Below are 57671 nucleotides of genomic sequence, written 5' to 3'. Positions count from 1 at the left end.
ACAGCACTTGGTATTTTCCCAGTGGTAACTTCATCCACCTCTCGTACATCAATAATATTTAATTTCTTTCCTTCGTTTATTAGAGCCTCTACTTCTTTTACGGTCATTTGTTTCATTAGTTAGTTCTCCTTCTATTTATTTTAAAACCAAGCATTCATTCCGCCTTTAACGTTAGTGATGTTTTTAAAACCTAAGCTTTTTAAGACTTTACTTGCTCGTTGACTTCTCACTCCACTTTGACAAATTACGATAACTTCTTTTTCCTTCGAAAGGTCTTTTTCTGCAACTTGAGCAAGTTGATTAAGTGGTATATTTTTAAAACCTTTAATATGGTTTCCTTTAAACTCTCCATTTGTTCTAACATCAACAAATTGTTTGTTCTTATTATTTATTTCTTTTTTTAATTCATTAGTGGTAATAGTGTTAACTCCCTTTATCGGTAAAAACCTTCTCATTAAGAAAAATAGTAATAATGCAAGGACAACATAATTTAAATAGGCCAAATTAAAACCTCCTTTAAACAAACTTTTACTTCGTTAGATAAATAGATTAACATTTCCATTTTCAGCATCCGCTAAATAAGCAGCAACACCTGCATATTCTATGTTCCCTAATAACTCTTCTTGTTTTAGTCCTAATAAATCCATTGTCAAGGTGCAAGCTACAAGTTTTACTTCTTGTTCTTGAGCCATTTCAATTAATTGTGGTAAAGGCATAGCGTTATGCTTTTTCATAATATCCTTAATCAACTTAGGACCCATTCCAGCAAAGTTCATCTTGGAAAGCCCCATTTTATCAGCACCTCTAGGCATCATCTTGCCAAACATTCTTTCCATAAATCCTTTTTTTAAGGTAATATTTTCATCCTTACGTAAGGCATTTAACCCCCAAAAAGTGTGGAAAATAGTTACCTCATGATCATAAGCTGCAGCACCATTAGCTATAATATAAGCTGCCATCGCTTTATCATAATCACCACTAAATAGTACAATGGTTGTTTTTTTCTTTTCAGTCATGTTGTTACCTCCAATAAATAATAATATAACCAATACCCGTATAGGTATTATAAGCAACAAAAAAATTAACCCTTTCTAATCAAAAAATTCAATACTGTTTTCTTCTTTTTGACTCAATAATTCGTGACCTACTGTTTTAGACCACGCTGAAAGATCATTTATTGCCCCTTTATCTGTAGTATGAATTTCTAATATTTAACCATTTTCAAGTTCAGTCATTGCCTTCTTTGTTTTTACAATTGGCATCGGACATACTAATCCTTTTGCATCTAACAATTTGTCAATTTCCACTAGTAATTATCCTTTATTATACCGTTACCCCTATAGGTATATAGAATAGTTAAAAAAAGAGAAGGTGTCAACTCTTTTTTATCTGCTTTTTACAAGTAGGTTTACAGCTTCTTTTACTAATTCCTCTGTATTCTCGCCATTTTTATCAGCTTCCCTAACACATTCAATCAAATTTGAGCTAACAATTAATCCTATCGTTCGGTCAATTCCAGTTCTTGATGCAGATAATTGTGTAATTACTTCCTTGCAATCTTTATTATCTTCCATCATTTTTAAGATTCCTCTTAATTGTCCTTCTATACGTTTAACTCTATTTTTTATTTGTTCATTATAATCCATTTTTTTCCTCTCCTTTTATAGTAAATAATCATGTAATGTTGCCACTTATATATAACTAGTGTTTTAACTTTTAGCATTTATATTAGGATTTTAATTTATAAAGGAAGTATCAGCAGATGAAATATTTTCACTGACAATTTTTATATTATACCCCTATAGGTATATTGTCAATAATGAATTTTATAAAAAGACCGTAATTAGTTTAGCGGTCAAATTTTTTAAACGCTATGAGTATTTTAAAACCGTTAGAATTAAGAAGAATGAAAAAGATGAAAATAATTCTCTTACATCGGTTGAAATGGGTAAACTTTGGACAACTCAAACTCTTTATGAACATCTTCACTTAAACAAAACTCCACGTTAATGCCATAAGAATGGATCTTTTCATTTAATATAGGAATGCTGCCCCTTTTCTAATTTTTCATTTATTAGAAGAATGTTACCCCGTTAGTTTAATAAGAATTTCTTTAATCGTTCATAATAAGAGCAACATTGAATGGAGGTTCTATATGAAAAAAAGCAATTTAATATTGTTTGCTTGCCTAACTCTTTTCTCTTATTCTCCTGTTCAAGCAGAAACCGTAACTAAAAATGATATACAGTTGCGTGATGACTTGATTTATATTATGCTTTATCCCTCAATTCAACAAGAATTAAAGAAGCAATATGGCGAAATTAAACAAAATTATTGTGGTGAAATAACTCAAATTAAGAAGCTTCCAATAGGCACTTACTTATTTAATGTCACCGTGCACGTAACAACATTTGAAGGTGCTCACAGTCCTCCTAATGATTTAGTGACAATTACTTTTAGTAATGAAAAATCCATAGAGTGGCGGGCTATTGATTTCAAAAGAAAAAGGTTAAAACCAAACGAAATAACTGAATGCAGACACCCTTTGTAAGAAGGGTGTCTACATTCAGTTATTTATTCAAACTAAACTCCCTATCTAAAATAAGATTAGATGCTTTATTGGTTGGTAGCTATTCTGAACATAATACCAATTAATTAATGAATACTTAACTGTAATTTAGGGATTAACTTTTTACGGTTTATAAACCAATCATCTATAGTAAAAATAGAAAAGTAAAATGTTGGTTCTATATCTCCCAATAAACACTCATCATAAATTAAACTTATATCCAAGTATTTTTTGGTTTGATTCTTTTTTCTATAAGTAAATTCGCCAATAATTTATAAACTTCATCTAAAGGAGCATCAATAGATCGTTCTATCGAAAAACAACCAGCTAAACTGTTCCACCATACTTTGAAGGATAAATAAATCTCTTCAAATTCATTTAAGGTAACATTGTCCTCCATGAATAAACTCTGATAAATTATGTTTTTTTCTTCATTGAAAATATCATTTATGGGATGCTCTGAGGAAACTCGCTTCGATATTTCACTCCATAACTCTCTCTCTATAACGCTTTTCGAAGTCTTTTGGGAACTCATACTTCAATGCTATGTATGGAAATTTCAATTGATCTTTATTTTGGTTTTGATTTATATATATATTTTGAATGTAAACTAGAAAATTCAAAGAAAAAGATGCCTCTATTCTCATTTCTAATGTATTTTCCATATAGACCCCTTCCAAAGTTAATTACTATCCTATTTTCCATAACTGATATGTATCATTCAATAGCTATAATTAATAAATACTCATCAATGGTTATTCTACAACGAAAACAAATTTTCCTTGTTAAGCTAAACTGCTATTTTAGCGAAAAAAAAGACCCCAGGTAAACCTAGAATCTTTTGATCGATTAATTGTTCTTCATATAGTTTTGATAATTCTTATTACCACCAGAAAGATTATAGATATCGTTAAACCCTAAGTTACGCATAACATTTTGTGCAGCATTCCCAGTTACTCCACCATTACAGTAAGTTACTGTTGGCAAATGGGGATCAAGTTCTTTACATTTCTCACGCAATTGACCTAGTGGTATATTTATTGCCGTCGCCACTTTTGATACATTATATTGTTTTGGTGCCCGTGTATCAATAACTTGAATGGCTTCTCCTTTTTCTATTCTCTCCGTTAGTTCCTTGGGTGTAATTAGCTTATTCTTCTTTTCAATAGCATTTTGCAGAGCCATTCCAGTGTACATTACTGGATCTTTTGTTGTACTGAATGGAGGTGCATAGGCAAGATCAAGATGGAATAAATCTTCTGCTTTTGCTTTAAACGTCATTGCTGTTACAAATACATCAATCCGTTTATCCACGCCTTCTTCCCCTACTATTTGTACACCTAATACTCTGCCAGTTTCTCTATCTGCAATTGCTTTAATAACTAATTCTTTTCCTCCAAGGTACTCTGCTCTGGCCGGCTTAATATTATGAAGTATTTCAATATCATAGCCTTCTTCTAAAGCTTCTATCTCATTCATACCTGTTTGACCAACAGCCAAATCAAATACTCTTAAGATGCCGGTACCTAAAATACCTCGGTGTTCTAAAGAACCTCCCGTTATTACATCTCCAGCTATTCTTCCCATTTTGTTAGCTGTACTTCCTAATGGACGATAGATAGGTTTTCCTGTAATTACAGAGTAACTTTCAGCAACATCACCAACAGCATATACATCAGGAAGGTTAGTTTGCATTTTAGTGTTAACTGCGATAGCTCCAGTAGCACCAATTTCAACACCGATTTCCTTAGCCAATTGTGTATTTGGACGAACACCCGTAGCTAATATAACAATATCCGTTTCAATAGCTTTTCCTGATTTAGTTTTTACTTCCTTCTTATTTATAGCAGTTACTTCATCATTTAAGATGAGGTTTACTCCTTTTTTAACTAAATGTTCTTCGACTCTTGAAGCGATATCTTTATCCATATGTGCCATTACATGGTTACTGCGTTGTACGATTGTTACATCTAATCCTCTATGAGTAAGCTGTTCTGCCATTTCTAAACCAATATAGCCAGCTCCTATAATCGTTGCCTTCTTTGGTTGATTTGCTTTCATATATTGATCAATTGCTGCAGTATTTTGTATTGTACGAACTTGAAATACATGCTCTCCATATACTCCATCAATATTAGGTTTAATTGGAGAAGCCCCTGTAGCAAAAACCAATACATCATAAGTGTCCTCTTTTATTTCATTTGTATCTAGGTTCATAACTTGAACTTTCTTTACTCTCGCATCAATAGAAGTTACTTCGTGACGTGTAAAGATATCTACGTTATATCGCTTTTTAAACCAAGCTGCACTTCTTGGGGTTAATATTTCCAGGTCTTCTACTTCTCCACCTAGAAAATAGGGAATTCCGCATATGGAATAAGAGATGTCGTAGTCTGCATTATATAGAGTGATTTCCGCATTTTCATCATTCCTACGTGCTTTTGCAGCTACGGATGTTCCTGCTGCCACAGATCCTATAATTAGTACTTTCATGATTATATCCTCCAAAAGTTAGTATCAATATTACTCTGTATAATTAATAATTCCTTTTCATTATGAAAGAATGGAAAGCCATAGATATAAGCCTATTAGAGTAATCAAAAGGGTTGGAATAGTTAAGATAATACCTGTTTTAAAATAAGTTCCCCATGATATTTTTACACCTTTTTGAGATAGAACGTGAAGCCATAACAACGTTGCTAACGAACCGATTGGTGTTATCTTAGGACCTAAATCAGATCCAATAACATTAGCGTAAATTAACCCCTCTTTTATTACTCCAGTAGCATTTGTATCTGCAATGGCTAAAGCATCAATAAGTACTGTTGGCATATTATTCATGATGGAAGATATGATAGCTGCAATGAATCCCATTCCCAGGGTTGCAACAAATAATCCTTGGTCTGCAGCTGTCTGAATAACACTTGAAAGGAGGTCAGTTAAACCAACATTACGCAGTCCATAAATTACGACATACATTCCAATAGAGAAGAATACAATTGCCCACGGAGCACCCTTGACTACTTTTTTAATAGAAACAGCTGCGCTTCTTCTTGCAAATACAAGGAAAATAATAGCGATTACACCAGCGATGAGTGAAACTGGAATCGACAGAAATTCGCTCACGAAATAACCAACAAGCAATACCGCTAAAATCAACCAAGATAAACGAAACATCTTTAGGTCTTTGATTGCATCTTGTGGTACTTTTAATTGCTTTAAATCATAAACCTTTGGAATCCTCTTGCGAAAATATAAATACAACACGAGGATACTTGCCACTAATGAGAAAATATTTGGTACAATCATTCGGGAAGCATATTCTACAAATCCGATATTAAAGAAATCAGCAGATACAATGTTTACCAAATTACTCACAACTAAAGGTAATGATGTAGTATCAGCAATAAAACCACTTGCTATGATAAAGGGAAAAACCATTTTCTCTTCTAATTTCAATGCTCTAACCATTGCTAGAACGATTGGCGTTAGAATTAGGGCTGCTCCATCGTTTGCAAATAACGCTGCAACTATTGCTCCTAGTATAGAGACATAAACAAACATCTTTAGACCATTACCACCAGCAACCCTTGCCATATGTAGAGCTGCCCATTCAAAAAATCCAATTTCATCTAATATTAGTGAAATAATAATAATTGCAACGAATGCCAGTGTAGCATTCCAAACAATCCCAGTTACATCGACGACATCATTAAAATCAACTACACCTACAATAAGTGCCAATATCGCACCACCACAAGCAGACCAACCGATTGAAAGATTTTTCGGTTGCCAGATAACTAATGTCAGGGTTAATAAAAATATAATTGTTGCTAATATTGTTTGTAACAAAGTTGTTAACCTCCATTAATAACATGTAATTCTTAATCCTTTTTTCTCTAGCCAATCAAACTTTTCTTGCTGACTTGGTACATGCTTTAATAATTCTCTTATTAATAAGTAGTATTCACTTAATGTATTTAAAGAATAAACTACCCATTGTCCTTTTCTTTGTTCTCTCACAATTCCAAGATCTCTCATCTTTCTTAAATGTTGACTTATAGAAGGCTGTGACATTTCAAATATCTCAACAAATTCACATACACAGCATTCTTGTTCAGCCAACATGCTTACCATGGATAGTCTAGTTTTATCCCCTAAAAGCTTTAATACATTTGCTGTATCCTTTAAGGATTCATGTTCTATTATCATTTTTATCCACCTCCCTTTATTACTAATCCTAATTTACATAAATATAACTATATTATTATTTACTTATATAAGAAACAAACTAATCCATGCTCTCTCTTTTTTTCTTCGTACAAAGAACATAAATACCTAGCCCAATCGGACCTAACATTCCAATTAAAAATAACCAATAGATAAATGTTATATCCTTTTCTTTATTCTGCTTATTATCAATAAAAACAAAACAGGCAATCGATAATAAAACAAAGAAAAAAAGAAAGTATTTCATGGAGCACCTCCAATAATAATTGTTATTAATGTCATTTGGTTTTCTTATATAATTATATGCTTATATATTAATGTACTAAAAAGTTAATGTCAACCACATTAACCCCTTTATATTTAATCACAAGAAATGCGCAATCCGTTTTTTTCTAGCCAGATAAATTTCTCATTTTGGTCCGGTACGAACTTTAGAATATCTTTTATCATAGGAAAAAGTTGATTTTGTTGGTCTAACGAATAGATAACCCATTGTCCTTTTTTCTGTTCTTTAACTAAACCGGCATCTTTTAATTTTCTCAAATGTTGGCTTATAGCTGGTTGAGACATTTGAAATACATCCACAAACTCACATACACAGCAGTCATGGATCATAAGCATTCCCATTATGGATAATCTTGTCTTATCCCCTAAAAGTTTTAAAATATTTGCAGCAGTATCTAATTGTTCTGTAGACATCAGTAATCATCCATTCCATTTTAATTAACTTCATCATTAATTGGGTACCCCAAGTATACAAGAAAATAAGAGCTGCTTAAACTCTTATTTTCGCTTTTTATATCATCCTATTTTAATGAGCTAATTCCTTCTCTAATTCGGAATAAGCACAGATGAAATTGTTATAAGATATATATCCTAATGTACTTTCTTTATTACTAAATAATCTTGAAAAAGCCTTCTCCTTCGCTAATTCAATGGATATACCTAAACTATTCATGATTAGTTCTAAGTAAGCTTTAAAATACTCTTTGCTTAGATTTCCACCCTTATTTATAACCATATTTCTCCCTCATTATTAATTATTATGAGCAACAAGAATCGGTATCACAACTATTATTACGATTGGTATTTAAGAGATTCACACTACAAACCCCTGTTTCAGGTAAATCCAGCTCTACTTTTTCTGAGGACTCAATGTCCCCTGCAATAAATGCTGCTATTGATCGCACCTGTTCATATCCTGTAGCCATTAAGAAAGTTGGAGCTCTACCATAGCTTTTAGATCCAACTATATATAGGTTCTTTTCCGGTTGTCTCAGTTCCTTTTCACCATGTGGACGAACTGTTCCACAGCTATGCAAATTAGGATCAATTAAAGAAGAAATAGCCTCCACGCTTTCAGTAGCAAAATCGATTTTTGTACGCAATTCACTTAAAAAAGAATAGTTAGGACGATTTCCTGTATTAACAATAGCTTCTTCAATCAATTCAATACTATATTTTTCTCCTTTCACTTCTCCATTAATATTAAGTGTCGATTGATCACTTTCTTTCAGTTGCTCGACTCTAAACGAAGTGTACACTTGAACCATCCCTTTATCTACCAGTTCATGAATTCTGCTACCTAATATTCCCCTCGCTTCCAGTGCATCCTTTTCCTCTCCGCCATATGCTTCCTCTACTCGTTCTTTACGGATGATCCATACAATTTCAGTTTGAGGATTCATTTCCTTTAATGTACCTAATTCCAATAGTGCATTAATGGCGGAGTGTCCACTTCCAATAACCGCTACTTTCTTATTTTTATAACGATTAATACTATCTCCTAAGATATCAGGCATCCCATAAAAGATTTTATCCTTTAGATTTTTTTCCTCTTGTATCCAAACGCCGTTGGAGTTAGCCGGATTAGGATTTCCCCATGTACCAGTCGCATCAATGATAGCTTTTGCTTCAATAGCTTGAATAGATCCTTTATGCTCTGTATAAATAACAAATGGAACATTCTCTCGGTTAGCAGTCTTCAGTTTATCGATATTTTTTTTTGCTATAGAAATGACTTTTGTATTTAAGGCTAATACTTCTTGTATTTCTGGAATCTTTGATAAAGGGATTAAATATTTTTCTACTAGTTCTTTACCGGTAGGTATTTCTTCTAAATTCGGCTTTTCCCATTTATATTTTTCTAATAAAGAAGATGCTGCTTTATCAATGTTATATTTCCACTGTGAGAATAACCTTATATGTTTCCACGTTAGAATGTTTGCTCCCACTTCAGTTCCAGCTTCTAGTAGAATAACTTTTTGCTTATATTGGATCAAATGAGCTGCAGCAGCTAAACCTACAGGACCTGCCCCAACAATTGCAATAGGTAATTTATTATAGATAAATGTATTTTCTTGAGTTTCATCAGATGGCTGACAGCAAGGTGTTAAGATATTAAATTCAGACATATTAATTACTCTCCTTTGTATTTAACAAATAGTAATCTTGATCAAAAAGCAACTTTTCCATTATCATTACATCTACAAATTTGCCTTTTAATCTTCCTTGATTTTTAAATAATCCAACCTCCCTATAGTTTAGCTTTCGGTATAAACCTTGGCCTAAAGTATTTATAGGAAATGTAGAGAGCACTAGTTTATAGAAATCCTGTGATTTTGCTTCTTCTTCTAAGACATGTAATAGTTGCTGTCCTATTCCTTGTCCCCTAAATCTCCTATGTATATATATGGATAGTTCTCCTACACCATAATAAGCAGCCCTACTATTGTATGGGTTAATCGAAGCCCAACCCATAATTTCTCCTTGTTCATTTGTTGCAACAAAAGCGCAATGTCTTCCACTATGAAGATTAAACCAATTGTTTATATAATTTTCATCTTTTAAATCTTCTTCAAATGTGGCTAATCCATCTTCAATACCTTGATTATATATCTCTAATATTTCTAATAAGTCCCTTTCCTTCACTTTCCTAATCACTTCTTCTACCTCCTTAATTGACTTGTTCATTAATTGACTTTATCAAATATAATGTTTAATGAAAGCCACCTTATTTGGTGGCACAACTACCTAATCCATTATTTTTATTCATTGCAACCAATAGCAAACTTAGACTTTCCAAAACCTGTTGATGCTTATCTTCCTGTATGTGCTCGAAAATATTACCGAGATACTTCACCATTTGATTAGCAATTTCATCTGCCTTCGATTCACCTTCATCTGTAAGTGACAAAAGGACATACCTTCTATCATTTGGATCTGGAACTCTTGAGATGAAGTGAAGCTCCACCAATTTATTAACTTGACGACTTAAAAGTCCTGTATCCATCATTAACTTTTCTGCCAATGTCTGTAGAGATATATTCGGACTCTTACTTAACTCATAGACAATGTGACTTTGTGATACTGTAATTCCACAACAGTCAGAACCATCTTTCTGAAGAAGTCCAAAGTCCCTTACCAACTGTTGTAACAATTCACGTATTTGAATTTTATCCTGTGTTTTCATATATCATCGCCTCTAATTAAATGTTAACGTCATTAATTGACGATGTCAAATGTTTTTTCTTATTAAACTATCCTGCCCTTATAGTTATATAAAAACGGAGCAAATACAATTCCCTATTAAATGAACAAGTTTCTTAACTAAAGATCTTTGAAAAAGACTTTATTATTCGATTTATTAATTTTGAACACAAATTGCCCTACTCTAATGAGTAGGGCTAAGTAGTTCTAAGCTGTAAAATTAGTATATATCCATCCTCATTATTTTATGTAGTACTTAGAAAAAGTTGCTGGTCCACTAATTATCTATACGGGTAAAGATTATACTTTCTCCAAGTCTTATTTCGCTTGTGTGCCAACCAGCAACAAGCCAAGATTTAGCCTGGGAATGTGTTTTATCATTTGCCCACCACGCATTATACTTTTTAGCAGATGAAGGTAACTCGAAATTCAAGATTTCCTCAATTTCACTAAATGTGATAGTCAACCGTATCTCGTCTTGTTTATGTTTTAGATATTCTAATAGTTTAAAGTATTTTCCTTCATACATTTTTAACTATCTCCTAATTACGTTTTATTTTAAACCCTTATATTCAGATTCGGCAGCATCCTCACCAAAAGCATCCTTCCATAAATCATAGGTTCTAAATAGGGTTCTTTTACCTTCTTTATACAAGTGAACATTTTTAAAATTATATGGATTTCCATCAAACACCTTTATATTGCTTGTTTTTTTGTTCATAATCATACCTGATCTAGTTACCTCATATAATCCTTCAAATCCCTTGGCAGTTATATCTCTTTTCTCTTCTGACATTCTATCCTCTCCATAAAACAGTATATTCTTAATATTACTTTGTTTTTTACGGTTATGTCTAATTCAATTTATCCAATGACTCAATTTTTCACGAGTTTTATTTCAGAGAACTAAAAAAACCCAAAGGAAGTTACTTTGGGTTTTCGATTATTCATATATTACTTCGACTTTTATTTTAGCCCACTCATCAGGATTATCATTTAAGATATCAAGTTTCTTTATGATTGCTTTATATTGCACACCAGCCTCTAACATGGCTGCAAGATCTTCAGAGTAATATCTTGGGACATATCCTAAGCATAAGTTGTCTCTATATATAACTCTAACTGCATTTACGTCTACCTGATTATCAATATCTCGTATTAATGTTACAACTTCGTTCTCTTTAATTTCGCCTTTCACACTAGGAAAGTCATATCTTCTCGCCGCAGCTAGATCAAATGTGATTTGGAAAGGTTGATTCTGTATAAACTCAATAAACTGTACAAATTCAAAATTATCCGTTCCTAAACGACCACGAGTTGCTCCAAGTATCTCCATAACAGTACTAGTTGTATCCAAATTATACTTTAAAAGTATCTCTGGATAATTTGGTCGCTTTTTATTGGGCAATCGATTCATTAGCCCTGGGAATAGTTGTCCCTTACTTTCGTAAGTTTCCCCTAAATCTGGAAAGCTTGGATAGTTTTTAAACCCAACACTTACGGCCTCTTGTAAGTTCTCCGATAAATAAGAGAATATATACTTGTTCTCATCTCCATTATAGATTAACTTACCAACCACATATCTCTGACGAGACTCAGGTTCTTTCCAAACCAATAGTAATTCATTTATATTTTTATCCATGTCATCACCTATATTCAACAATATATCTCTTCTAAATTGAATAAATTTAGTAACTACTCTTTTATATTCAACATCTAATATTTCTTCTGGTACCATATCGACGATTTCTTCAACCAAATGGTCTTCTAAGTTAGATAGAGAAGTAAATAATCCCTTAAATTTCTCTGGATATTTACTTTTCAGGAATCTTATTAACGCAAAATGATTTGCTCCTCGTTTATCTTTCATACCAATTTTGGCTCTACCTTTAAACAAGTGCCTTAGAAGCTCACTATCAGAACTAATAAACTTTTCAATATTACCTCTAGATAAATCCCTACCTAACGAAGCACTATTATCGTACATTGGTGAAATTGCTACCGTATCTTCTTTCTCATGACGAGTGATTCCCCAATTGTCTTGATGCCGATCTCCATTTGCAATTAACGCGTCGAATAGAACTATATATAGAAAGTCAGCAAACAAATTACTTTTTTCAAGAAATTCTTCAATTACTTCTATATTATATTCTATTCTCCCCTCATCATTATAGGTGTAATTGAAAAATGACCCACTATCAAAATGAGAGTAACCCTTTTCTTTTTCAACAAAGAAATAACTTAGAGAACCATAAACACCATCTCTTATAGCTAACTCCACTTTAGCACATGGGAAACTTAAAGATGCAGCTAACTCACTACATAACTTTTCTGCCCAATGTTCGCCTCTATCTTCTCTTGGAATCTTAAACATAGCTAATTTACCAGTTAAAGGTTCTTTTAGCCATTCTTTTTCTCTTTCTCCAATATACCCTGGATGTTCCTCACTTACCGTTTCCCAATTACTTACATCAACAATAGAATAACTCATATTCCAATACCTCTCTATACTAATATTCCTATCTTATCGAACATTAAGTTCGATTACAATTTTTCTCTAAATCCCTGGCTCTTTAGCATATAATTTCTCAAAGAAAAAACACGTTCATTTGTTTACTCATCACAGTTAAATCCAATTTATTCCTCCTTTAAATACAAAAAAGCCCTTTAGGAGTGATACATAGACATACTTTAAGTAAGTCGATTATCATCCCAAAGGACTCTGTAATTTATTATTCATTCGTCTCACCTTAATAAGGTAACAAAAAAAAGAGAATAAAAATATCTATAATAATTATTATATAGGCTTATCTCTTTTAAAGATACCAATATCTATATTTAATTATGCTACAACGTCTTTACTAGTTATCTCCCTGTATTTCCCGTGTCTGACAATTGTTAAATTATTTTCATAATGTAGTTCTTTTGCATCTTCAGCTCTTATTTCCACCATCAGACTATTTTCTCTTACTAATACAACTATACCCTGAATCTCCATACCAGCTCGGTTGAAAACAATTTTACTTCCTTCTAATACTACTATTTCTTTCCCTACAGCAAGATTCATACTTATCTCCTCCTAGATACAAAAAACCCCAAAGAAAAAATCAATCCTAATAGATTGTTTTTCCTTTGGGGTTTTCCCATTCACGTTAATTTTGTAATTTATTATAACATATACTTACTTTAAGACATACTAAAATCCTTAATTATTTCCATTCAAATGCGTATGGGACACCCTTGGAATTGCCAGACAACAAGAGTATCCCAATCACTTGCATATAAGGTGATAGCAAGTATCGATTTAACTTGCTACATTTATAAAGTTTCCATACTAATAATATTTTATGCATTAAAAATCGTGTAATCTTTATATCAATGTCTAGACTTTTTAGTTAGACTATAAAATAAAAAGGAGAGGTTCTTCCTCTCCTTTAAATGAAGCTTATTTGTTGTAAACAAATGCTTTTGGGTAGAAGTGACGAGCTTCTACCCTTTAATTGTACCATGTATAGAAACAAATACAATTACTGCAGTATCGTTAAATATTAGCAACTCGCTGAACTCTGTGATTAAATTTTTCTTTCCAATAGCCCGATGTCATATCCTCAATAGCTACTCCATTAGAACTTTGAGCACCAATGAATTTACCATCGCCTAAATAAATGCCAACATGACCGTCTTTTTTATATGTATCAAAAAAGACTAAATCTCCTGGCTTCATTTCCTTTTCTTCAATAGCTGTACCCATTTTTTTCAGCGTCTCAGTACTTACAGAAGTTTGCTCCCCTAACTTAACCCCTAATTGATTATATGCCCAATAAACGAAGCTAGAGCAATCAAACCTACCGTTCTTTACATCTGATTGGTTACGACCGCCTCCAAAAACATAGACGGAATTTCCAATCCACCGGTTACCTACCGTAGTAATATTATACTCTCCACCAGACTGTAGTTGAATATCTTCTTTCTTAGAAACATGGGTACTATTTTTAAAGTTTTCAGCTAAGTTTATTACTTTATCGACATACCACTCCGCATGATTATAATGCCATAAAGCTTTTCTAGGGTCTGTTGCAAAGCCATTGCTAGATAAATAGTTAGCAGCAGCTGCTACTCCATCTGCAACGCTATAAGGGTCTGCCTTGCCATCATTATTTGCATCCACACCATAACCATTTCCTTTTTTTATTGTTTCTAAATCCGTTATATCTACGTTCTCTGCAACCAAACCTCCGCTAGATTCATACTTGTACCCTACCCAAGTACTCGGCATAAATTGCATGCTACCAATTGCCCCAACAGAAGAGGTCATAGTAGGACTAGTGGAAAAGCTCGTTTCAACGGAATGAATAGCAGCAAGATAGTACCAAGGAACACCGTATTCTTTCTCTCCATATAAGTAATATTTCATATACTGTGAAGGAATGGTGGTATTGCTCGTGTCTATAGAAGGACTATTAACAGTAGCATTAGACGTAATATTACTTTGACCAAAGAATTCACTCCCCTTTTCAGCCCTCTCCTCTTCGTTGCTAATTGCTCCCTCTATTAATTCCTTTTCTTTTTCTACTTTCTTACTTTCTTCCAGGAGTTGTTTCTTTTGTTTCTTTGATGTTTCCTCTTTCAGTTTTAGCTGTTCCACCAACTTCTCTTTTTCACGTTGTTGTTCCTGTAACTGTGAAATCATGCCTTCTAACTCCACATGGTTACTCTCCAGTTCTGAAGAAGCTCCTTTTAGCTCTTCTTGTAGGGCAAATAATTGGCTTACCTTTTGAACATTTTCAAGTAAAAGTTGCTGTTTATTAACTGTTGTAATGGAGGTTATCCCGTTCATTAAATCTTGATGGACCATTTTATTGAATTGACCATCTGGATCTAATACCTTCATTTGCTTTTTTATTGTTTCTAACCGAGTGGTAATAGTCTCTAATCTTTCCTGCTCTTTTTTTATGGTATGTTGATTCTGTTCCAACGCATTATCGAATTGCTTCAAATGTCGCTCCAGAACAATCCGTTCATTTTGAAATGCGTTTATTTCTTTATCCATCTTGGCAACCTGGTACTCTATACTGTCTAGGTTACTTTGTAAGTGGTCTGATACTGTTTGGCTTTGTTCTTCCGCACTAACTTGTGTTGTTCCTATAACACCTACACTTAAACAAATGGCTGCTATCTTCTTCATATGGCCTCCTTAAATAAAAAATAACCCCAAGAAAGACATAGTTTGACTACATCTCCTAGGGGCTTTCCCTTTGATATAATTTAGTTTTAAATGTATCCTTGATTTCTTCTCCACTATTCCACTATTCCAGCAGCAATAGTTTGAAAGAAAGGACGTAATGAGCTCTTTCTCTTTTTCATCAGCTTAACCATATGAACTATTTCTCTGAGCTCAGTATCTGATGAGATTTCAATAATAACTTCACATAAAGCATCACCTCTCATAACAGAACGATTAGAGCATGGAACAGAGATAAACTTTTCCTTTTTTAAAATATTTCTGAGAAACCTTTTATCGTGCTCGTGTGCAACAGACTTAGGATCTGTCTCTAATATATAAGCCTCCATATTCACCTTTCTCTCCTTTACGCTACTTCCTCGGCAATTGTGTCGTTCACCTTATTAGCAAACTCTTGAAGATTACCTTTCTCCAGGATAGAAATTTGAATGGGGATAGAATGGCCTGCATTATTGGTTACAATCAATGCCGATGTATAAGAGTTAAATAAAGGAATAACTCCCAACACTAAAAATAAAAGACCAAATAAATTAAAATTCAATAACTCCGCTATACCTATCAATGTAAAAAACAGACCAATAATAAACCGTTTCAAATGGAATTTAGTAGAGGTAGAAACACTTGCTATAGATTTTAATGGCATAGTAACTTCATTTTTACCGAGCGGTAAAAGACTAAATAATATGTTGTGATCATATCCCTTAAATCGTTTGCTTGTTAAAGCTAAATCTGTAGTTAACCACCTTAGCACAACATTAGTACAATAGGTACCTTCCATAATAACTCTTTCATTTTTACTTTCGGACATTAAATTCACTCCTTTTAAAAATAAAAAAGCCCCTAGAAGAGAACATACCGATGGCATGTTCTACATCTAGGGGCTTTCCCTTTTCGTTTATTTACTTATAAATAGTTTATCAATGTAGTTTAGGATTGTAAAGTAGGCTAATAAAGATAAAAATTATATCTACCTCAGTTTATTCTTAATTGCCTCTTCTGCTGTAATGAAGTAATAGGTATTACCGTTTAAAGAGTGCGAGACGTTATCCCAAATGCCCTTATTTATTGCAGACCAATTAAATCGTTGAGCTTGCGTCTCATCTTTAAAGAATCTAGCTGCTTCTTGGATGCTGGCACACTCAGCTATTAATTTTTCACCTCTGTAAATGTTAACTGGAATTTCTAATTTATTGTTTAGTTTGGGTCTTATCCTGTCCATAGCGTTCTCTCCTTAAAAGGTTTACCTTTTTCGTTAATTAATATTTTACAGTAAAATTTAGTATAAATCATGCTGTCTTAATATCTTGAGTTAACAAAAAAGCTGCCAATTAAAAGGGCAGCTGAATATAGTAGTGATCTGTTTACAACAAGAAATTTATTTGTTTAGGTATCGCTTCTTCTAAACCTGCGAGAAACCTTATATTTTGTTCTATGATTCTTAACTTACTTAGTTGAGTAGGAGCTTTTTCTCTATAACCGTTTTCCGTGTAAATTTTATTATCATCATATTTCCGAGCATTTAAATAAGCAGTAGAGTCTGATGAAAATGCTCCATATTCTTTAAGTAACTCATCTGCAACACCAAGAAAATGAAAATTTTGTGTGGGGAATTTTTTCTTGATGTATCCTAATCTTTCACGTAAATATTCTTTCCTTTTGCTGATAAATGGAACCATTCCTCCTAGACAAATTACAGCATGCTCCTCAGCAACTAGTTCAGATAGGTATTCTATAGTGCCTGTAACTTGCCAAACTGGAATGATTTCTGCGTTGGTCCTTTGTTTAATGCAACGGTAATTTTCTATAGTTTTCTTTTCATCTCCTATAACATCAAATATTATGAATCCCAATACACGAGCGTTATCTTTATGTTTATTTATGTAATCTATAAATCCATCCAAATACATTTCTTGCATTATCTCTTCACTGAATAAACAAATTTGTTGTTTCTCCTTTTTATAGGCATTATAAAAACTAAAAGCCCCACTATCTATAATGCAATACTGCTGGTTTTCTTCCAAGGTCACGACAGGATCTTTACTGGATTGAGTGATGGAATAGTAATTGTAAAGTAGATAATCTCCCTTTTGTTCCTTCACTATTTTCTGCATTCCTGGGGAACGTTCTAGACCAGAGAAGTATACTCTTGTACCAACTAACGATATTCGAAACATATTGTTATTGAGTTTTTGAATTTTTGACACATCACTAAAACAATCCCATATAATAGCAAACAATGAAGAGGAATACGCACTAAACTGTTCCATATCTTTTCTTATCACTGTACGTTTATGAAAAAAGTAGTCGATGCACTTTCTTATGGTTTCCCTCTTTATCTGTATAATTGCTTGTCCTTTACTGGTACATATATATATACAGTTTTTATTCTGCTGTTTCAGGTAATTCACTGCACCATTAACAGTATAAAATGCTCCTCTCTTCTTTAATCTTCTTTGAAATTTTCTTTCTATTTTTCTTGAATCACATTTAATCATGTTTTCCCTCCATAAAAAAAGAGAAGTAAGATTACTTACCTCTCTCAGACTAGTAGATATAATTAATTTCCCTCTCAATAAGGACTCATTTTTGCTATGAGATTAATATTTGGTCCAAGGCTTTTCATTTTCCCAAATCAAAAAATTTAATCTCCTGCCCATCTCCATTAATATTTCCTTTTCTGTGTCACATAGTGATTGCTCTGAACCGCTTAACTTTCTGTACTCTTCATGAATTCTAAGTATTGTCCTAGATTCTTCAAGGGTGCCTTTATCATGCCTTTTCTCTATTTCCAAGTATGCTCGTCTTAAATCTACATAACTTGTTCGTTTTAATAGTTTCCTCATTAACCGCTTACCCATCTCCATTACTATTTCCGTTTTTGTATCAAGTAGTGATTGTTCTGAACTCGCTTTCTTTTCATATTCTTTATGAATGGTAAGTAACATTCCTGATTGATTAAGCATACCTGTTTCTGTCCATTCCTCTATTTCCAGTAATGCTCTCTTTAAGTCCTTGTTACTTTTTAAATTTAATAGCTTCTTGATTATCATAACTATATTACTCCTTCTATTTTTAATCTTTTGCTGTTTAGTCCCATTCCTGCTCCCATACTTCATAACCCGCAATATCAAGCTCTTCAACAGTTCTCCATAACGGTAAATCGTAGAAATTTATATCAGGATCTTCATGTAAAGTGTTAGCAAGGTTTATTAAGTCCTTGGCTGTTTGATGACAATCAACCATTTTATCTTGTTCGTCCTGTATCGTGTAATGCTTTATATCTTATTAATCAAGGTATGAGTCGTACAGATGCTGCAGAGAAAGCCGGTATCTCTAGAATGACTTTGTATCGCAAGATGCAACAAGATACTATGGCCAACTGATAATCTAATGAAGAAACTGAGTAGTTAAATTAAATAGTTTACAAAGATGTTAGCATGACAAGAAAATACTTCAACCTAACATCCATTGAGCTACGGCATCCTATAGACAAGGTATTTTCTTGTATTTTAGAAAGGAGAAAACTATGTCTTCAAAACGTGCAAGAGAATTATTGACGTCAGAACAGCGTTTAGAGTTTGCATCTATTCCAGAACAAATTAGTGAGTATGAATTAGGAAGTTACTACACCTTGTCCCCTCATGATATAGAAATTATCAAGCGTCATCGTCGAGATCATAATAAGTTAGGATTTGCTTTACAGCTTTGTGTATTGAGATTTCCTGGTTGGACCTTATCAGATATTCAACATATACCCGATTGTGTTGTGAATTATATAGCCAAACAACTCCAAATTAATGCGAAAGAAATACATATATATGCAGAACGTGAGCAAACGAAACATGAGCATCTCGAAGAAATTAGAAGAGAATATGGATTTCGGAACTTCACCATTCGTGAATATCGTGTTGTGTCTCAAGTCTTATTACAATATGCATTAGAGAATGGGAATGCTCTACATTTAATTCAGATAACCATTGAAGAATTAAAAAAGAGAAAAATTATTTTACCAGCTATGACAACAATAGAACGAATGGTATGGGAAGTTCGAAGACGTGCAGAAGTAAAGATTTTTCGATTACTTAATTCTTCTCTAGCTATGGAACATATTCAAAAATTAAACTGTCTTCTACTTCCGATGGAAGACAGTACCAAAACATATTTGGCATGGTTGCGAGAAATACCAAGCTCTCATTCCCCCGATTCTTTTCTCAAAGTAGTTGAAAAACTTGAATATATTCGAAATTTACAATTGCAAATTGACACAAAGACCTTACATCCAAACAGATTACGACAATTATCTAAAATTGGTTCAAGATATGAACCCCACTCTTTTCGAAGGTTTGATGATTCTAAAAAATATGCTATTTTGGTTGTTTATCTTCTAGAATTAATTCAAGATTTGACGGACCAAGCATTTGAGATACATGATCGTCAGATTATGTCTTTATTATCCAAAGGAAGAAAAGCGCAAGAAGAACGACAAAAACAAAATGGGAAATCAATTAATGAAAAAGTGGTTCACTTTGCTAACCTCGGAGAAGCGCTCATTAAAGCTAGAGATGAGGGTACAGATCCTTATATAGTATTAGAAATGATAATGCCTTGGGAAAAGCTAGTTCAATCTGTAGAAGAAGCAAAGCAATTAGCACGTCCAATCGACTATGATTATCTAGACTTATTAGAGAAGAAATTCTACACATTGAGAAAGTATACACCCCTCTTGTTAAAATCATTTGAGTTTCATTCTACGAAATCAGCAGAGCCCTTAATTCGTGCAATTCACACGGTTAGAGAAATGAACGAAACAGGTAAACGGAAAGTACCGGAAGGTGCCCCTCTTGATTTTGTATCAAATAGATGGCAAAAGCACGTATATGATGAAGATGGAACCATTAACAGGCATTATTATGAAATGGCTGTTTTAACTGAACTACGAAATTCTATTCGGTCAGGCAATATATCTATTAGTGGTAGTAGACAACATAAGGATTTTGATGAGTACCTTATTTCAAAAGAAGAGTGGAACGAGATTCAGCCTGGAACATCCGAGTTAGCTGTTAGTCTATCTGCTCATGAATATTTAGAAGAACGAACATCTTCATTATTAAAACGCTTAAAATGGGTGTCAAATCATATAGGCGAATTAAATGGGGTAAGTTTAGAGAATGGTAGACTGCATTTAAGCCGTTTGGAAAAAGATACACCACAAGAAGCAAAAGAATTTAGCTCATCTCTTTATGACTTACTTCCACGTGTGAAGCTCACTGACTTATTAATGGAAGTAGCTCATTGGACCGGTTTCCATGAACAGTTTGTTCATGCTTCAACCAATCGTATTCCAAATGAAGAAGAAACCACTATTCTAATGGCTGCGCTTATGGCATTGGGAACAAACATAGGTATGACAAAAATGGGTGAAGCTACACCTGATATTTCCTATAGACAAATGGCAAATGCAACACAATGGAGGTTATATGAGGATGCAATGAGTAAAGCACAATCTGTACTCGTTAATTTCCATCATAAATTATCTCTTTCCTCCTATTGGGGAGATGGAACAACATCTTCATCAGACGGCATGCGTGTGCAAATTGGTGTTTCTGCACTTCATGCAGATGCTAATCCTCATTATGGTACTGGAAAAGGTGCTACAATTTATCGTTTTGTCAGTGACCAATTTTCAAGTTTTTATACAAAGGTTATTAATACAAACGCTAGAGATGCTGTACATGTCATTGATGGACTCCTTCATCATGAGACAGATTTAGCGATTGAAGAACATTATACAGATACAGCCGGTTATACTGATCAAGTTTTTGGTTTAGCCCATTTACTTGGTTTTCGTTTTGCACCGCGTTTACGAGATCTAGCTGACTCAAAGCTTTACACGATAGGAAAATCTAGTGATTTTCCACAAATAGAAAAATTATTGCGCGGTCAAATCAATATAAATGTTATTCAAAAAAATTACGATGATGTATTACGATTAGCTCATTCTATTCGGAAGGGTACTGTATCTGCTTCTCTTATTATGGGAAAGCTTGGTTCTTACGCTCGGCAAAATAGCTTGGCTACAGCACTTCGTGAGATGGGAAGAATTGAAAAAACAATTTTCATTTTAGATTATATCTCAAGTGAAACATTAAGAAGAAAAATTCATCGTGGATTAAATAAAGGTGAAGCTATGAATTCTTTGGCTAGATCTATTTTTTTCGGAAAACGTGGCGAATTGCGTGAACGTGCGCTTCAGGATCAACTTCAAAGAGCTAGTGCATTAAATATTATTATTAATGCCATTAGTATATGGAATACGGTATATTTAACCAAGGCAATAGAATATAAAAAAGAGAACGGTGTCTTGCATGAAGAATTGCTACATCATATTTCACCGCTTGGCTGGGAACATATCAACTTCCTTGGTGAATATAAATTCAAATTTAAGCAATCAACTACATTAGAAACATTACGACCACTCCGAAAATAAAACACAAAAGCCGAAATTCCTTAACGTGGGAAAATCGGCTTTTTACCTTCCAAAAAATGTCTTAGCGTGGGTTTTATGTCATTTGGTTGGCGGGACCCCTATAAAAAATTATTCAATGGTGAACGTTGCAAAACCAATTAATTATAGAGGAACAAAGCAAGATTATATCTTAGAATTAATTCGCAAAAAATATAAGGTCAAGAAAGAAATTATGAAACGCCACAATATTTTTAAACGACTTTATTATCTTTTTAAATAACTTTTTTATTTTTTAATGAACTTTATTATTAATACACAGAATTACAAACTTTGCACCCACTAATAGAAGAAAGGAATTCAGATTGTGTTTTCAAAAAAAACTAAAAATGCAGAAATAATTTTTACAATAGGTGAAACAAAAATAGCAACTAAAATTAATATTGAGAGTGCAACAGAAAAAGCAGATTTGAATGGAGATAAGAATAACCCAAACAAAGATATTAACCACATTTCATTAATAGTTAAGGCTTCAGATAAAATAAAAAAAGATTTAGGTATAGTAATTCAGGATCTCAATCCCTCAGTAGAAGTGCGTTATTTATAATAAATAACAAATAATTAAACAAAAAGGGTGATTTAATGTTTTTTGAACCAACCTTAGATCATACAATTATTCATATGAAAATCAAGTGCTTTAATAAAAGTTGTGATAATGTGATTGACTTTTCATATTCAGAGGATTTCTCTCCTAGAATGGCAGGCGAATGTCCGAAGTGTGGGACTGAGTATTCTCGTAAAATACATGGCTTAAAAGATTCTGAAATTATTAGTAGAACAGAGCAACCAGTTTATCGTTAAGTAAATTCAAAGTAACAACGAAAAAAATTACTAATGGATGATACGTTCATGAAGTGACATTATTGTACTTTTTAAACAACTATTTTATTTTTAATCATCTTTATTATTTCTAAACAAAGGGAGCATCAAGTTATCACTTTAATGCTCCCTTTGTTATTTATTTCTCCTTTGATCAAGTCGTTCTGCAGCAAGCTTAGCTTTTTCTCTAGATGTATTGATATAAAGCAAGGAAATGTCAGATTGTGTATGCCCCAATTGGTTCATAATAAGCGGAATGTCTCCTCCTGTTTGTTCTGCTAAATTAGTAGCGTAAGTATGTCTTAATTTATGGGGGGCCATTCGTTTATCAAATGATTTGGTATACTTATAAACTATATTCTCAACAGCACGTGCAGTAAGAGGGAGTGTATCTCCCTTATATTGTTTAACAAATAGATACTGACTTTCCTCATTTCCTGCTTTATACCTTTCATTTCTTATAGATAGATAATCTAATACATCTAACATCGAAGAAGGAGTAACTGGAATAGTATCTTTCTTACCGCCTTTTCTAATAATACTTATTTCGTTATTTTTACTATCTATATCTTTAAGGCGTAATTCTATCAGTTCGTTTACTCTAATTCCGCTACCCAAAAATAATGAAATGATAGCAAAATTTCGTTCCTTGTCACGATTAAAGAACTTTAATTCTGAAGGGGAAAGAGTGTTTTCATATTCATTTTTTATATACTCCAAAAAATTGAGATCTTCATTTCCTATAAAAATTTTCTCCGAAATCTTTCGTGCTCTTTCATTAAAAGTTTCCGAAACTTTCTTGATAGGAATTTTTTTCATTACATTTCGATGAAAGTAAGGTTCACCTTGTGTTCCTGAAACTTCTGCTTCAATCGTTAAATAATTGAAAAGCGAACGAAGGGAGGACTTATGCCTATTAACCGTTTTTGAACTTATTTTATGTGATTCATTTGCTTTCTCGTACTTTTTACGACTGACATATTTAAAGTAATCTTGTGCATCTGATAGGGGAAGGGATCCTAACAAGCTTACTGGAAATGTTTTTAAACTAGACCATTGGACCCTTTCATCAGCCATTAACCAAGATAAAAACTCCTTATAATCTCTAACATAATTGAATAGGGTAAGAGGGGAGCGATTATCCATTTTGGCTTCTACATATTCATTTATAAAGTCTGGCATTTCCTTTAGAAGTTCCTCTAGTCGCCTTTCATAATATTCATGTTGTTTTGTTATAGCCATTCGGCTCACCTCCAAACAAGAACATTTGTTCGTATAATACAATTATTACGAACTTTAGTTTACATAACTTTATTATGGTAAATAAATTATTAATATAAAATGATGGTTTTTGTATATTCGAAAAAGTCCACTAAATGATCATCCAGTATTTTTTGGAGAATGGCTAAATTAATTTCTTGATAATCATGTACGGCTATATTACGAAATCCCACCATTGCTTTCATTTTTCCTGAAAGGGAAGGGCTAAGAATTCCTTCTGATTCTAATAAAGAGAAAGCATCTCGACTATTTTGAGGAAGACCTAATTTCTTTTCAGCAACAATATGCATGGCCAAATCAATCGTTGCTTCACAAGCACGCTGTAAGTTTAATACGATAGAATCTTGTTTTGTATAATTCTCAAGGTTTTTAGGGTTCTTGTCATATTCTTCATGTATCCGCTTAATACAGCGTTCAATAATGCTGACTTTGTTTAAAATAACATCACTTTTCATATATAGACCCGCTTTCATCTATTTTTTTCAATATCTCCGAACGTTCTTCATTTAATTTTGCATACATTTTTAACACTTTTATCTCAAATTCCGCTTTTTTTCGTGTATCCGAGCAATATATTATTTTTCCAGTTTGAACAACTTGTGCTTGAAACACAGTACTGGCTTGGTTTAAGTCAATAAGATCAACATCTCGCCCAAGATTTGCGGCAAGCTCCTGAGCAAACATAAATAATGTGTATTTATCAAAGTTTAGGTTTTCACTTAAGAAAGCTATATCAATGTCGCTTTCGCTATGGACGTTTCCTTTGACAGTGGAACCAAATAATATAATGAATAAAGGGGAAACCTTACTATGTAAGTAGTCAATAATTGTTTGTTCCATATTTTTACTCAAAGTCTAAAAACCTCCATATTTTTCTTATATTATAACAAATAACTTATCTTTTGTCATACATTTCGTAAAATGAGTATTATACGAATAGTATAATACTGACAATATGCTTTTCTCAGTTTATATAACTCTTCCGCTTTTGTATAAAGACAAGAAAATCTAAACTTCTTCCTCTATACGATTTTTAAGACAGGAAATTATAAACTTATTTTATTTGAAAACATTTAGAGTATTTTTCATTAGGATATCTAATGTGCTTCGTTTGCTAAAAATGAAAAAGGGATCGTTGCAGCAATCCCTATCTTCAATTACTTAACCCTAAAGGTTTAAGTAGATTCCCTTGTAATCTGTTATCTAGTCTGTCTTATTTAAGAAATATATTGTTTTTTATTGTAAAACTGCAAAACAATATAAAGTCCCATTATTACTAGATTGTAAAGCATATTTTATTTCCAGTATACTAGCTATATCTTCAATTATTTTTAACCCCAGCCCCATACCTTTATTGTTTATATCGAAGCCAATTCCATTGTCACTAAGCGAAACAACATGATTTTCAATACTTACCTCAAACTTACTAGCTTTTGAATGTCTTAGTGTATTCTGAAAAATGTTATCAAATAATCTTTGGAGCCACAGACCATTGCTAATCCAAACCAAATCTTCATCTACTTGTACTTGTTTATATACTAGTTGGATATTATGAATACTGTATAAATAGTTCCATTTATTCACCATAGTTTCTAATAAGGCGTTTATATTCACTTTATCCTTTACAACATAAGAACTCTCCAACGTATCAGTGGATTGTAAATTAAATTCATTGGTTAATCCCGCAATATATTGAATTTGGTTATTTAATGATTCTAATATTGGTGATTGATCCTTAACTTCTTCCTCTAAATAAAATAATTGTAATCTCATTGCTGTTAAAGGTGTATTGATATCATGCTTTAACTTAGTCAAGAGTTCCCTTTTAATTTCCTCCTGTTGTTTAAGCTCTAATTCTCTAAATGTTGTTCTTTCAATTAATAGATTAACTGACTTAATTAGTTCCCCTATTTCATCATCATTTTTAACACTTATTCTATTGGGAATTATTTTGTCATCACTAGCTAAATCCCGAATTGCCTTATTCAAAATATTTATTTTATTTAAAAGTGAATTAATCGATCTCGAAAACACAAAAGCTAATATAAAGAATGATAGTAAAAATAGAATCAGCATCGTTGGATAGGCATTCGATTCATGGAACGGGATGTTGCTATTCTTTGAGACAATATTATAAATCACTGACATGAGGACACTAATCATTAGTATTAATAACGGGACACTAATAATAGCGGAAAATAATAATAATTGGTATTTCCTTTTTAATTTCATTTCTTCAAATAGGTATTTAGTCTATACCCTTCTCCATATATATTTTGAATAATCTCACCCTGTTTATCATTGATTTTTGTTCTGATTTTTTTGATATGTACATTCAAGATATTAGGGTTTCTATCTTCAAGCTGCCATAAATAGTCAAAGAATTGTTCTTTATTTAAAATCCGATCCCGATTTTTATATAAATAGAAGAATATTTTCCGTTCAATTGCTGTAAAAACAACCTCATTCTGCAAGTTATGATTGAAAACTTTTGTATACTCTGCATCAATATATAAATGTTTGATTTGCATAAAATGACCATACTGATGATCTAGTTTTTTCTGAATTCTTAGTAATAGCTCTCGAGGATCAAAAGGTTTGATCATATAATCCTCCCCAATTTTCAAACCTTGGAGTTTGCTATCGATATCATTTCGAGCAGATAAAAAAATAATGGGAATATTTAAGCCCAGATTTTTTATTTTCTTTGAGATTTGAAAGCCGTCTTCTCCCGGCAACATGACATCCATTATGACTAAATCTATTTTATCAATAATATCAAGAATGTCTTTTCCTTCATTCTTCCAACATACGTTATACTGTTCTCTCAGCAGAATCTTCTGTAACAAATCCCCAATAATTAAATCATCTTCAATAATTAAAATATTATATCTATTCATAACATAGACCTTCCATTAATTAATAATCAGTTCATTTTTCTTACTTTTTTATTGATAAAATCTGTGGAAAGATTGTATATCTCATCAGGAAAATATAAATAAATACTATGCGTACTCTTAATTTGTATGACATCTGATATAAAGAGCTGTTCTGCAAACTCCTTATAGTCTTTATAACTTTGCTTTGCATATTTTGAATTTTTGTCTTGATACGCATCCACAAATAAGATAGGCGTTTCTTTTGGTATAGGCAGATTAACACATTTTTTACTATTTTCATATGAATGTAAAAGCTCTTGTTCCATATCATCATTAAAAGTTTGTTTATACGATATCGCTTTATACATTTCCTTCTCATGTTCCTTTAAAAAGGTTTGTTTTATCACTTCTGGATTATATGTTAAAGAAGGAGCTAGTCGATGAAACCCTATTTTCGTTAAAAGGTTCATTCCCCTTATGGTTAATGAATTAAGGAAACCCAATTTATGCTTTACATACTGCTTTGGTAAACCAATATCTAAAGCAATAATTGCCTTTACTTCATTTGGGTATTTTTGTGCCCAATAAATAGCCTCTATTCCCGAAATGGAATGTGGCATTAAGATATACGGAGGTTTACTTCCACTTTGAATGAGAGCGTTTCTAGTTTGTTCGAGTATCGTATCTATATCTCTATTATCTTCAAAAACATCACTATATCCATACCCAGCTCTTTCAACAACAGCAATCTTATTTTCTTTTAAAAATTTGCTATATAGACCTTTCATTTCATAAACAGGCGCAGCAATCCCCGACCCAGACATGAATACAAATGTATCCTCACCATCCCCTTTATTATATACATTTAGTTTTTTGTTCTGAAACTCAATGAATGTTCCTTTACTGTCCATAGCTTCCGATTCCTTACCTAATTGATAACGGTGATAACCAAAAACTGATACTGAAACAAATAATATAAAAACAATGAAGCCCCCAAAAAGTCGCTTTAATACTTTTAATGCTTTTTTCATAACCTTCTCCTTTCAATTTATATTAAAAGGATAGAATATAAAAATAAATTTCTTATAAATTTTGTTGTTTTTCATTTTTTCTGTTATTCATTTTATCTATCGCTATTCGAATAGGCGATCTATATTGAGGATACTTTTTAGATTTATTTATGGGACAATATGACAAATAAGCATGAAAAAAATTACTTTTATACTTAATATTAGGAATTATGCGAATGAGTTTCTCTACTAAGTTGCCATGGTATCCTTTTATGTTTATCCCAATAATTTTTCGGCTTATTTTTGGATCAATACTGAAAAATAAATCAAACTACGGTGGCGGCTGCCAGCATTTGAAATGTTTTTTAATTGTTTAACATTTTCATTGCCGATTAATCCTAAAATTGTATTTCTATCAATAGAATTAGCCCACATAAATTTCTCCAATATTCCCCACGGTGATTCATAATCCTGAATCCAATCGGTAGACCAAGTAAATTGAGAGGTCACAACTTTTCAGCACCTTTATAAAAATGTATATATACTAATTAATTTGATACAATTCTGATTGGATGTAGCCAGAATTGTTTATTGCCTCTTCCCAATGAGTTTTTTCTATGGCAGGTAAATCCAAACCGTTATTTCCAAACCGTTTTAAAGCATATTCGATTGTTAAAGTTATATATTAATGGTTTATACATATAAAGTTCCCTTTTACTGGTAAAGTTCGAAAAATCAGAAATTAAAAGAGTTTAAACTTTTTTATCCATTTTTAAAGACAAAAAAGTACATACTAATAAATCGTATGTACTGGTATATCAATATTTAACAATGTAAAATTAGTTTAGACTTTCTTGTCCTTTTACAATATAACCCGCCGCCAATGGAATCTATGGTTTTTCTGCTTTTCCTAAAGATTTCAATCGATTCATTTAGTGAAAACGTGATTCCCTCAAGGACAGTACGAACAAAATTTTTTCGGTCATGGGTGGCATCCACGCCAACAAAACATCCTCGAATGTTGGAATCGGCATACGGGGTTCTTTCTCCAACAATATATGGAGTAAAGAACAGTCCATTAGAACCTGCAGGAACTTTCTCCATTTCCTGTAAAAGCTGAACAAATGCTTCTTCTTTTGCAAATGTTTCCTTAAACCAGGTTAAACTGTATCCTGCAGCAAAAGTCACACCCATTTTATAAATATCGTCTCTTCTATTTTTCTTAAAAAAATGTGCTGGAGAAATTATCACCGGCACATTTTAAGTTCTATTTTTTATTGCAAAATTATTAGACAATCACGCGGATTTGAAACGTTTTACTTTATTTCAGGTATTCTATTAATTCTCGAGTCTGTAAATATATCACTTTCATCTGTACTTCTTGTCGAGAATTCAGAAACTACCGCACCATCACTTCCTGCTTTAAACCAATGAAGTGTATTTGGATAAATGGTATATTGCTCTCCTTGGTGTAAAATGATTTCATTGAATACAGTATAGTACTCTTCATCCCCTTGAGGCGGATTCATTGTACGATTTTTTGTTTCTTCCCCTTCTATATATAAATACACTGTTCCATATCGACATCTAAACGTCTCTTCTTTTCCTTCATCAAAATCCCTTTTTGGATGCTTGTGCTCCGGACAAGTTTGATTTGGCAGCAATGCCAATTCTTTCGCACAAACCAGATCCGTGTTTACATATGTAATTAATTGCAATCCTGTATCCTCAATTTTATTTAGTCCAAAGTCAGCCACCTCTACACCATTTTTCTCTTCTTCTGTCAAAATGATATTGGCCTTATCGAACAATTCTAAAGCTTCAGCTTTTATTCTTTCATAATCTTGAAGATTCATGCTCCATTCCTCCTTAAACGGCTAATTATTATAAAGTGATACTTCAATCAGGCTTTTATGGGCAGTTATCCCCCATCTAGATTTCTCAGTTTCTTACAATCTTAAAGTGGGGGTTAAAAGCCCCTTCATGCGTGATAAAAAGCTATAAAACGATGGCTTCTAATTTTCTACACATTGATTCTTATTTAAAAAGATTTCCATTGCTCTTTTTACATCTTTTTTTATAGCGGCTTTCGCCACGACTGTAAAATCATGATAAAAAAGATCTTTGTTATTATCTATATAATCTTTTACAGCTCGTGCACCTGCGTTTGCGGCATAACTATAATAATTTATCTTTCTTACACCGGAATTAATGACAGCTATATAGTCTTCTTCGCTTAATCCGGACCCACCATGCATCACAACTGGTCTATTAATTTTCGCGTAAATGGAATTTAGTCGATCTAAATCAAGATTTGGCTCTTTGATATACATTCCGTGAACTGTTCCAAAAGATGCAGCTAATGCATCAATTTCCGTCTGCTCAACAAAATCCTTTGCAACGTTCGGGTCTGTATAATAATCCACTGAGTCACCTTCACTAATATGCTCTTCCCCTTGGGTCTCTTCACCACCAATACCTGATGAAGTCATCATCCCAAGCTCCGCTTCCACTGAGACGTTATATTCATGGGCATACTGAACGACCTCCTCCACCGTTCTAATATTATCTTCATAACTCATATGGGAAGCATCAATCATGACGGAACTAAAACCGATATCGATTGCTTTTTTGACATTTTCTAGACTCGACCCATGATCAAGATGTACCGCTACTGGAACACTTGCCTTTTTAGCAAATTCCACCAGGATTGGACCCATGATTTCAAGTGAGGTAATATCAAAGTGCACCTCTGCATGGGACAAAATAACCGGAACCTGTAATTCTTCCGCCGCCTCAACGACAGCTCTTGCAGATTCCAACGTTGGGCAATTAAAAGCACCAACCGCATAATTCCCTTCTTCCGCTTTTGACAAGATTTCTTTTAATGTAACGATCATAATAAAAATCTCCCTCCTTATAGTTCTATTGTTTCTCTTTTCGGAAATTCCTTATACATGGTGACAAGCTGTTCGTAGCTTTTTACTCCTGACGTGCTGTCCTCCGAAGATAATGAAGAGGCTGCAGCTGCGGTTCCTAATTTCATAGAATCCGGAAGGTCCATCCCTTTTAATGCTCCGTATAATACGCCGGTCACATAAGCATCCCCTGCACCTACCGTTCCTTTAATCCACTGTCTGTCTAACAATAGGGAAGGAATGCTATAGGTCATGGATCCATCAAATCCAAAGCTGCCCTCCGGAGTATGGATTACAACCCAATCTTTCACTCCTGAATCCTTCAATTTCAAAAGAACCTTTTTTATATTTGCGATGATTAATACACCTGATGAATCTCTTAAACTGATCCCCACACTTTTGCCTGCTTCCAGTTCATTGATTACACAGTAGTTTGTATACTTTAAAGATGGAGGAACAAGTTTTTCATACCTGTTACTATTTTCACTGACAATATCAATCGATGTTTTAATGCCCAAATCTTGGGCCTGTTTCAAAACTCTTGCCATCTTTGTCCCATACTCACTATCCTCTTGATCTAAAGATTCTAATAAAAGAATGTAGGCAATATGGAGTATCTTTGAGTTCAGCTTTTCCATTTCAATCGTTTTCTCATCAAATAATCTTGAATTGCCCCGGTAGGTAAAAAATGTCCTGGTATGATCAAACTCATCCTGGATCACATCTGTAAAGGGAGTATCTTCAATCATCCTCACATGGTTCATTTTGATACTTTTATAGCTTTCCAATCTCTCTTGAAGAAAATGGCCTTTATCATCGTCGCCAAGAAGAGCTATGATCTCAATCGGCAGGCTGGGATCTATCTTTGCCAGTGTTATCGCACAGTTGGAAACTGCTCCTCCATTTGACCTTAAAACACTTCGAATTGTTGTCAACTCAGATTTGTTGGGGTATTTTTCAACTTTCTTAATTTCATCTACAGCAATCGTTCCCGCAAATGCAATGCCCTCTTTCAATTGAACACCTCCTTGGAATTCACGGTCTTCCGTTGACCTCCTTACCATCACTCCATGGAATCTTGGACTAGGCCGCCCTTCTTTTTTTAATGATATCTGCATAAACAGCCACTAAAATAACAATCCCTTTGACTATATATTGCCAAAATGAACTTACACCCATTAGGTTTAACCCATTACTAAGTACACCGATAATCAGAGCACCGATTACAGTACCACCAATCCTGCCGTATCCGCCTGTCATACTAGTTCCACCCAAGACAACTGCGGCTATCGCGTCAAGTTCTGCCCCAGTTCCTGATGTAGGCTGACCGGAGAACATACGGGAGGCAAGAACGATGCCCGCCACAGCTGCCATTAGCCCACTGAATGTATAAGCAAAAAACTTTACTTTTTTAATATTAATACCGGCAAATTTAGCTGCTTCCGCATTTCCACCAACAGCATACATATAGCGGCCAAGTTTGGTTTTATTCATAATCAAATAACATACGACTAAAAGAATAATTAAATATAATACCGGCATAGGTAATACTCCGCCGATATAACTGGAACCAATGGAGTTAAAAGATTCTGACATTACCCTAATCGGTTTACCATCAGAGATTACATATGCGGCCCCCCTCGCAATATTCATCGTTGCAAGGGTGACAATGAACGGAGGAATGACAGTGGTAGCTGAAACATAGCCATTCACAGCACCAATTAACATGCCCACTAAAAGACCCGCAGCTACTGCGATAATGACAGGTGTCCCAAATAAGGCAATAAGTCCCGTTGTCACCACTCCTACTACCGCCATGATAGAACCAACCGAAAGGTCAATTCCGCCTATTATAATGATCATGGTCATAGCTAAAGCCAAATATAGATTTGTAGATGTTTGTCTTAATACATTTAGTATATTATTGGAATTCAGAAAGTTGGGATTGGCTATGGATATTACAATACATAAGACTAGTAATCCTATGATGATTCCCATATTATTTCGAAGAAAGTTTTTGATTCCACCCCCGACATTCAGAGCGAAATTTTGTTTCTTATTTACATTAATAGACACTTGAGACATGTCAATTACCCCCAGTCGCGTAATGCATAATTGTTTCTTGGTTAAAACTATCTTTTGTTAATATCTTTTGGATTTTGCCCTTGCACATGACGGCAACTCTATCACTCATATTGATTACTTCAGGCAGCTCAGATGAAATCATGATAATGGAAACGCCCTCTTTTACTAATTGGTTCATAATAGAATATATTTCTGCTTTTGCCCCTACATCGACACCTCTTGTAGGTTCGTCTAGAATCAAAACTTGCGGTTTGGTGGCCAGCCATCTCGAAATTAAAACCTTTTGCTGATTTCCGCCACTTAGATTTTTTACTTCTTGATTTGGACTTGGTGTCTTGATAGATAACTCCTTTATATAGTTATTTGTTTCCATATTTTCAACTTTAGAATTAACCCTAAAGAATTTCATGAATTCATCTAATATCTTGATGGTGACATTATATTGAACCGATTGTATTAGGAATAATCCTTCCTCTTTACGATTTTCTGTCACATAAGCAATTTTATTTTTTATGGCATCATTCGGATTTTTAATCGTTACTTTATTTCCCTTTACAAATATTTCGCCCTGTTCAAAAGAATCCAGGCCAAATATGCACTTCATCAGTTCTGATCTGCCGGCACCGACTAATCCAGAAAAACCTAGGATTTCACCTTTCCTTAGTTCAAAACTAGTATTTTCTATGACCCCTTTTTTCGTTAAATTACTAACTTTCAAGACACATTCATCTGATACGGAGAAGTCCCTGACATAGTAATTGGTTAGTTCCCGGCCTACCATCATGGAGATTAATTTTTCATTAGTTGTATCTTTTGTTATAACCGTGCCTATATAAGTACCATCACGCATGACCGTAATTCTATCCGTGATTTCAAATAATTCATTCATTCTATGAGAGATATAGACGATTCCAACGCCTTGCTCTTTTAAATTTCTAATCGTTTTAAATAAGAAATCCACCTCTTTTTCCGTCAAAGACGAGGTTGGTTCATCCATTACAATAATTTTCGAATGGAAAGAAACTGCTTTTATAATCTCAATCATTTGCTGTTGGGCCACATTTAATTTATTGACCGTTGTATCAGCAGATAATCCCAAGTCAAAATCATTTAATAATTTTTGAGCATTCTCATACATCGTTTTTTGATCAATAAACCCCGTTTTTGTTACAGATTCACGACCTAAGTATATATTTTCGGCTATTGATAAATAAGGGACTAAACTGATCTCCTGATGAATAATACTTATGCCATATTTTTGAGCATCTTTTACACCATGGATCTGAACTTCATTCCTGTTTATAAAGATGTTCCCCTCGTCTATGCTATAAATGCCATTCAATATTTTCATTAGTGTTGATTTACCTGCACCATTTTCTCCAAGAAGTGCATGAACTTCGCCGATTTCCAGTTCAAAATCAACACCCTTTAAAGCATAAACCCCAGGAAACCTCTTCGTTACACCTTTCATTTCCAACAGTTTACCACTCATATCTTCCACCTCTTTAAATTTAGAAATGGGTGGCTCTTAAGTGTATCCTAGCCAATTCTAGTACAAAATATAGTTATTTCCGCTTGTTTTCACTATACTTGTATTAAGAAGGCTGACACTTATGTTTTGAGTCACCCATTAATCTAAAGCATTATTTACTATAGCTTACTGCCATTCATCTGTACCGTATTTATCCACATTATCTTTATTGATTAAGAATGTCTCTACTGGAGTTCTCTTTTCAAACTTTTCACCTTTTAACACTTTATATGCTACATCAGCCGATTGTTGTCCAATGGAAATCGGTGATTGTGCACCTGTTCCAACAAGTGGCCCATCTTCTTTAATTGCTGCTTTGGCATCAGGAGAACCATCCACTCCATAAATAACAATGTTCGTTTTATTGGCTGCTTTTACTGCTGCTAAAGCCCCTAATGCTGTCGGGTCATTTCCACCCATTATCGCAACAATATCAGAGTGAGCTTGAAGAATATCTTCAGTGATACCAAGAGCTGTTTGTAAATCCCCTTTAGCATCTTGCTGTGCTACAATGTCAAAATTTTTACCTTTAATCGCTTCCATGAAACCTGCAATCCTATCATTAACAGAATTCATTGTCGGGCTATCAAGAACGACAATTTTTCCGCCGTTTGGAAATCTTTTTACAAGATCTTCGCCATCCACTCTTCCTGCATTTTTGTTATCGGAACCGACAAAAGCGGTAACATATTTAAAGTCTTTAACTTCTGTGTCATAGTTAATAATCGGTATATTAGCTTCTTCCAGCATGACTAATGCAGGTCTAATTCCTTCCCAGTCAACTGGATTTAAGAAAATCGCATCAATTCCCTGTGAAATCAAATCTTCAATTTGATTAATTTGAAGCTCTACGTTCATTGCTGGATTCGTAGTAATAAGCTTGTCACCATTCGCCTCTACTTTTTCTCGGATGGATTTTTCAAGCACTTGGAAGAATGGATTGTTCTGTGTCATGGATGTGTAACCAAAAACGTAATGATCTTTGGATTTTTTTCCTGCCGAACCACTGGATTGTTCACTGTTGTTACATGCAGATAGCGTAAAAGTCAGCAATGCAACTAAGAAAATTGACACTAATTTTTTCATCGGTATTCCCCCTCTTTTCATGTAAATATTTTTTCAAGCCAGGATGTAAACCCTTTCTCTACTAACATAATACCAAGGGTCCCTAAACACGTCTTTGTAATTAATAAACAATTTTTATAAAAATTTAACTTTTTATAAAGCGCTTACAAATTTCTCTTTTAAATATATACATACAAAGAAAAGGGCGGCACGCTGCAGATAGTAGGTGCTCACCCTTTTGTAGATTGATAGGACTTTTGCAGTCCTCTCTTTATTCCATATTATTTTTAAATCAATTTTAACTGCTAGTATTAGTTATGGACAGCCGTGCAGCACCTTTTCGATATTGATTTGGTGAAACACCGACAACCTTTTTAAAGGCAGTGCTAAAATAATGCTGGGATTCATACCCGACTTGTTCTGCTATTTCATATACTTGCAAATTGGTAGAATTCAGCAGCATAATAGCTTTTTTTATTCTCATATCGGTAACCAAACCAGTAAAGGAGGTTCCCAATCCTTGTTTAATCATCCGGCTTAAATATACAGATGAAACTTGTAATTGCTGGGCAATGGATTCCAAGGTCAACTCAGGATTCGAATATTGTTGACGTAAATAGTTTTTGGCACGTCTTACAATAGGAGGAATTTGACACTCCTCATAAACCTTTTTTTTACAAATCTCGTAAACAGAAGGAATCACAGCGAAAGTATCAGGAATGAATTCTGAATAAAGAGTCGGGGACAAATGTAAATAGGATTGGATACTCATTTCTATTTTTGAAAAAGATTCTTCCTGAACATGTCCCCATAATAAGATAAACAACAGCCCGAATTGGTCACTAAAAATTAGCTTTTGCTGTTTTTCTAATACTTCTAAAATAATGTTCTTCATCCCAAATATAAACAATTCCTTATCCGCCCCTTGTATCAGAGGTTGAGTTATTTCCAATTCCTTACAACGAACAACTACCAGTAAATGAGGCACCTCCACCGTAAGTCCCCAAAACTGCAACTGCTCCTTAATATTATCGGTTGTCAGATTTCCTTCAACCAAATTTCGACAAAACTGTTCTTGAATGAACAAGGTATTTTGTGAAATGTGGCTCGAAGCTATTTCTAAATACTTCTTTTGAGCCGTCATGGTCTGTAATTTACTTGCCGCTTTTTTAAGAACCTCCGTCAAACTGTCTGGTTTGATCGGCTTTAAAATATAATCCTCCACCTGTAAACGTAAAGCTTCCTGGGCATAGCTAAATTCATCATAGCCTGAAATGATCACAACTCTGCATTTAGGAAGGCTTTCCCGGATATTTTTAATTAACGTCAGTCCATCCATAATTGGCATGTTCAAATCGGCCAAAAGAATATCCACTTCATATTCCAGTGCCAATTCCAATGCTTCCTCACCATCTTCAGCCTCCGCTGCCACTTCCATCCCAATATTATTCCAGTCGATCGAATGCCGGATCCCTTCTCGAATAGTTGGCTCATCATCTGCAATCAATACCTTTAAAAGCTGCTTCAAGCATAACACCCCATTACCCATAGGATTTATATGTATCAATTTAATGGAAGAAGAATTTTTACGGTTGTACCTTTTCCTTCTAAACTATCCATATATAAACCATATGGTTCTCCATGCAATAGCTTAATTCTGGCTTGAACATTCATAACTCCATAGCCAATAGTAGTCAACTTCTTCGTTTCTTCCAAACTGTTAAAGTTAACGGCCAGATTTTCACGTAGTGCAACTAATCTTCTCTCCGATATTCCCACTCCATCATCCTTTACACAAAGGGCTAAATTCCCCTCGTGTTCTTCCCCAGTAATAGAAATATGCCCTGGTCCCCGCCTCTCTTTAATACCATGATAGATAGCATTTTCAACAATTGGCTGCAATACTAGCTTTATTACTGATATATTGGAAAGTTTTGTTTCTATTGAAATACTATAATTCAATTTATCCTTATATCTGGCCTTTTGAATTTTCAAATAACTTTCAATATGCTCTATTTCATTTGCCAATGGAATCAGGTCATTGCCTTTGCTTAAACCAATCCGAAAAAGTTGCGATAGGGAGTCCACGACTTCAGCTACATCCAATGCCCCTTTTTTTCGAGCCATCCAATTAATAGTATCAAGTGTATTGTATAAAAAGTGTGGCTTGATATGAGATTGCAGTACCTGCAATTCTGCTTCCCGCTTTTGCCTTCCCTGAATTTCTATTAAGGAAATCAGCTTTTTTATTTGACTCAGCATCGTATTAAAGCTGCGCCCCAGCATCCCAATTTCATCTGCACGATTGCCCTTATAGCGAATTGATAGATCCCCTGACTTTACTTGATTCATAAAATCATTTAATTGATTAATAGGCCTTGACATTGAAAAAGATAAATAATAAGAAGTACCAATTCCAAACGCAAAAACAATAAATAAAAAACTAATTACGTAAAAATTAATTTGCTGTACTTCCATGACCGACTCATTTGTTGGAAATACCCCGATGGTCGTCCAATTCGAAAATGAAGACCTTCTATAGATGAATTGCATGTTTTTCCCGTCTATCTTTTTGGAAAATGTGCCTGACGATCCTTTTTTAAACCAGCTTAGCTGTATTTTATCGACTAAAGAGTTTTGAGGTGAATAAATGACTTCCTCCTCATCATCTATAACCATTAAATAACCTGTTTTCCCCAACTTTATATCTTCAATGATTTCAGATATCACTCGCAATTTCAAATCAATTAAGATGACTCCAATCACCGTCTGCGTATCGGGATCCAGGATTGCCCGAACACCCGAAACAATTTCACTATTCTTATAATTAACATGAGTCCTGACACTTCTATCTGCAGGATGGCCGATTATCTTAAAAATACCATTATTCTCAATAGCTTCCCGATACCAATTTTCCTTTATTAATGATTTGATATTACGAGTATACATCTCATTACTGATATAATTACCTTCACCATTTATCATCAGGATTCCCGCAATTTCAGAGTTGACGGTTGTAAAGCCTTGCAAAAATTGCTGCATTTGGTACTGATTATTTGTGGCTTCACCATCCTGTAGAAACTGGATGATTTCCGGATTGAATGAGACAAGATAGGAGATATCCTGCATATTTTCCACGTACGATTCTAACGATTTGTTCGCCTGTCCGATTAATTGTAGTGTATGTTTCGTTGCCTGTTTTTCAATGATTTTATCTACGGCTATACTAATCAACGAGCCAAAACCGATGGAGGGCAGAATGCTGATTATGAGCAATAAAGCTATTATTTTATAACGAATTGGTAAATCATTTATTTCTAATGAAGTTATTTTTTTCAACATCATCACTCAATTCCAAGGCTGCCTATTTTGCATAATAGTTTTCTACATTTTTTCTAGATACTACCGTTATGCCAGTATCCATTTTAGGAAGAATATCGTGCGTATACGGATCATTTGGAAGTTTAATTAAGTCATGTCGAACATGGAACAAATATTGCAGAGACCAATAACCCATGTTCCAGGTTCCCTGAGCAAGAGTAGCCGCTATGGTTCCATCCTTCACCATGTCAAGCGTTTGTTTATCTGTATCAAAAGCAATTATTTTAACTTGATGAACTTTATTTAGGAGAATGGCAGCTTCACCCACCCCAACACCTCCGCTTGCCTCCGTTACAAAAATGCCTTTTAAATCCGGATGTTGTTTTAAAATATCAATGACAGCCTGTTTTGACACCAATTGATTCCCTTTGCCGTTTTTTATAGCTACCACTTTAATGTCGGGATATTGCCCTTCAATCGTCTCTTGAAATCCCTTCAATCGGTCAATTTGATTTTGCTGATTGTTGGATAACGTGATGACGGCTACCTTTCCGTTATTATTGAGCATATCCGAGATTTCATGGGCTGCTGTAACGCCTGCATTATAATTATTTGTACCTATATAGGAATAGGCATTACTTTTGGGGGCATCAGAATCAAATAGCACAACAGGCACTCCAGCATCAATGGCTTTATAGATAGTTACATCCAGTGCATCCGAGTGGATGGCGGAAATCGCAATGCCTGATGGTTTTTTTGCAATTACCTGTTCAAGAACTGTGATTTGCTCTTTCACATCATATTGGGCTGCACCACGATATTCAACGGAGACATTAAGTGCCTGTGATGCATCTTCAAATCCTTTTAATATATTCTTCCAATAATCAGCCCCTGCTTGGAATGTAACCATGACATATTTCTCATCAATGTCTCCGTGTAATCCCTTTGATTTTTCCTCAAGACTTGCGTTTGCTTCACGGGATTGAAAATCTATTAAATATATTAGAAAGGCAACCATTAATAAACCATATACAAATAAAAGCTTCTTCAATTGAAACCCCTTTCAATATTTTAAATTATAAATCTATTATAAAAAAACATCCAGAAAATATCTAGCTACTGAATATTTAATTAAATATATAGAAAAGCTTATCTAACTAAAACTCTTACAGAGGTTTTCATCACTATCATTTTCATCCTAATAACTTAAGTAAATTTTTTAAAGAGAAACTTAGACCTTCAGTAAAAGGATTCAAAAACTTCGTCTGCGTCAGGCAAAATTACTGCTGAAAAATACTTCATTTCAAGTCAATCCCATTGCGGATTAATTGGGATATTCAAACTTTAATCATTTTTATAAAAAATTCAAGGAACAATTTGATGTTACTCCTGCCTAATACTGCAAGAAGTTTATTGAACTGAGGGACAAGAAGTCATAATGATGAACACTCACAAGATAACTAAATGAAACTCTTTTCTATAAAGTGAAACTTCAATCAGTGGGGGGATTCACTGCCCATTAATGCATGATAAATAAACACTTATCTTTTGTTTTGGCAATTATAATATTTTATATACTAGTAGTTTTCTTTTAATACACTCTAGGTTATTTATCATTTCCCCACAGAAGGCTCCCACTTCAAGCATTAGCTAAGTTGTGGGTAGTTCAAAAACCCTCTATTTACGATTTTCCTAAGAGATTTTAAAAGCAACAGGCCTCTTTTTTCGACATATACCTTGCAAAATTTGACGAAATATTAATCTTTAAAATGTAAGCGCATTCAATTATAATGATAATTAGGTGGGACGGCGCGCGTGGCTGTCGAGGTATATAGCGTAGGTGGGGCTAGTACCAGGAACAAGAAAAGTATTGATGTCCTTTTTGTTTGGTTACTTTGACTAATAAAGAGATTATTTCAAAAAGCTCTCCAAGTCATGGACGAGCTTTTTTGTATTGACTACATTTATAAGACAAGCATTTTTAAACATCTATCTAAAAAAAGACAAATCAAAAATATAACGTATGAATACATTCGAAACTGGACTAACGAAGGCAATAAGAAGATAGTTTAATACATAAATAAATAAATAAATATTTATTTTATAGATTGCACACCATTTAGGATTTGTCCCCTTCCTTGCTCTGAAAGCAGTAATCTATTATCGCTATTCTCTTTTATGGCAACCAGGGGCTAGAATTTAAAAGTCTAAATCCTTTCAATTACACAGTTTGCCTCCCTTACTTGTAAAAATAAGATTTAGAATGGTTGGGAAGACTATCTTATTTTCATAAGATAAGTATTATACAAAGAATACATTTTTGGTATTTACGCTCTGTCTTTCTGACTTTGACCATACTCTTTTTTCCAACTATATAAGCAGCTAATCGCATATTTATCTCTTTTTGAAATGATGTATGATAGACATTAATCCAATTTAGCCGTAACAATAGTGTCATTCTATTCTAAATAATTTTCTTTTCTAGCCATACTAATAATAAATTCATAGCTATTTAATATTTTGCAAGGTTAATATCATAACATTTTCATGCCTATCTAGCTTTTTTATATGTGAGAAATAGACTGGGAATGAAGATTATGGCAAGGACAAGTGCAGAAACTAAGAACCCAGCATGGTAACCTTTTAAGCCATTCGTAATCGTTGGTTGTGCTCCTTGTACAACAGTTGCTACAACGGTTGCGATAACAGCTGAACCAAAGCTGAAACCAAGGTTTTCAATGATATTAATACCGACTCCTGCTTCTGGAAGTTGTTTGCTGTCAAGTCCGGTATAAGCGTCACTCATCAAAGGAAGATTAATGCCTCCAATACTGGTACCTCGGATGAACAATAAGATAGAAATCCAAATCATACTTGTCTTATCAGTGATAAAGATAAGCGGAATAGATCCGATAAGTGCAAGAACAAGGCTGACCATCACCACATATTTCCCACCAATCTTATCAATCATGTTTCCGATCATTGGTCGAGTGATAAGCATTCCAATTCCTTGAGGGATTAATGCAAGTGCCGCTTCGATTGCTGTGAAATGGCGAAAGTTTTGGAAGAATAATGGAAGAATCAACATAGGACCCATAATAGCAATATTTGCTAAGAACAAACCGATGCTTGATGCTAAGAAGCTCTTGTGTTCAAACAAATTCATTGGAAGCACGGTTTGATTCTTTCTGATTCGATTATAAACGAGGTAAATTACGCCTAAAACCAGGCCAATACTGACCCATAGGATCGTTTCGCCATTGTTAAACGTTGCATGGTCCGTTGCTTTTGTAATTCCGTAAATTAATGCCGCACTCATTAAGGATAAATTGATAATCCCAAAAACATCGAGTTTACTCTCTTTGTTGAATGGTTCAAAATCTGGAATAGTTTTCATCATAAGTGGGGCGGCAATCAAAACGATGAACACGTTGATGAAGAAAATCCAGTGCCATGATGCACCTTGAACGATGAAGCCTCCAATGACAGGTCCTAAGATTGGGCCAAAGATCATAGGTGTGCTAACGATTGCCATAACTTTCCCTAAATTTTCTTGACCTGCTGTTTTAACCAAGAGTGTTGACATAAGCGGGGTAATAATTCCAGCGCTAAATCCTTGAAGCAGACGGAAGAAGATAAAGCTGGAAATGTCCCAACTAATTCCAGCAAAAACAGAAGTTACACCAAAGGCGATGACTGCGCCAATAAAGATTTTCTTTCCATTAAATTTGTTCATAAGCCATCCAGATACTGGAACTGCGATTGCCAGAGCTAAAACGTAACCTGTAATGGCCCATTGAATGGTATCCAATGTCGTGTTGAAATCCTTAGTAAGTTTATCGATGGCAATATTCACCATAGTTGAATCAAGCATTGGAGCAATTGCTCCCAGTGCTATAGCCCAAGCAGCAGTGAGAATTTCCTTTGGTAATCCTGCTTCCTTTACTTTATCTTTAGTCATAAGGCTCTCTCCTGTATAGTTGTAATTTTATTTCCTAGGAAACAATATCATATTTTTGTTTCCTAGTCAACAATTTATCAACGATAAAAAAGCAACCCGTTCACAATAGAAGTGGGCTGCCTGTGGTTACATTTTCATTATTCAAATTTATCCTTACCTAATATCTAAGCCCTGTTTCTTAATTTCTATATCCAAATGTCTACTATATTTTTCTACGAAACTAAGCATACTGTCAAATTGTTCTTGGGGTATCTGATCAAATACGACTTTATCACGTTCTCGAAATTCTTGGTGCAGTTCCTCATGGACTTTGTTGATTACTTTCCCTTGCTCAGTAAGTTTGAAATAGATTTCTTTCTTGTTATCTGGCTTTTGGTAGCTTTCAATAAGGCCCTTTTCTATGAGCTTCTTAGTTAGTTTACTTATAGCACCTCTAGTCATATAAAGAGACTCCGCAAGTTTTGTCACATTAGGATCTACATTTTTTCCAATAAATTCGATGCAATGGACTTCAGAAGGCTTATAACCCTTAAGGCCTTTTTCCATCTTAAAGTTATTAAGCCAAGCATACTTGTTATATAAGCTCCTGAAACCTATTATGAGCTGTTCTTCTTTGTTCATGGCCTGTCCTCCCACCCATTGATGCACTAGCAATATTATATTCATTTTTTGTTTCTATTTCAACAATATGAAAATGAGTCTAGAAACACCAAAACATAGATCCAATTCTTGATACACGGAATTTTCAAGGAAATAAAAAAGCATATATACAAGGAACTTTAGATGATTAGAATAGCAAAATCAATTAGTCAAAGAGAAATTTTGCCTTTTCAATTATAATATTTGAATACAAACTAACAGCAGATATTCCATCATCCATTGATAATTTTCAACCTCAATTTAAACTAAAAAAATCGTTAAACAGTCAAGTACGACTAAAAAAGAGATTCTGTTTGTTTTGATGTTCAGTTCCAAGGCGGTAAAAATAGTGTATCGATTGAGGATATTCTCTACGCTCCACACTATATTCAGATTAGAGGTACAAAGGACATGGTGCAAAATACAAAAAAAGATGCATTATATCATTAATATAGCAACTGCAGTAAAAGCTACAGCCGTACAAATTAATAAATCTACAGTGGAATAAGGCTCATAATCTTTGACATCATAGGTACCATATGTGCCTCTTCTTTTAACAACTTTTATTTCTCGTTCCGATCTGTATGAATATTCCTCCTCCCCTTTTGCGAATCTCCCTTGTTTGTCCCTGTTCCTCTCTTTCGGCTGAGCCTCTTCTGTTTCTTTCAATAATTCCATGATTAATCTTAACTTCAATTCCTCCTGTTTGGTTAGCATTGACGTCCCTCTCTTCTCTTTTTATTTCTGGGTCCTGCTCCATCCATAAATGGTTATCATTCACACTCCATGGCAAAGGAGGAAGAGTGACGTCCCTCTTTTTATGTGCGTCCATAAGTTTTTGAAATAGTTCAGAATGTGCTGCGGTAAAAAGAGCAGCTCTGATAATTTGATTACGGTCTAATTCTGTCCTTTGAAATAAGTTGTTTATATAGTCTTTATAAGCGTCTGAGCATCTTATTGTTGGTCTGTACATTAACTGACGTCCCTCCCTTTTTTGACGCCTGTATGGACGTCTTTAAAAAATTCTATGCGTCTCTGCTTGTCCAAGTTGACTAATTTTTGCATCTAATTAGGTATTTTTTTTAGGCTATTTGGACATTACTTGACCAATAGATAATTTGACTGTTCAAAATTAGGCACTCAGGAGGACTGATATAAAATGTTTGGATTAGGTAAAAAGAGAAGTAAGTTGGGGAAATGGCTTGATAAACGTGGTATGTCCCAAAGTTGGTTGGCCAAAGCATCTGGAGTTAATAGAAATACGATTAATGCTCTTGCTGCTGGTGACTCCGAAAGAGAGCCCAATACCAGAACTATAAAGAAAATTGTTTCAGCATTAAAAAAGGTAGATCCTAATGTCAAAAGTAATGATTTTTTTGATATATAATGAATGCGTAAAATTTTCAAATGGGTTTTCTTATGTTAATAGATAGATATTACCTTCTTGCTGAACTCCAAAATAAAAGCTTACTTTATAATAGGTAAGCTTTTATTTCCATATATTAATCGTAATTTATCCTTTACTCAATTCATCGCTCAAAAGAATCATTGCTAATTTAGATTTTACTTGCGATTCTAATTCAATTAATTTTCCTTGTGCTTCTTCTTTCTTGAGTGGAGATACATAGTTAACACGCTCTACCCAATAAGGAAAATTCCTTCTCCAATACTTACCATCATCCGTTTTTATAATATAGAGTAGTTCTTCTCTTTCCTCCACTGTTACTCCCCCTTAAATTTCCCGGAATATGATTCTAATATTGAATAATTACTATCTTCTATATGCATATATGTAAATCCTCTTCTTAGAATAGATTTATTAAATGCCGGTTAATTAAATTTATGCTTCTCTGAAATACTACAGATATTTTAGAGAATAACAACGAATTACGAAAGACCATTTAAAATACTTGCGTGATGAAGTTATAGAAGCAAAAGGTTTTTCTAAATATAAATATTACATATAGGTTGTAATCGATCATCTGTTGAAATATGGCTTTCTCAATTATATGTCTATTTTTTAATTATTTCCTAAACACCAAAAAGCAAAATTTGCTTTAATATGGCCAAATTCCACCTTTTTATTTTTCCTTGCTACTTATTAGGAGGTATTATATTAACTAATTATGTGTAAAAGACTTATTTAGATACTTTAAAGTATTGTTCCACTAAGGGAGTTTAGTCAAAAATGCTATAATTAAATAATTCTAATTTTTATTAAGGAGCCTTTAGTGTTTTGGATGCAAAATATATTAATTTCTACGAATTCGGCAGTCCTAAAGATGTGTTAAAAATTGAATATAAAACCATTGAACCGCCAAAAGATAATGAAATTCTGGTTCGAATGCTGGCACGACCTATCAATCCTTCTGATTTAATTCCAATTAGAGGGGCATATTCACATCGAATTTCTTTACCTAATATTCCTGGTTATGAAGGAGTTGGGATTGTAGAGGATGTAGGTCCTTTAGTTTCAAAAAACCTTATTGGAAAACGGGTTTTACCTTTGCGTGGGGAAGGTACATGGCAAGAGTTTGTTAAGACAACAGCAAAATTTGCCGTTCCTATACCTGATTCTATTGATAATTTTACTGCATCACAAATGTATATCAATCCCCTTACAGCATGGGTGGTTTGTACGGAAGTTTTAAAAATAAGACCAAATGATGTTTTATTGGTTAATGCATGTGGTTCTTCTATTGGGCATATTTTTGCTCAATTATCAAAGATTTTAGGTTTTCAATTGATTGCAGTGACTAGAAATAATAAGTATACAGAGGAATTGCTTCATCTCGGTGCTTCTCATGTAATAGATACCTCTATAAGCCGTCTAAATGAAACCGTTATGGAATTAACAAGTGGAATAGGTGCAGATGCTGCCATTGATTCTGTTGGGGGTTCGGATGGTAATGAATTAGCTTTTAGTGTCCGCTCTAATGGAAATTTTTTAACAATCGGTCTTTTATCAGGAGTACAAGTAAATTGGGCAGATATTGTAAATCAAGCAAAAGTGAATGCCAATATGTTTCATTTACGAAATTGGAATAAAAATGTCTCAGCAAAAAAATGGCAAGCAACTTTTAATCATTTAATACGGTTAATAGCTAGTAAAAAATTTCATTTGATGATGGTCGATTCTACGTATGACTTGTCGGATGTCCAAAAGGCAATTGATGCTGTCGAATTTAATAAAACAAAAGGGAAAGTATTTTTAACAAGTTACTGAGTTTATTCTTGTTCAACAAACAGAGTCTTTAATTCCATAAACAGTAAAAAGGATCTTCAACCGAAAGATCCTTTTTCCCTACTTATAACGAATGGAATAATCACATAGCGCATTAATTGCATGTTGCTGAGAACAATCGCTTTCCCTGCTTCTATTTGAGATTTGGCCACAGCCTCCATCCCTGATCGGAATACTTCGGCCATATAACTCCCACCGAGAAAGGTAAGCCCTATAATTCCACACAGCTCTCCACTTAATTTAATCCCTACCTTGGGCAATCCATAGTATAAAAAGAATAATTGAATTAACAGTGGTGTATTACGTGCAATTTCTAAATATATATGCACAATGTTAGTTAATACGCTCACCTTGAAATACTGAATAATACTACAAATAATACCGACTATAATTGCCAATAAGACACCCATACTTGCAAGCTTTACCGTTATCCAGAGTGCCGTTTTGTAGTAAGGGAATACATCCATCATATATTTCCAATCAAATATCAAATTTCCCACCAACTAACAATTAATTATTTACCAAAATTTCTTGTCCAGGTTGAAGAGTTTGTATCCCCTCCATTTCAACCGTTTCCGGGTACTTTAAGCCCAAGCCTGTATTGAGACACACAACATGATCATCTGCTTGAATCCACCCTTGTTCACGCAGAATTCTAGCTGCTGCAAAGGTTGCTGCTCCTTCTGGACAGACAAAGTTTCCTTCTAATGAAGCTACTTGTTTTTGCGCCTTCAATAGTTCCTCTTCTGAAATGGCAATTGCACAGCCTTCTGTTGCATAAAGCCCTTCCAGAACTAAAAAATCACCTAAAGCTTTAGGAACATTGATACCAAATGCACAGGTAGTCGAATTCTCAAAAAATTTAGATTCAGTTTCCCCTTTTTTCCAAGCTTCTACAATTGGTGCACACCCTTCTGCTTGAACGGCTACTAAACGAGGAAGTTTCCCATCCTTGATCCACCCTAATTGTTGTAATTCAAGAATTGCTTTATAAATACCAATAATGCCTACTCCTCCACCAGTTGGATACAAAATAACGTCTGGGACTTCCCATCCAAATTGTTCCACAATCTCGTATCCCATTGTCTTTTTACCCTCAATGCGATAGGGTTCTTTCAGCGTAGAAGCATCGTATACTCCATGATTTTGAACTAAATTTCCAACTACCTTACCTGCATCACTAATCAAACCGTTGATTAAATGCAAGTCTCCACCAGCAATATAAACCTCTTTCCGAGTAATTTGCGGGGCATCTAAAGGCATAACAATCGTAGCTTTAATATTTGCTTTTGCCGCATATAACGCCCAAGCGGCACCAGCATTGCCATTTGTAGGCATTGCTAATTGTTTTACTCCTAGTTCTTTTGCCTTTGAAACCCCAACACTTGCACCTCGTGTTTTAAAAGAACCCGTTGGAATGATTCCTTCATCTTTTATGTATAAATTCTTTAATCCATACTCTGTTCCTAGAGATGAAAGTTTTTCAAGCGGCGTCATCCCTTCGCCAAGCGTTACAACATTCTCTTCTTCATGAACAGGTAGTAACTCATGATAGCGCCATAAGCTATTGGGACGCTTTGCAATATCCTCCCGCGACACATTTGCTTTCACTTTCTCTAAATCATAGCGCACTAATAATGGGGAACCACACTTACATAATTGATGTACTTTTTTTTCATTGTATGTTTCACCACATTTTGGGCACTCTAAATGGGAAATATAGCTGTAGTCTTTCATTTTTCTCCTCCTAAAAAAGTAAAAGACCACAATTAGACTCCTTTTTAAAAAGAACAGAATTGTAGTCTTTGGTTTTCCAATCAACTAATGTTTTATTAAACTAATAATATCTTAATCAAACTTTTCCGACTAGTCAACTAAGATTTAAGAACCACTTATGTACAAATAGAGTACTAGAGGAAAATATTATCAACCTACAATAATTATATTAACAATAAGATGGAATTTTCGTTACAATCTTAATAAGTAAAACAACAATTGGAGCAAAGTTCATGCCGTATTCTCCACCACCTTGATAATCCGTCATAAAAATATCACCTCCTTTAACTGGATTAATAACATTTTATGATTGTCCTTTCATTTTGAAAGGGACAAATATGCATGAACAGATATAAAAAGCACATTAATTAACTCACTAAGACAAAATAAATCTATTTAACATTGGATGATTTTTACTTAGTAGACAACAACTATGACAGAGTTTGGCTCATTATGGTAAGACAAAGGGAATAAAAAATATTCAAATAAATCCTTCTTTCAAAATTAGTAATACTTGGAAATATACAAAAAACGATGTTATGTTGAATAAGATGATATGTAATGACTTATTAAATATTTACGCCTATTTGCTTAGAATCATGTAGTTTTTAAATTCAATTACTTGATGAAAGGACTACCTATAATTAAAAATTAAAATCGTAGTTAATAAAGAAAAATACGAAAAGGTAAGAAATATTGCAAAAGGAGTAGGTAAAAAATTAAAGGATATATTTATGGCCGTGCCTAAGTGTATGGAAGGAGAATGGGGTGTTTATCAAGTAATGAGATGTTACCGTTCTGTTCATAGGTATTATGCGGAACTAAAATTATTAGAGCAAGCTGCCAATGAAATAGAAGCTCAACTTAAATGTATTCAGATTCTAAATAATAGAAAAAGAGATAAAAAAATTAAAGTAAAAAGTTGTATGGGCCCATTTGTTCTTTATAAAGATTTTTTTTATTTTATAACGCTTTATTAAGAATTTATTTTTAATAAAGCATTATAAAAATAAGAGTAAGTATCAAACTTAGAAAAAGGTTGAAATTGTATCTTATTGACAACAACTGTGACACAAAAACTTAAGGTGATGCTGTTATCACCTAAGTAGATAGATAATAACAGTTATTATGCAATAAAACAAAATTTTTAAAGAAGAAATAAAAAGACTTTATACAGATTTAAGTGATTGATGGAAAAAACTCCTAATTTCCTCAAGTGAGATTCCAATTTCTTTAGCAGATGAAATTACCTCTATCCATTCTTTGTCTAAACCGGTGCTGTCGTTTGTAGCATTGAACATCTATGCTCCTAAAATATATAATATTTCAGGCAGCGCAGCTATCTTAGTACGTATCCTTAGCCCCGTGGCTTTGCGTTCTTTACTTTCATAAAGTTTGCCAATGAAAAGTTATAAGTTCGTTAGGTCATTGGAATTTGAATTTTTTAGTTGTTGATATATCAAGATGAAATAGTCTAATTTTTGGCTGAGTTGAACAGTATTGGAGTCATTGAATCCTTCTTTCATGCCAACACTGATTAGTTCTTTACGCAACTTTTGAATATGACTTTCTAGTTGATTTAGCGAATATTCTCTTTCTAAGTAAGTATTAAGCATTGTATTGCTCCTATCTTCTAGAAAAAATATAAGTAAAAGGAATTTAATTTCACCACTGGAAATGCCTACCTCTTTAGCTTGTCCTATCCATTCTGCCCATTTTTTAGTTAAGGCTTGTTCAATACGTTGTTGTAACAGGTGTCCTTCTAAAATATAAAAAGTTTTCAGGCAGGACGGCCATCGTATAACCTTAAACCTGTGGCTTTGCGTCCCACTCTTTCAAATGGTTTGCCTTTACTGATCAAAAGGGAATATGTATACATTTTATTTTTTTTTGTACACAAGATATATTTTATTAAAATTTTGTAAACTTTTAAAATGTTTATTGTCGACAATTTCCTACAAAACTTAATGAATGCGTAATTTAAAAATACGGTGCATTAAGAAAAGGAAGAAAAATTCTCAATGAAAATCTATAAAAAAGCCTCTTCTAGGAATTTAAATGATAAATAAAATAGCCTCTTTCTTATTTAGGGAATTATTGATTTGAAAATCTTTTTTATTTAAATGCATAATTAAATAAGCCGAAATATAAAGGTCCAATTAAGAAAATAAAAGTAAATCCGATAATCAATAGAGATATTTCATCATCATTTTTCCTCTCATTATTGAAATTTTTGATAACCGAAAGGATTTCCCATCTTAAGCCAATTACAAATACAGACTTCCATACAAGAGGAATAAAAATCTCTGTATTAGTAACATAACCAAATAACCCAATCCAAGTGATTACGGAAAGTACAAAATCTAATTTTTTGATAAAAGGTTTTTGGTAACTAGTTATCAGTATTTCAATGGCACATACAGCTAGAAAACCTAAGTAGCAATACCAAAATATATCCATCATAAGAGTCCGCTTTCTCTTTAAATATTAGTAATTTCCCTATCAATGAAAATAAATAAGCATGATTATTTTTATGAACAGTTCAAAAAAATTGCAATAAAAATTCCATTATTCAATAGCAGATGATTGAGATTGAATAGTGATGAAAAATCCTACTAATTTAGTATAAGGAGATTACGTAATGGGTAAGCAGGAATTTATGGTAATTGTTTGCATGTGAAAATTGATTGAAGGAAAAATGATGTATAAAAAGGGAATGATAACTATTAATTCTCGTTTACTAATCTAAAAATGTTAATTCTGATTCATGTACAAGTTTATAGTGAAAGGATTCTAAAGTTTTTAACTCGCAATATCCTGTTTCGTATTTATGAATCAGGATATATTCTTTCTCTTGGTACAGGACTCTTGCTCCGTTCACAAAAATCACTCCTTTAATGTAGAGGTTAATACAGCTAATAACTTACTAATAAGGGTGAGGAAAGTAGAAAATATTATATGTTTGCGAAGAATATATGACAAGTGAGAAAGACGTAAGTTTATAGAAAATGATTTGGAAATGAATGGATGGAAATGTTTCTTCTGTATATCTCTTTTTCTAATAATTCTATAAATTCTGCTGATAATTTATATTTGTTCGCTGATATATATGTTTTAACTAAATCTTCATTATTAAGTTTATTTAACGAATTCATTTTAAATTTCCTTTCTTGATGTTATTAAGATTTTTTTACCCAAATGGATGAGTATAAAACTCGAATTTGTAAATATAAGGAAATAAAAAGATGTTTTTTCCAAATTTTAATTAAAAAAAGAGTAAATACTAATGATAGTTCATTTGATTAGGAGGAGATTAAATTGGCTAATAAAGTTCACAAATTAAAATGATGGCCAGAATACTTTGCTGCTGTTGCAGATGGTACTAAGCCATTTGACATAAAAAAAGGATTGTGATGATTAAGTCGGGAATCTGCTGGCACTTCAAGAGTTTGTACCGAACAAAGCCTCTACTGGAAGAGTTCTAGATAGAAAGATTACGTATTCAACAGATTTTGCGCTACACTATAATGGCGATTAAATAGGATGAAAGCATATAAGACAGTCAATAAATTAAAACTATTTCTAATCCAAAGTCTTCCTACGGACATAATCAAAGAAATACAAACACTCGATGAAACTCCTCCATAGATCGCAGCTATTATAATTGCTAAATGTCGTACATCAATAATCACATTTTCCTCCACTTTTAACTTTTATACTAAATTCCATGAGAAATACCCCCTACAATACCTGTAAGGGTTCCAAATACCATCTTATCTTTAAGCTGGTTAATCAAAAAAGCGCATCTCAAAAAGGATTCCTTCCAAAAGACAAAATGCTATTGATAGTACATATATGGATAAATCAATAGCGAATCACCTTTTATTCGTTAATCTTCCCATTCTCTATTTAACTACTCTAATGTTTTTCGCATTTCTTTATCCATTGGAAACAACTTATTAGAATATAAGTGAAAAAGGACATATAAATCGAATAGAGTTCATTTATTTATCTCAATTAACCATATTCAATTAAATGTAAGGAAAAGGTTGAAAATCAAAAACCAATTTATCAATATTCTTTTAAACTGAGAATGCAAAAATCTACTCACTTTTTCTCAATATCCTATATAATATCAAAAGTTTTTTATTAAATTCTTTTCTTTCTTATAAAATAGATGTATATTATTCACCCAAATTGGAAATTCTACTATTAATATGCTATGCTATCATTTCTACATATGATTTAATATAAAAAAAACGAGGTGCTTTACTATGAATAAAACAGAATTAATCAATGCCGTTGCTACTCAAACAGAATTAACAAAAAAAGATGTTACAAAAGCTCTAGATTCATTATTGGAGGCTATTTCTACTACGCTTGCTAAAGAGGAAAAGATACAATTAATCGGATTTGGAACGTTTGAAGTGCGTCAACGTGCAGCACGTACAGGCCGTAATCCCCAAACAGGTGAGGAAATTCAGATTGCAGCTTCTAAAGTTCCTGCTTTTAAACCTGGGAAAGAATTAAAAGAAGCAGTTAAATAAATAGCTAAAGAATGAGTGCTAGGTTGTTTTTTTCTTAGCACTTTTTTATATAATTTTTTATGATTTCGTATTTTTTTCAGGTAAATCCTCAGCACTTAACAACTAGATATAGTTGTACTTTCATGTATTAAAAGATCCACTTTCCTATCCAAAAATAGAAATCTCTTTATCCATTTATTTAAATCAACGTTTCTTATATTCCTCCAAGCTTACATTCTTTTCTTCTGATTTTATATTATAAATATCAAATTTTTTTAGATATTATCCATTCTAAAAACCTATATTTTTTTACAAAAAAACTATTATTTATTTGAATCACTGATACTGGAGAAATAATTTGTGTGCTGCTATCTACTGTGGCTCTAAAAAACATGCCTTCTTGATCAGAAAATCCGTAATCAATACCACGAAGTACGCAGCTTGCTTGGTATACTGTTTTAGAATGGTAATTTGTATAGCATCTTCTACATCGTTCTCATTGTGAAGCATCGCTTTTGCAACACGGTATAAATTCATTTTGTTTTGTTGAATAAGAGAAATAAACGCATCCTTTTCCCCTTTTTTTTGCAAGCGAAACCAAATCTTCTTTTTGCCTGATTCTGATAGGCTTCATTGTTAAAATTTTCACTGCTTGCTCCTCCTCTCTCGATATATTAGATTGTAGAGAGCAATAAATTGTTCATTTTTTTCTATATTATTTATAAAAAAATGTGAATTCCCTTTAGTAAACTATTTTATTTTATCGAAAAGTTAAAACGAAATGACAGCTTTTTGTGATTATAAAACCTCACTAATAGATGCTACCCTCAATTACTGGGGAATGGCGGTTTATAAATAAGGGGGCAAGGTGGGATTTTCCTATCAGTTCAAAGGTAAATAAAAAATGCAATAGAATATCTTACACGCCATATTTAATTTATGTATTCATACCCCTAACCGCTTAAAATTTTTCCACTCAAGAAAGCAGAAAAAGAAGGACACTCTTGTTCCACAAAACTCCTCCTTAGTGAAACAAGACTTTAAAGTCTCTAAATAAGCCTTTTATACGTAGCTAGTTAACATAAACAAACATTATAGGTAAGGAAAAAGGATCTTCTGATTGAAGATCCTTTTTTCTGTTTATGGAATTAAAGCATCCCGTTCGTAAAACAAGGATTAAACTACTTTGAACAAGTAATATTCTTCTGAAGCACCACAGGACCAGATTTGCTTGTTGCTGTATTAAATGTACGAACTTTAATACGAATTGGTTTGTATTCAAAGGAAATTTCTTCTTCTTTCCCCACCCAAATCGTTTCTTTGTGTTCAGTCATCGGATGAAGTCTGAACACCCAACTTATCTCTTCTGGAATATAAGCTAATACTTCATAACTATCATAATTTCCATAAGAAGATGGATTAGGCAAATGCAATGCGTGTACACTAAGGCTTGTTCGTTTATCATTAAATTTCCTTTCAATATTATATATCAGTGCTACACCTTTGGCATTTTTAGAAATGTCTGTTACTGGTTCAAGTATTTCAGAACAAGTGGAAAACTGTTCAGTTTTACTCTCAGAATTTATTGGGGAAAGAAGTAAAGCAAAGACGCAAAAAACAAGCATTTTCATCTCTTTAATCTCCTTATTCTTTTATCTTTTAATCTTTCCACGAACAACAATATTTATCGAATTTCATCAATATCTAAATAAGTCATTTATACATACCTAGTTAATATAATGCTCGAATGCGGAAGTTGAGTATTAATCAAAAATTGTTTCCCTTTCAGGATTTTTTAAGAAATCAAAAGCCATTTTAATTTGCGATTCCGTATTCCTACCAATAGATAGATTAGGTAAGTTGTCTTCAGCAAAAAAACCTACATCCTTGGTTTCTAATCCTTTCTTTGCAAATCCTCCTGTAATCTCGCATTGAATAAATATCTTGTAAATATGATGAAGTTGAAGGGATGAGGATGCCTTTTCATATCTAATAAAGCAATAATTCTTTAAGGTTATTAAGTGGTGAGTAGTTCAAAAACTTAATTATGATCTATATTTTGAAAAAAATATTTTATAATTCAAAGTTTTCCTATAGTATATAATATGGCAATAGGAAAAACCTTGCCGATCTAATTAATACGTATAAGGAGAATTATATGAGTATTTTGAAAAAGTCAAATAAAAATATAGAAAGTCAAGCTTTAGAAGGTTTATCCGTTTATTTGAATAAAATGAAGGGTGTATCTAGACAGGAAACTAGATTTGATTATATAGATTCTCTCATTTCTGCCACAGGGGTTTTGTTAGCTATTAGTGTTATTTGTTTTTTAGCGGTTTCTTTCCATTATCCTATGGCAATGGGTCCTTTAGGGGCAAGCTGTGTTCTCGTATTTGCTGCGCATAATGGCCCCTTATCTCAGCCTAGGCAAGTGATTGGGGGGTATATACTTTCCACTGTTATAGGCCTTATCATTTGGAGTATTTTTGGTAAAAGTTTATTTATTATTACAATATCCTTAGCTGTTGTTTTAATTTTAATGTCCCTTACAAAAACCATTCACCCTCCCGCAGCAGCCAGTGCTCTAGTAGCGATAAACTTTGAGACAGGATGGGGATATCTTATTCCGATTGTAATAGGCATCTTTTTGCTCGTTTTTATTTCCATGCTCTACAATAACTTATTCCCTAAAAGACAATATCCAAAGCATTGGTTATAACTACTAACGAACAATGCCTGTCACTATTCTCTCTCAGCCACAGCATTAAAGTGGTGATTAAGTACTTCGGGGCTTATTAATACCGCTTAGAAAATTCTAAACGACTACATAGCTGTGCCGAAAGTTTGCTTTTTTGTTAGCTATTACCAAAACTATTACAACCATAAGCAATACTGCAATTTTCTTCATGATTATCACTTCATTTTAATTGGATAAGATCCCAAAGGATTAAATTCATACTCTATACAAATCTAGTAAACATAAGCGAATATTACAGGTAGAGAAAGGGAAAAAGGATCTTCCGATTGAAGATCCTTTTAACTGTTTATAGAATTAAAGCCCCCGTTACTTCAAGTAAAATTCTTCACATAACGCCCTTATAATTAAGCTTAGAAGCTAGTCGGATAAGAAATCTAAAATTGTCAAAATGAGTCGTTTTATGTATTATGAAACCAGTAGTTATTTTTCACACTTTGGAGGAAAAACAATGGGGAAGCTATATTCCTTTGAATTGGTTGAAGAAAAAGAAATTTTTTTTGTAAAAGTAGGTGGCTTTTTTAAAGAGGAAAATACAAAAATATATTTAAGCGAGTTTCAAACCATCGTAAATACTATTAACCCTTCAAGGTATACATTAATTATAGATGGACGCGGACAAGAAAAAGTGGCTGGTCATGTGGTGGATGATATTACCTTCGTTTTAAATTTATATTCGATGGCTAATTTTAAAAAGATAATAATTATTAATCCTGCCTCTCCTGCTTCAAGACTGCAGATTGAAAATTGTGTAAAGAAAATTATCTTTCCTGGAATATTTGTGGATTCCATTGATGAAGCTTACAGCATACAAGATTAATAATATGTTAACTTATAACAGGTTCAGTTAAGCGGTGGAAAACTTGTTTTGACAATTGATACTCAATTTTATACACACCTAGTTAACATAATATATCTTCAAATTGAAAGACTCTTGAATATATATTCAAGAGTCTTTCAATTTGAAGATTCTTTTTTCTTCGATGTAAGGAATCCTAATACTTTTTCTCCGTTTTCATCTAAATATACTTTAATAGACTTTAATTTAGATTCTTTTTTTGTTTTAAAAGTTACTAGTATTGCGTTCATATTTTCAATATCTTTTGTTTTTTTATCTTTATTAGTAAAGACTTCAAATTCACTACCTGATGTTATAAATCCTGTAATTTCACCTTTTTCCGAATCAATTATATTGTTTTGTAATGAATTGTCTAGATAATTATAAGACAAAATTAAAAGTTGTTTTTTTTCTTCTTCCGTAAAAGAATATGTTTTACTAGATACTTCAATTTTAGATGAACAACCTACTATATTAATAAAAAGTACACCTAAAATTAATGCTAACAGTATTTTTCCTAATTTCCCCAATATATTCACCTCTAATTCCAATTATAATCTTAAATTGCTAAGAAGAAATAGATCCTCGAAAAAAGATTATAAAAAATAATTGTTCAGTGAGGTACTGTTATAGTATGAGTGAAAAAGTGTTTACTTGTCCCTGTTGCGGCTATAAGACATTAGAGGAACGTTATAATTATGAAAGTTGCTCAAGATGTAGTTGGATGGATGATGATATTCAAGAAGATTACCCAGATCTTAAAGGTGGAGCAAATGAAGAATCATTAAGAGAAGCTCAAAGGAATTTTAAAGAAATAGGAAAGTGCTCAAGATTATTTTTAGAGGATGAAGATGAAGACGATGATGAACCAAGTATATGTTATGAAAAAGATAAAAATTGGAAACCTTTAGAATAGAAGTAAAAGAAGTTTTATTAAAATTTTTTTATTTTCCCTCACTAGTTAACATAA

At 33.3% G+C, this 57671-nt stretch carries 66 protein-coding genes, 3 pseudogenes and 2 riboswitches (1 of these 71 only partly in view); of the genes and pseudogenes, 11 read left to right on the top strand and 58 right to left on the bottom strand.

Features of this window, described 5'->3' with window-relative positions:
* The 5 genes and pseudogenes from NCCP28_RS17155 to NCCP28_RS17135 all read right to left on the bottom strand — a co-directional run.
* Positions 1-116 carry the beginning of a rhodanese-like domain-containing protein gene (locus NCCP28_RS17155; protein WP_248562643.1) on the bottom strand. Its footprint begins 181 nt before the window's first position, so only the first 116 of its 297 coding nucleotides appear in the window; the start codon lies at positions 114-116; the stop codon falls past the left edge of the window.
* Between the two features lie 24 nt (positions 117-140).
* On the bottom strand, positions 141-503 hold the full coding sequence (locus NCCP28_RS17150; RefSeq protein ID WP_248562642.1) for a rhodanese-like domain-containing protein: 363 nt from the start codon (positions 501-503) through the stop codon (positions 141-143).
* Positions 504-536: 33 nt separating this feature from the next.
* On the bottom strand, positions 537-1016 hold the full coding sequence (locus NCCP28_RS17145) for a DsrE/DsrF/DrsH-like family protein (RefSeq protein WP_248562641.1): 480 nt from the start codon (positions 1014-1016) through the stop codon (positions 537-539).
* A gap of 65 nt (positions 1017-1081) precedes the next feature.
* Positions 1082-1307, bottom strand: a pseudogene (locus NCCP28_RS17140) (sulfurtransferase TusA family protein).
* A 78-nt stretch (positions 1308-1385) separates the two neighbouring features.
* Entirely contained in the window at positions 1386-1646 is a 261-nt protein-coding gene (locus tag NCCP28_RS17135; protein WP_144454610.1) for a metal-sensitive transcriptional regulator, read from the bottom strand.
* 509 nt (positions 1647-2155) lie between these two features.
* On the opposite strand from NCCP28_RS17135, the gene NCCP28_RS17130 reads away from it, so the two are divergent.
* Positions 2156-2551, top strand: coding sequence for a DUF3888 domain-containing protein (locus NCCP28_RS17130; protein ID WP_248562640.1), 396 nt, complete (start codon positions 2156-2158; stop codon positions 2549-2551).
* Between the two features lie 232 nt (positions 2552-2783).
* Here NCCP28_RS17130 and NCCP28_RS17125 read toward each other — a convergent pair whose 3' ends face one another.
* The 22 genes from NCCP28_RS17125 to NCCP28_RS17020 all read right to left on the bottom strand — a co-directional run bounded on the left by NCCP28_RS17125 (position 2784) and on the right by NCCP28_RS17020 (position 18773).
* Positions 2784-2969 carry a hypothetical protein gene (locus NCCP28_RS17125; protein WP_248562639.1) on the bottom strand — a complete coding sequence of 62 codons (186 nt, stop codon included), beginning with the start codon at positions 2967-2969 and terminating at the stop codon, positions 2784-2786.
* 82 nt (positions 2970-3051) lie between these two features.
* Positions 3052-3234, bottom strand: a complete 183-nt coding sequence (locus NCCP28_RS17120; protein WP_248562638.1) for a hypothetical protein — start codon at positions 3232-3234, stop codon at positions 3052-3054.
* Positions 3235-3418: 184 nt separating this feature from the next.
* A complete protein-coding gene (locus tag NCCP28_RS17115; protein WP_248562637.1) occupies positions 3419-5062 on the bottom strand; it encodes an FAD-dependent oxidoreductase in 1644 nt (547 codons plus the stop codon).
* A gap of 60 nt (positions 5063-5122) precedes the next feature.
* Positions 5123-6421: an arsenic transporter gene (locus NCCP28_RS17110; RefSeq protein ID WP_248562636.1), complete on the bottom strand. Its 1299-nt coding sequence runs from the start codon at positions 6419-6421 to the stop codon at positions 5123-5125.
* A gap of 15 nt (positions 6422-6436) precedes the next feature.
* Positions 6437-6781, bottom strand: coding sequence for an ArsR/SmtB family transcription factor (locus tag NCCP28_RS17105; protein WP_248562635.1), 345 nt, complete (start codon positions 6779-6781; stop codon positions 6437-6439).
* 79 nt (positions 6782-6860) lie between these two features.
* A complete protein-coding gene (locus NCCP28_RS17100) occupies positions 6861-7046 on the bottom strand; it encodes a hypothetical protein (protein WP_248562634.1) in 186 nt (61 codons plus the stop codon).
* Positions 7047-7159: 113 nt separating this feature from the next.
* Positions 7160-7498: an ArsR/SmtB family transcription factor gene (locus tag NCCP28_RS17095; RefSeq protein ID WP_248562633.1), complete on the bottom strand. Its 339-nt coding sequence runs from the start codon at positions 7496-7498 to the stop codon at positions 7160-7162.
* A gap of 112 nt (positions 7499-7610) precedes the next feature.
* Positions 7611-7820: a hypothetical protein gene (locus NCCP28_RS17090; RefSeq protein ID WP_248562632.1), complete on the bottom strand. Its 210-nt coding sequence runs from the start codon at positions 7818-7820 to the stop codon at positions 7611-7613.
* Between the two features lie 22 nt (positions 7821-7842).
* A complete protein-coding gene (locus tag NCCP28_RS17085) occupies positions 7843-9213 on the bottom strand; it encodes an NAD(P)-binding domain-containing protein (RefSeq protein ID WP_248562631.1) in 1371 nt (456 codons plus the stop codon).
* 1 nt (position 9214) lies between these two features.
* Positions 9215-9742: an arsinothricin resistance N-acetyltransferase ArsN1 family A gene (locus NCCP28_RS17080; RefSeq protein ID WP_248562630.1), complete on the bottom strand. Its 528-nt coding sequence runs from the start codon at positions 9740-9742 to the stop codon at positions 9215-9217.
* A 70-nt stretch (positions 9743-9812) separates the two neighbouring features.
* On the bottom strand, positions 9813-10271 hold the full coding sequence (locus NCCP28_RS17075) for a MarR family winged helix-turn-helix transcriptional regulator (RefSeq protein WP_248562629.1): 459 nt from the start codon (positions 10269-10271) through the stop codon (positions 9813-9815).
* Positions 10272-10565: 294 nt separating this feature from the next.
* A complete protein-coding gene (locus NCCP28_RS17070; RefSeq protein ID WP_248562628.1) occupies positions 10566-10817 on the bottom strand; it encodes a DUF7662 domain-containing protein in 252 nt (83 codons plus the stop codon).
* Positions 10818-10841: 24 nt separating this feature from the next.
* Positions 10842-11084, bottom strand: a complete 243-nt coding sequence (locus NCCP28_RS17065; protein WP_248562627.1) for a 3-ketosteroid-delta-1-dehydrogenase — start codon at positions 11082-11084, stop codon at positions 10842-10844.
* 147 nt (positions 11085-11231) lie between these two features.
* Positions 11232-12779, bottom strand: coding sequence for an HIRAN domain-containing protein (locus NCCP28_RS17060; RefSeq protein WP_248562626.1), 1548 nt, complete (start codon positions 12777-12779; stop codon positions 11232-11234).
* 351 nt (positions 12780-13130) lie between these two features.
* The gene (locus NCCP28_RS17055) at positions 13131-13355 is read right to left on the bottom strand and encodes a DUF2187 family protein (protein WP_248562625.1); all 225 of its coding nucleotides are present in this window, start codon (positions 13353-13355) and stop codon (positions 13131-13133) included.
* A 474-nt stretch (positions 13356-13829) separates the two neighbouring features.
* Positions 13830-15473, bottom strand: a complete 1644-nt coding sequence (locus NCCP28_RS17050; RefSeq protein WP_248562624.1) for an NlpC/P60 family protein — start codon at positions 15471-15473, stop codon at positions 13830-13832.
* A 113-nt stretch (positions 15474-15586) separates the two neighbouring features.
* Entirely contained in the window at positions 15587-15859 is a 273-nt protein-coding gene (locus tag NCCP28_RS17045) for a hypothetical protein (protein WP_248562623.1), read from the bottom strand.
* A 17-nt stretch (positions 15860-15876) separates the two neighbouring features.
* Positions 15877-16338: a hypothetical protein gene (locus NCCP28_RS17040; RefSeq protein WP_248562622.1), complete on the bottom strand. Its 462-nt coding sequence runs from the start codon at positions 16336-16338 to the stop codon at positions 15877-15879.
* Between the two features lie 159 nt (positions 16339-16497).
* A complete protein-coding gene (locus tag NCCP28_RS17035) occupies positions 16498-16749 on the bottom strand; it encodes a hypothetical protein (protein ID WP_248562621.1) in 252 nt (83 codons plus the stop codon).
* Between the two features lie 142 nt (positions 16750-16891).
* Positions 16892-18025, bottom strand: coding sequence for a hypothetical protein (locus tag NCCP28_RS17030; protein WP_248562620.1), 1134 nt, complete (start codon positions 18023-18025; stop codon positions 16892-16894).
* A gap of 102 nt (positions 18026-18127) precedes the next feature.
* On the bottom strand, positions 18128-18580 hold the full coding sequence (locus tag NCCP28_RS17025) for a hypothetical protein (RefSeq protein ID WP_248562619.1): 453 nt from the start codon (positions 18578-18580) through the stop codon (positions 18128-18130).
* Positions 18581-18617: 37 nt separating this feature from the next.
* Positions 18618-18773 (bottom strand): hypothetical protein, encoded by a 156-nt coding sequence (locus tag NCCP28_RS17020; RefSeq protein WP_248562618.1) that lies wholly within the window; start codon positions 18771-18773, stop codon positions 18618-18620.
* 29 nt (positions 18774-18802) lie between these two features.
* Between NCCP28_RS17020 and NCCP28_RS17015 the strand changes: the two are divergent.
* The 3 genes and pseudogenes from NCCP28_RS17015 to NCCP28_RS17005 form a co-directional block, all read left to right on the top strand.
* A pseudogene (locus NCCP28_RS17015) lies at positions 18803-18913 on the top strand (helix-turn-helix domain-containing protein); the annotation flags it as partial.
* Between the two features lie 143 nt (positions 18914-19056).
* The gene (locus NCCP28_RS17010) at positions 19057-22017 is read left to right on the top strand and encodes a Tn3 family transposase (RefSeq protein ID WP_000095762.1); all 2961 of its coding nucleotides are present in this window, start codon (positions 19057-19059) and stop codon (positions 22015-22017) included.
* 343 nt (positions 22018-22360) lie between these two features.
* Complete coding sequence (locus NCCP28_RS17005) at positions 22361-22600, top strand: hypothetical protein (RefSeq protein WP_144545499.1); 240 nt, start codon at positions 22361-22363, stop codon at positions 22598-22600.
* A gap of 407 nt (positions 22601-23007) precedes the next feature.
* Here NCCP28_RS17005 and xerS read toward each other — a convergent pair whose 3' ends face one another.
* The 20 genes and pseudogenes from xerS to NCCP28_RS16905 all read right to left on the bottom strand — a co-directional run bounded on the left by xerS (position 23008) and on the right by NCCP28_RS16905 (position 44279).
* A complete protein-coding gene (gene xerS, locus NCCP28_RS17000; RefSeq protein ID WP_047944810.1) occupies positions 23008-24114 on the bottom strand; it encodes a tyrosine recombinase XerS in 1107 nt (368 codons plus the stop codon).
* An 89-nt stretch (positions 24115-24203) separates the two neighbouring features.
* Entirely contained in the window at positions 24204-24608 is a 405-nt protein-coding gene (gene hepT, locus NCCP28_RS16995; protein ID WP_248562617.1) for a type VII toxin-antitoxin system HepT family RNase toxin, read from the bottom strand.
* On the bottom strand, positions 24598-25005 hold the full coding sequence (gene mntA, locus NCCP28_RS16990; protein WP_375709424.1) for a type VII toxin-antitoxin system MntA family adenylyltransferase antitoxin: 408 nt from the start codon (positions 25003-25005) through the stop codon (positions 24598-24600). The genes hepT and mntA overlap by 11 nt, the downstream gene beginning before the upstream one ends.
* 384 nt (positions 25006-25389) lie before the next feature.
* Positions 25390-26385: a sensor histidine kinase gene (locus NCCP28_RS16985; protein WP_248562616.1), complete on the bottom strand. Its 996-nt coding sequence runs from the start codon at positions 26383-26385 to the stop codon at positions 25390-25392.
* Positions 26382-27053 (bottom strand): response regulator transcription factor, encoded by a 672-nt coding sequence (locus NCCP28_RS16980; protein ID WP_248562615.1) that lies wholly within the window; start codon positions 27051-27053, stop codon positions 26382-26384. Before NCCP28_RS16980 ends, NCCP28_RS16985 begins: the two co-directional genes overlap by 4 nt.
* Positions 27054-27079: 26 nt before the next feature.
* The gene (locus NCCP28_RS16975; RefSeq protein WP_248562614.1) at positions 27080-28063 is read right to left on the bottom strand and encodes an alpha/beta fold hydrolase domain-containing protein; all 984 of its coding nucleotides are present in this window, start codon (positions 28061-28063) and stop codon (positions 27080-27082) included.
* A gap of 276 nt (positions 28064-28339) precedes the next feature.
* Entirely contained in the window at positions 28340-28552 is a 213-nt protein-coding gene (locus NCCP28_RS16970) for a hypothetical protein (RefSeq protein WP_248562613.1), read from the bottom strand.
* A 363-nt stretch (positions 28553-28915) separates the two neighbouring features.
* A pseudogene (locus NCCP28_RS16965) lies at positions 28916-29275 on the bottom strand (FGGY-family carbohydrate kinase); the annotation flags it as partial.
* Positions 29276-29358: 83 nt separating this feature from the next.
* Positions 29359-29898, bottom strand: coding sequence for a D-lyxose/D-mannose family sugar isomerase (locus tag NCCP28_RS16960; protein WP_248562612.1), 540 nt, complete (start codon positions 29896-29898; stop codon positions 29359-29361).
* Positions 29899-30057: 159 nt separating this feature from the next.
* Positions 30058-30942 (bottom strand): class II fructose-bisphosphate aldolase, encoded by an 885-nt coding sequence (locus NCCP28_RS16955; protein ID WP_248562611.1) that lies wholly within the window; start codon positions 30940-30942, stop codon positions 30058-30060.
* Positions 30943-30959: 17 nt separating this feature from the next.
* Positions 30960-31976 carry a carbohydrate kinase family protein gene (locus tag NCCP28_RS16950; protein ID WP_248562610.1) on the bottom strand — a complete coding sequence of 339 codons (1017 nt, stop codon included), beginning with the start codon at positions 31974-31976 and terminating at the stop codon, positions 30960-30962.
* Between the two features lie 67 nt (positions 31977-32043).
* Positions 32044-33045: an ABC transporter permease gene (locus tag NCCP28_RS16945; RefSeq protein ID WP_248562609.1), complete on the bottom strand. Its 1002-nt coding sequence runs from the start codon at positions 33043-33045 to the stop codon at positions 32044-32046.
* 1 nt (position 33046) lies between these two features.
* Positions 33047-34537, bottom strand: coding sequence for a sugar ABC transporter ATP-binding protein (locus tag NCCP28_RS16940; protein WP_248562608.1), 1491 nt, complete (start codon positions 34535-34537; stop codon positions 33047-33049).
* A 165-nt stretch (positions 34538-34702) separates the two neighbouring features.
* On the bottom strand, positions 34703-35662 hold the full coding sequence (locus tag NCCP28_RS16935) for a sugar ABC transporter substrate-binding protein (protein WP_248562607.1): 960 nt from the start codon (positions 35660-35662) through the stop codon (positions 34703-34705).
* A 277-nt stretch (positions 35663-35939) separates the two neighbouring features.
* Positions 35940-37169 (bottom strand): response regulator transcription factor, encoded by a 1230-nt coding sequence (locus tag NCCP28_RS16930; protein ID WP_248562606.1) that lies wholly within the window; start codon positions 37167-37169, stop codon positions 35940-35942.
* Positions 37170-37204: 35 nt separating this feature from the next.
* Positions 37205-38986 (bottom strand): cache domain-containing sensor histidine kinase, encoded by a 1782-nt coding sequence (locus tag NCCP28_RS16925; protein ID WP_309296638.1) that lies wholly within the window; start codon positions 38984-38986, stop codon positions 37205-37207.
* A 19-nt stretch (positions 38987-39005) separates the two neighbouring features.
* Positions 39006-40013, bottom strand: coding sequence for a substrate-binding domain-containing protein (locus NCCP28_RS16920; RefSeq protein ID WP_248562605.1), 1008 nt, complete (start codon positions 40011-40013; stop codon positions 39006-39008).
* A gap of 1500 nt (positions 40014-41513) precedes the next feature.
* A complete protein-coding gene (locus tag NCCP28_RS16915) occupies positions 41514-42923 on the bottom strand; it encodes an MDR family MFS transporter (RefSeq protein ID WP_248562604.1) in 1410 nt (469 codons plus the stop codon).
* Between the two features lie 153 nt (positions 42924-43076).
* Complete coding sequence (locus NCCP28_RS16910; protein WP_248562603.1) at positions 43077-43544, bottom strand: MarR family transcriptional regulator; 468 nt, start codon at positions 43542-43544, stop codon at positions 43077-43079.
* Between the two features lie 456 nt (positions 43545-44000).
* The gene (locus NCCP28_RS16905; protein WP_248562602.1) at positions 44001-44279 is read right to left on the bottom strand and encodes a hypothetical protein; all 279 of its coding nucleotides are present in this window, start codon (positions 44277-44279) and stop codon (positions 44001-44003) included.
* A gap of 442 nt (positions 44280-44721) precedes the next feature.
* Here NCCP28_RS16905 and NCCP28_RS16900 point away from each other — a divergent pair, with 442 nt between their 5' ends.
* Complete coding sequence (locus NCCP28_RS16900; RefSeq protein ID WP_248562601.1) at positions 44722-44949, top strand: helix-turn-helix transcriptional regulator; 228 nt, start codon at positions 44722-44724, stop codon at positions 44947-44949.
* Positions 44950-45075: 126 nt separating this feature from the next.
* On the opposite strand, the gene NCCP28_RS16895 is transcribed toward NCCP28_RS16900, so the two are convergent.
* Positions 45076-45282, bottom strand: coding sequence for a hypothetical protein (locus tag NCCP28_RS16895; RefSeq protein ID WP_248562600.1), 207 nt, complete (start codon positions 45280-45282; stop codon positions 45076-45078).
* 516 nt (positions 45283-45798) lie between these two features.
* Here NCCP28_RS16895 and NCCP28_RS16890 point away from each other — a divergent pair.
* Positions 45799-46788 carry a zinc-dependent alcohol dehydrogenase family protein gene (locus NCCP28_RS16890; RefSeq protein WP_248562599.1) on the top strand — a complete coding sequence of 330 codons (990 nt, stop codon included), beginning with the start codon at positions 45799-45801 and terminating at the stop codon, positions 46786-46788.
* Between the two features lie 56 nt (positions 46789-46844).
* Here NCCP28_RS16890 and NCCP28_RS16885 read toward each other — a convergent pair whose 3' ends face one another.
* Positions 46845-47297: an ABC transporter permease subunit gene (locus NCCP28_RS16885; RefSeq protein WP_248562598.1), complete on the bottom strand. Its 453-nt coding sequence runs from the start codon at positions 47295-47297 to the stop codon at positions 46845-46847.
* Positions 47298-47316: 19 nt separating this feature from the next.
* Positions 47317-48543: a threonine synthase gene (locus NCCP28_RS16880; protein ID WP_248562597.1), complete on the bottom strand. Its 1227-nt coding sequence runs from the start codon at positions 48541-48543 to the stop codon at positions 47317-47319.
* Positions 48544-49316: 773 nt separating this feature from the next.
* Between NCCP28_RS16880 and NCCP28_RS16875 the strand changes: the two genes are divergently transcribed.
* On the top strand, positions 49317-49562 hold the full coding sequence (locus tag NCCP28_RS16875; protein WP_248562596.1) for a hypothetical protein: 246 nt from the start codon (positions 49317-49319) through the stop codon (positions 49560-49562).
* 189 nt (positions 49563-49751) lie between these two features.
* Here the strand turns inward: NCCP28_RS16875 and NCCP28_RS16870 are convergent, their stop codons facing one another.
* From NCCP28_RS16870 to sda, 5 genes are all read right to left on the bottom strand, one after another.
* On the bottom strand, positions 49752-49883 hold the full coding sequence (locus NCCP28_RS16870; protein ID WP_248562595.1) for an anti-repressor SinI family protein: 132 nt from the start codon (positions 49881-49883) through the stop codon (positions 49752-49754).
* Positions 49884-49908: 25 nt separating this feature from the next.
* Positions 49909-49992: riboswitch (cyclic di-GMP riboswitch) on the bottom strand.
* Entirely contained in the window at positions 49992-50198 is a 207-nt protein-coding gene (locus NCCP28_RS23880; protein ID WP_375709423.1) for an aspartyl-phosphate phosphatase Spo0E family protein, read from the bottom strand. (Overlaps the previous riboswitch by 1 nt.)
* Before the next feature lie 164 nt (positions 50199-50362).
* A riboswitch (cyclic di-GMP riboswitch) is annotated at positions 50363-50441 on the bottom strand.
* Between the two features lie 256 nt (positions 50442-50697).
* A complete protein-coding gene (locus tag NCCP28_RS16865; protein WP_248562594.1) occupies positions 50698-51045 on the bottom strand; it encodes a hypothetical protein in 348 nt (115 codons plus the stop codon).
* Between the two features lie 277 nt (positions 51046-51322).
* On the bottom strand, positions 51323-51463 hold the full coding sequence (locus NCCP28_RS16860; protein WP_248562593.1) for a hypothetical protein: 141 nt from the start codon (positions 51461-51463) through the stop codon (positions 51323-51325).
* Between the two features lie 118 nt (positions 51464-51581).
* A complete protein-coding gene (gene sda, locus NCCP28_RS16855; RefSeq protein WP_248562592.1) occupies positions 51582-51737 on the bottom strand; it encodes a sporulation histidine kinase inhibitor Sda in 156 nt (51 codons plus the stop codon).
* A 1119-nt stretch (positions 51738-52856) separates the two neighbouring features.
* Between sda and NCCP28_RS16850 the strand changes: the two genes are divergently transcribed.
* A complete protein-coding gene (locus NCCP28_RS16850; protein WP_248562591.1) occupies positions 52857-53129 on the top strand; it encodes an HU family DNA-binding protein in 273 nt (90 codons plus the stop codon).
* Positions 53130-53480: 351 nt separating this feature from the next.
* Here the strand turns inward: NCCP28_RS16850 and NCCP28_RS16845 are convergent, their stop codons facing one another.
* Both NCCP28_RS16845 and NCCP28_RS16840 read right to left on the bottom strand, forming a co-directional pair.
* On the bottom strand, positions 53481-53699 hold the full coding sequence (locus NCCP28_RS16845; protein ID WP_248562590.1) for a hypothetical protein: 219 nt from the start codon (positions 53697-53699) through the stop codon (positions 53481-53483).
* A gap of 590 nt (positions 53700-54289) precedes the next feature.
* Complete coding sequence (locus tag NCCP28_RS16840; protein WP_248562589.1) at positions 54290-54739, bottom strand: YoqH family protein; 450 nt, start codon at positions 54737-54739, stop codon at positions 54290-54292.
* 527 nt (positions 54740-55266) lie between these two features.
* Here NCCP28_RS16840 and NCCP28_RS16835 point away from each other — a divergent pair.
* Entirely contained in the window at positions 55267-55827 is a 561-nt protein-coding gene (locus tag NCCP28_RS16835; RefSeq protein WP_248562588.1) for an HPP family protein, read from the top strand.
* Between the two features lie 487 nt (positions 55828-56314).
* Positions 56315-56683: a hypothetical protein gene (locus tag NCCP28_RS16830; protein WP_248562587.1), complete on the top strand. Its 369-nt coding sequence runs from the start codon at positions 56315-56317 to the stop codon at positions 56681-56683.
* Positions 56684-56820: 137 nt separating this feature from the next.
* Here the strand turns inward: NCCP28_RS16830 and NCCP28_RS16825 are convergent, their stop codons facing one another.
* Positions 56821-57231 (bottom strand): hypothetical protein, encoded by a 411-nt coding sequence (locus tag NCCP28_RS16825; RefSeq protein WP_248562586.1) that lies wholly within the window; start codon positions 57229-57231, stop codon positions 56821-56823.
* 104 nt (positions 57232-57335) lie between these two features.
* On the opposite strand from NCCP28_RS16825, the gene NCCP28_RS16820 reads away from it, so the two are divergent.
* Complete coding sequence (locus NCCP28_RS16820; RefSeq protein ID WP_248562585.1) at positions 57336-57617, top strand: CPCC family cysteine-rich protein; 282 nt, start codon at positions 57336-57338, stop codon at positions 57615-57617.
* Positions 57618-57671: the final 54 nt, after the last annotated feature.

The organism is Niallia sp. NCCP-28, from assembly GCF_023168165.1.
In the GTDB taxonomy this organism is placed as follows: Bacteria; Bacillota; Bacilli; order Bacillales; family Cytobacillaceae; genus Niallia.
This window is presented reverse-complemented; position numbering and strand designations above follow the sequence as displayed.

What these genes read in the sequence shown, in the direction of transcription:
- NCCP28_RS17145 (WP_248562641.1), bottom strand. Translation starts at nt 1,016, where the DNA reads ATGACTGAAAAGAAAAAAACAACCATTGTACTATTTAGTGGTGATTAT.
- NCCP28_RS17055 (WP_248562625.1), bottom strand. Translation starts at nt 13,355, where the DNA reads ATGAATCTTGCTGTAGGGAAAGAAATAGTAGTATTAGAAGGAAGTAAA.
- NCCP28_RS17040 (WP_248562622.1), bottom strand. Translation starts at nt 16,338, where the DNA reads ATGTCCGAAAGTAAAAATGAAAGAGTTATTATGGAAGGTACCTATTGT.
- NCCP28_RS17135 (WP_144454610.1), bottom strand. Translation starts at nt 1,646, where the DNA reads ATGGATTATAATGAACAAATAAAAAATAGAGTTAAACGTATAGAAGGA.
- NCCP28_RS17085 (WP_248562631.1), bottom strand. Translation starts at nt 9,213, where the DNA reads ATGTCTGAATTTAATATCTTAACACCTTGCTGTCAGCCATCTGATGAA.
- NCCP28_RS17025 (WP_248562619.1), bottom strand. Translation starts at nt 18,580, where the DNA reads ATGATAATCAAGAAGCTATTAAATTTAAAAAGTAACAAGGACTTAAAG.
- NCCP28_RS16915 (WP_248562604.1), bottom strand. Translation starts at nt 42,923, where the DNA reads ATGACTAAAGATAAAGTAAAGGAAGCAGGATTACCAAAGGAAATTCTC.
- NCCP28_RS17050 (WP_248562624.1), bottom strand. Translation starts at nt 15,473, where the DNA reads ATGAAGAAGATAGCAGCCATTTGTTTAAGTGTAGGTGTTATAGGAACA.
- NCCP28_RS16905 (WP_248562602.1), bottom strand. Translation starts at nt 44,279, where the DNA reads ATGCTAACCAAACAGGAGGAATTGAAGTTAAGATTAATCATGGAATTA.
- NCCP28_RS16880 (WP_248562597.1), bottom strand. Translation starts at nt 48,543, where the DNA reads ATGAAAGACTACAGCTATATTTCCCATTTAGAGTGCCCAAAATGTGGT.
- NCCP28_RS17030 (WP_248562620.1), bottom strand. Translation starts at nt 18,025, where the DNA reads ATGATTAAATGTGATTCAAGAAAAATAGAAAGAAAATTTCAAAGAAGA.
- NCCP28_RS16850 (WP_248562591.1), top strand. Translation starts at nt 52,857, where the DNA reads ATGAATAAAACAGAATTAATCAATGCCGTTGCTACTCAAACAGAATTA.
- hepT (WP_248562617.1), bottom strand. Translation starts at nt 24,608, where the DNA reads ATGAAAAGTGATGTTATTTTAAACAAAGTCAGCATTATTGAACGCTGT.
- NCCP28_RS16820 (WP_248562585.1), top strand. Translation starts at nt 57,336, where the DNA reads ATGAGTGAAAAAGTGTTTACTTGTCCCTGTTGCGGCTATAAGACATTA.
- NCCP28_RS17060 (WP_248562626.1), bottom strand. Translation starts at nt 12,779, where the DNA reads ATGAGTTATTCTATTGTTGATGTAAGTAATTGGGAAACGGTAAGTGAG.
- NCCP28_RS16985 (WP_248562616.1), bottom strand. Translation starts at nt 26,385, where the DNA reads ATGAAATTAAAAAGGAAATACCAATTATTATTATTTTCCGCTATTATT.
- NCCP28_RS17125 (WP_248562639.1), bottom strand. Translation starts at nt 2,969, where the DNA reads ATGGAGGACAATGTTACCTTAAATGAATTTGAAGAGATTTATTTATCC.
- NCCP28_RS23880 (WP_375709423.1), bottom strand. Translation starts at nt 50,198, where the DNA reads ATGCTTAATACTTACTTAGAAAGAGAATATTCGCTAAATCAACTAGAA.
- NCCP28_RS16940 (WP_248562608.1), bottom strand. Translation starts at nt 34,537, where the DNA reads ATGAGTGGTAAACTGTTGGAAATGAAAGGTGTAACGAAGAGGTTTCCT.
- NCCP28_RS16875 (WP_248562596.1), top strand. Translation starts at nt 49,317, where the DNA reads ATGGCCGTGCCTAAGTGTATGGAAGGAGAATGGGGTGTTTATCAAGTA.
- NCCP28_RS17020 (WP_248562618.1), bottom strand. Translation starts at nt 18,773, where the DNA reads ATGGTTGATTGTCATCAAACAGCCAAGGACTTAATAAACCTTGCTAAC.
- NCCP28_RS16945 (WP_248562609.1), bottom strand. Translation starts at nt 33,045, where the DNA reads ATGTCTCAAGTGTCTATTAATGTAAATAAGAAACAAAATTTCGCTCTG.
- NCCP28_RS17065 (WP_248562627.1), bottom strand. Translation starts at nt 11,084, where the DNA reads ATGTCAGAAGAGAAAAGAGATATAACTGCCAAGGGATTTGAAGGATTA.
- NCCP28_RS17090 (WP_248562632.1), bottom strand. Translation starts at nt 7,820, where the DNA reads ATGGTTATAAATAAGGGTGGAAATCTAAGCAAAGAGTATTTTAAAGCT.
- NCCP28_RS17070 (WP_248562628.1), bottom strand. Translation starts at nt 10,817, where the DNA reads ATGTATGAAGGAAAATACTTTAAACTATTAGAATATCTAAAACATAAA.
- NCCP28_RS17100 (WP_248562634.1), bottom strand. Translation starts at nt 7,046, where the DNA reads ATGAAATACTTTCTTTTTTTCTTTGTTTTATTATCGATTGCCTGTTTT.
- sda (WP_248562592.1), bottom strand. Translation starts at nt 51,737, where the DNA reads ATGAATTCGTTAAATAAACTTAATAATGAAGATTTAGTTAAAACATAT.
- NCCP28_RS17075 (WP_248562629.1), bottom strand. Translation starts at nt 10,271, where the DNA reads ATGAAAACACAGGATAAAATTCAAATACGTGAATTGTTACAACAGTTG.
- NCCP28_RS17120 (WP_248562638.1), bottom strand. Translation starts at nt 3,234, where the DNA reads ATGGAAAATACATTAGAAATGAGAATAGAGGCATCTTTTTCTTTGAAT.
- NCCP28_RS16980 (WP_248562615.1), bottom strand. Translation starts at nt 27,053, where the DNA reads ATGAATAGATATAATATTTTAATTATTGAAGATGATTTAATTATTGGG.
- NCCP28_RS17095 (WP_248562633.1), bottom strand. Translation starts at nt 7,498, where the DNA reads ATGTCTACAGAACAATTAGATACTGCTGCAAATATTTTAAAACTTTTA.
- NCCP28_RS17010 (WP_000095762.1), top strand. Translation starts at nt 19,057, where the DNA reads ATGTCTTCAAAACGTGCAAGAGAATTATTGACGTCAGAACAGCGTTTA.
- NCCP28_RS16830 (WP_248562587.1), top strand. Translation starts at nt 56,315, where the DNA reads ATGGGGAAGCTATATTCCTTTGAATTGGTTGAAGAAAAAGAAATTTTT.
- NCCP28_RS16960 (WP_248562612.1), bottom strand. Translation starts at nt 29,898, where the DNA reads ATGAATCTTCAAGATTATGAAAGAATAAAAGCTGAAGCTTTAGAATTG.
- NCCP28_RS17130 (WP_248562640.1), top strand. Translation starts at nt 2,156, where the DNA reads ATGAAAAAAAGCAATTTAATATTGTTTGCTTGCCTAACTCTTTTCTCT.
- NCCP28_RS16955 (WP_248562611.1), bottom strand. Translation starts at nt 30,942, where the DNA reads ATGATCGTTACATTAAAAGAAATCTTGTCAAAAGCGGAAGAAGGGAAT.
- NCCP28_RS16910 (WP_248562603.1), bottom strand. Translation starts at nt 43,544, where the DNA reads ATGAACAAAGAAGAACAGCTCATAATAGGTTTCAGGAGCTTATATAAC.
- NCCP28_RS17035 (WP_248562621.1), bottom strand. Translation starts at nt 16,749, where the DNA reads ATGGACAGGATAAGACCCAAACTAAACAATAAATTAGAAATTCCAGTT.
- NCCP28_RS17115 (WP_248562637.1), bottom strand. Translation starts at nt 5,062, where the DNA reads ATGAAAGTACTAATTATAGGATCTGTGGCAGCAGGAACATCCGTAGCT.
- NCCP28_RS17045 (WP_248562623.1), bottom strand. Translation starts at nt 15,859, where the DNA reads ATGGAGGCTTATATATTAGAGACAGATCCTAAGTCTGTTGCACACGAG.
- xerS (WP_047944810.1), bottom strand. Translation starts at nt 24,114, where the DNA reads ATGGCTATAACAAAACAACATGAATATTATGAAAGGCGACTAGAGGAA.
- NCCP28_RS16935 (WP_248562607.1), bottom strand. Translation starts at nt 35,662, where the DNA reads ATGAAAAAATTAGTGTCAATTTTCTTAGTTGCATTGCTGACTTTTACG.
- NCCP28_RS16975 (WP_248562614.1), bottom strand. Translation starts at nt 28,063, where the DNA reads ATGAAAAAAGCATTAAAAGTATTAAAGCGACTTTTTGGGGGCTTCATT.
- NCCP28_RS16840 (WP_248562589.1), bottom strand. Translation starts at nt 54,739, where the DNA reads ATGAAAATGCTTGTTTTTTGCGTCTTTGCTTTACTTCTTTCCCCAATA.
- NCCP28_RS17105 (WP_248562635.1), bottom strand. Translation starts at nt 6,781, where the DNA reads ATGATAATAGAACATGAATCCTTAAAGGATACAGCAAATGTATTAAAG.
- NCCP28_RS16925 (WP_309296638.1), bottom strand. Translation starts at nt 38,986, where the DNA reads ATGATGTTGAAAAAAATAACTTCATTAGAAATAAATGATTTACCAATT.
- NCCP28_RS16870 (WP_248562595.1), bottom strand. Translation starts at nt 49,883, where the DNA reads ATGTTCAATGCTACAAACGACAGCACCGGTTTAGACAAAGAATGGATA.
- NCCP28_RS16865 (WP_248562594.1), bottom strand. Translation starts at nt 51,045, where the DNA reads ATGATGGATATATTTTGGTATTGCTACTTAGGTTTTCTAGCTGTATGT.
- NCCP28_RS16900 (WP_248562601.1), top strand. Translation starts at nt 44,722, where the DNA reads ATGTTTGGATTAGGTAAAAAGAGAAGTAAGTTGGGGAAATGGCTTGAT.
- NCCP28_RS16835 (WP_248562588.1), top strand. Translation starts at nt 55,267, where the DNA reads ATGAGTATTTTGAAAAAGTCAAATAAAAATATAGAAAGTCAAGCTTTA.